The sequence below is a fragment of the Salinicoccus sediminis genome (genome assembly GCF_000986795.1).
GTDB classification, from domain to species: Bacteria; Bacillota; Bacilli; order Staphylococcales; family Salinicoccaceae; genus Salinicoccus; species Salinicoccus sediminis.
Map to the genome: position 1 here is coordinate 57,672 of NZ_LAYZ01000024.1, position 57,671 is coordinate 115,342.

Sequence of the window (57,671 nt, forward strand, 5' to 3'; positions counted from 1 at the left end):
ATGCTGCTGTCGAGTTTCCTGTTCATGGATGTCAGCTGCATTTCATATTCAAAGTCACTGACCGCCCGCAGTCCCCGGACGATGGAACCCGCCCCAACCTCCTGGCAGAAATCTATGAGCAGTCCGTTGAACTCCCTGACTTCCACATTCGGCAGGTCACTGGTCACCTTCCTGATCAGTTCGACGCGTTCCTCCGGTGTGAAAAGTCCCTGCTTTGATGAATTTTTCAGCACTGAAACATACACTGTGTCGAATACTCTGCTCGTTCTTTCGATAATATCCAAATGTCCGTATGTAATGGGATCAAAGCTCCCCGGACATACTGCGATTCTTCCCATTTTTACCCTTCCTTTACAAGTACATTTACTTTGATCGTACCATAGACAGCCTCTTTGATACTCATGAATGATCCTGTTCTGTAACCCTCATCTTTATGGGTCTCCACAACAATCCTGCCGTCCGTATCCAGTATACCGAGCTCACTGATCATGGCAAGGGCATCTGCTGCCATCCCTTTGTGATACGGCGGATCGAGGAATATCAGGTCGAAGTGCCTGCCGCGCTTCGCCAGCGCCTTGAGCGCACGCCGGTAGTCGTTCCTGAATATTTCAACATGCTCTTCCACGGCTTTTGCATTTTTCCTCAGTATGCCGACAGCATCCCCGGCACCATCGATGAACACCGCAGAGTCCGCCCCTCTGCTGAGAGACTCAAGGCCCAGCGCGCCGCTTCCCGCGAACAGATCAAGGACATCGCCTTCCACCGGCCCCAGTATATTGAAGATGTTCTCCCTCACCTTGTCGGTTGTCGGGCGGGTATCATTCGAATTCAATGTTTCTATCTTCCTCGCTTTGTATTTTCCACTGATGATCCTCACTCTAAATCCTCTTTCTTTCCTCCCAGGGTTGGTTTAAAATGATGATGGGAGTTGATAAGCATGCAGAAATTCATCACACTTGGTGAAGGGTACGGCGACCTGTTCGAACTGGAAGCTTTGGTTGCCCACAATCAGACACGCATAGACAAAGCAATATTTTTACATACAGAGGAAAAACTTTCCACCTTCCTGCTCGTCATGCAGCCGGTCCGCGGTAATTTCCAGGCCATCTATGCCATCTACAACGGCATCCGGTACAATGCCGGAGGGGGCAGGAAATACATGATGATCCGCGAGTGGTGCGAAACCGCGGATATCCCGGTCGTCGAATTTTCCACACGGGATCCCGAAGATTTTTATGAACGCGGACAGTTCTATCAGTACATCACCGGCGTATTACGGCTGAACCATCTGATTCCGCCCCTCTGACGCTCAGATGACGCGGTAGTCCTTCGCCTCATAGTTTTCGGTACTGTACTCCCGTCTGATATTCGGGTATTCACTTACGATGACTTCCCTGACATATTTAAGCTGTTCCAGCGTTTTCATTGTTTGAGAAAGTTCGGATTCGTATATATATAATAGTAAGTACTTTTTATCTTTATTCACATATATGAGGTGGCCGTGCCGTTTCAATTGTCGTATAAACTTATTTTGTTTAAAATATATATAAATGCCAATGCGCGCTTCGAGCATCATACCCCACCTTATAAATTTATATAAAGATATGATACCATGTTAGTGAGCAGTTTTAAAATGAATCTATTACTGGAGGCAATGAATTATGAACAAGTGTTTCAAAGGATTTTTAACAGCCGTGGGTGTTGCCGGCGGTGTCATCGGAGGTCTTTGGGTCGGCACCAAGCTCATGAGTGAAACGAAGATCCGTGATATCAAGCCTTACTTCAGACACCGTTCCCCCTATGTTTTCGCACACCGCGGAGGAATGGGACTTGCACCTGAACACACTGTTGCAGCATTCGACAAAGCATCGGAATTCAATGTGGACGGCTTTGAAGTTGATGTCCGCATGACCAAGGATGAAGAAATTGTTGTCTTCCATGACGCATACGTCGACCGGACATCAAACGGCGCCGGCCGTGTCAGCAATATGACACTCGATGAACTGCGTGCCCTCGACTTCGGCTACCACTTCCGTGACGTCGAAGGCAATCATCCGTTCAGAGAATCAGAGGATGCGAAAATCGTCACACTCAAAGAACTCATCCGCAAATACCCGGATAAGCTCATCAACATCGATATCAAGGATGCTCCTGAGTCCTATGAAGGCAGTCTGATGCCAAGCCTTCTGTACAGATTGATAACAGAGCTTGATGTTATGGACCGTGTACTGGTGACAAGTTTCCACGATGAACAGATCGAGCGCTTCCGTCTCTATTCAGGCGACGATGTGGCACTCGGTGCCGGCGAGGACCAGGTCAGGAATGCGTATCTCGCATATTCTTCCTGCTTCAAACACCTGTATACGCCAAAAGCGGATACTTTCCAGATTCCGCCGAGATACAACAATATACCGCTTGACCGCGAAGGTTTCATAGACTACCTTCAGAGTCTGAACGTTGCGGTCGGCTACTGGGTAATCAATGAAATGGACGAAATGGATTCACTCATACAAAAAGGCGCCCATTCCATCGTGACCGATTTCCCTGATATCAGCCACCACCTTCTGAACGAAAGATATTGATACTGCCCCCCCTCCGCCGGAGGGGGCTTTTATTTTGCCGTAATAAAAAAGACAGCCCGATGGACTGTCTTCGTTCTATATCGCCGTCTGGCAGCCGCAGCTGCCGCCGGTCGAGCATCCGGATTCCCCTCCGACAGAGAAGAACGGATTACTGCTGACCACATTGACGTTCTGGCTCACGCCGATGCTCACATGATAGAGTATTTCATCAAGGAGGGCCTGCAGCTGATACTCCGCTTTCCGGTATTCCATGATGACCGGGTTCATATCCAGCTCTTTTTTGAACTGGTTGATCTCCCTTCTTTTCGTACTGAAGTCCGGATGGTATTTACCGAACCTCTGTACTTCCTCGAACTCCTCTTTCATTTTTGTAAAACGATGTATAAGGCCGGATGCCGCCGGATCAGTATCCAGCAGTTCCCTGTATTTGCAGTAGTGCCTGTATTCCATAGTCTCCATAACCTTGCTGTTCAAGGCATCGAGCTGATCCATGATTTCCAATTCCTTTTCAGTTATCATCTACATCACCTCTCCCACAATAGTATCATATTGTAAGCCTCCCCTTCTACACCGGTTTTTCCGAAATGCTTAAATTCCATTTGCAAGTCTTATGGATATGGATTAAAATTAAAGTAATGCAAAATGCTTAGGGAGGAAATTTCATGGTATTTGAAAACTCTGGTCTTGAGACGATGGTTATTTCTCAGGATATACTGCAAGACACAATGAACAAGAACGGTCTCGTACTCGGGGGTTCCTGGGACTACGAACGTATGACCTATGACTTCAAATATGAAGTGCCGGAGGGCATCTACTACTTACGCATGCCGGGCTATACCCTGGAAGGCGATGTGGGTGCTAATAATGCAATCCTCCAGCTTATGGACCCTTACATGGGTAAACATTACTATCCGACAGGCATCGAGTACGGTGCCGATGAACATTTCCCGGATCGCATCGTCGACCATGCAGTCGAGAAGGTCAGGGCTGTCGTCAGGGATCTGAAAGCGCTCGTCTAAAACGATGATACATCTGCAGGACACTACGGTGTCCTGTTTTTTTATTTGCCAATAAAAAAACGGACCCCGATGGATCCGTACCGAAATCAGTTTTGCAGGATCGCCCTGATCAGCGATGTGGTTTCACCGCCCGGATACAGTACATAGAGCAGCACATATACCATGACGCCTGTGATTGCTGTGCCGAACCAGATGACTGAAGCCCACGGTGCAAGTTTCCTGTGTTTCGAGAGCTTCTCCTTGGCGCCGAAATAGATCTGTGTTCCGCCCAGGAAAGCACCCGATGTTGCGAGCACGATATGGAAGATGAGGAACACCGTGTAGAACGGCACCAGATAATCCGGCCCGCCGAAGGCTGTGTTGCCGATGAATATCGTGCGTGATACATATATTATGAAGAATATGATGGCACTGACAGCGGCATATTTCATCATTTTCTGATGGCCGTCAATATCCTGGTGCTTTTTGATCCTGACAATGCCGGCTGCCATGAAAATGGCACTGAGTACGATGAAAAAAGTACTTATTGTTGGTAATAGATGCACGGTGTATTTCTCCTTACTGATTATCTGTATTGGTTGAACAGTTCTTTTTGGATCCGGGCATTTTCAACAGAACGTCTGGTCGTCTCCTCTTCATCCATGCGTTCTTCCTTGAACCACTTGAAGAAGATGAAGCCGAGCATGAAGCCGAAGAACACTTCCTGCAGCACTTTCATGATGATGCCGCCTGTCTGCTGATCCATGACAGGTGTCGTATCCGTAAAGTATTCCGGTCCTGAAATCAGACCCTGGCCGCGCAGGCCATCAAGTACACCGGAAGGCACGCAGAGCTCCATCGCGGACAGCCATGCATCCCCGTCCGTATACGTCTCGTAAAGAGGTGTTCCGGCGAAAATGATCAGTCCGCAGGCAGGTGTGAGCAGCGCTCCGATACCGAAGACATAGAGCATCTTGAACAGACCGCCCATGTGATTCTCCCTCGGTTCCACTTTGTTGAATACCGGATAGAACATGAGTATCGCAAGCAGGAACAATAGTGCATTGAATGCCGAGTGCAGCGCCCCGCTCTGCTTAAGGAAATCCAGCACCACAGGCAGGTGGTAGATGGAGAATACCCCATTGAACAGGATGAGTGTCACAAGCGGCTTTCTTGTAATCATGAATATCTGTTTCACGACAGGCAGATTCACAAACGCTTTCCATACATATTCAGGCACCGCATAGAACATCAGCGGTGCAATGAGAAGGAATACAACCGCCATCTGCAGCATATGGAAACTGAACAGTATGTGGCTCAGTATGTCGACTGGTGCCCCGTACATGCCGTACAGGAGGACCATGCTGGTGACGAAGACGGTGCCTTCCTTCACTCTGAGCGGCCTGCCGCCTTCAAAGTTCCGGTACCACTTTTTAGTGATCAGAAAATAGAATACTGTCAGAAGGACAGTGAACAAGAAGAAATAAGGGCTCCAGTTTGCCACGAAGCCGAATATGGATATAGACGATATATTTTCCAAACTGATCATCCTTTAAAAATTCGCTTATTTCAAGTATAGAATCAATCCCCCGCCGCATCAAGCGCCTGCGGGTGACAATATGATGACAAAAAAGGCCGGCACATTTGTGCCGGCCTCTTTGCTGTCCTACTCGATCGGAGCTCCGATCCATACGATATAGATGAATGTCGTTACGAATGCAATGGCGAAGAACATGCCTGTGAGCATCATAAGTTTGATGTATTCATGTCCCTTGTCTTTCATGTGCATGAAGTAGTAGAACTGCAGGATGACCTGCAGGAACGCCATGCCGATTACAATCGGGATGACAAACGATGCATCGAGATCCATCGCCACCAGACCGAATGCCACAAAAGTCAGGAAGATCATGAGGGCGAAGGAAACCATCTGCTGGCGCATTTCCTTCGTACGCTCACGCCTGATGTATTCAAGCTTCTTTTGCGAAATCGGTTCTTGTTTGATTTCTGCCATGTTACATCACTCCCAGCAAGTAAACTATTGTGAAGATGAAAATCCACACAACGTCAATGAAGTGCCAGTACAGTGCTGCAGTGTTTACTTTCGCTGCAGTGTAAACTGATAGTCCGCGTTTTGCATTGCGCAGTATCAGAAGTGTAATCCAGACCAGTCCGATACAGACGTGGAAAGCGTGTGTACCGATCAGGAAGTAGAATGCACTGCCGAATGCACTAGATCGGAAAGTATGTCCGAGATGAGTGTATTCGATGAACTCGTAAATCTCAAGTGCAAGGAACCCGAGTCCCAGCAGTACAGTGATTCCAAGCCACAGCTGCATTTTTGAGAAATTGTTGTTTCTCATATGATAGACAGCGTACACGCTTGTCAGCGAAGAAGTCAAAAGGAACATCGTCATGACAAATGCCAGTTCCAGTTGGAAAAGGTCCGCCGCAAGCAGATGATCATCACTTGGTACAGAGTCTTTCAGCGCAAGATATGTTGCAAAGAGAGATGCGAATAGAGCAGTCTCACCAGCAAGGAAAGTCCAGAAACCGATAAATTTGTTTTTACCTTCGAGCGTTGCCGTTTCCGGGTGTGCCGGCCATCTTTCCGACGGCACATTATATTCCATGTTAGCCATTATTTCGCACCCCTTTCTTGTTCTTCAAGGTCTTTCAGCACTTCTTCTTTAGTTACGTAATACCCAAGGTCATCCTTCCAGGAACGGACACCCATTGAAATGAATACAATTGCCAGTCCAAGAATGAGCACCCACAGGGCCCAAGGATGCTGCGGAAGATCCGATACAGCGTCGATCGCCCACTCTTTGCCTGATGCAAAGTGCAGTGCGCCGAAGGCGGCGACGAAAAGCCCGAGGGATATCACGAATGGAATGATTGAATTGTTCGGCATATGGAAATCATCAAGAGATTCTGCCGGCATCATCTTACCGTCATTTTCTTTCTTCTCGATCCAGTAAGCATCCAGTCCACGGATCAGCGGCGTCTGGGCAAAGTTGTAGTGCGGAACCGGAAGCGGAAGGGACCATTCAAGTGTACGTCCGTCGCCCCAAGGATCGCGGCCCACTTTTTGGTTTTTAGCTACAGTAATGATGATGTTAATCAAGAGTATTATCACAGCCACTGCCATCATCAGGGCACCCACGGTGGATATCATGTTCGAGGTGTTATACCCCTGACCGTCCAGATAAGTGAATACACGGCGCGGCATTCCCCACAGTCCAAGGAAGTGCTGGATCAGGAATGTCATATGGAAGCCTGCAACGAATAATACGAATGAAATCTTGCCGAGTTTTTCGCTGAGCATTGTACCAAACATCAGCGGCCAATAGTAGTGCAGACCAGCAAGGAGTCCGAAAACCACACCGCCCACGATGACGTAATGGAAGTGTGCAACGATGAAATAGGAATCATGATACTGGTAGTCAGCCGGTGCTGCTGCCTGCATGATACCTGTAACACCGCCCATGACGAATGATGGGATGAACGCAAGTGCATACAGCATCGGTGTTGTAAACTCAATCGACCCGCCCCAGATTGTAAATATCCAGTTGAAGATCTTAATACCCGTAGGTACGGCGATTGCCATAGTGGCTACCGAAAAGATTGCGTTTGCTGTCGGTCCAAGACCAACTGTGAACATGTGGTGTGCCCATACCATGAATCCGAAGAAACCGATCAATACAGTCGCGAATACCATTGCTGAGTAGCCGAACAGTCTCTTACGTGCGAACGTTGCGAATATTTCAGAGAAAATACCGAACGCCGGCAGGATCAGGATATAAACTTCCGGGTGACCAAAGATCCAGAACAGATGCTCCCAGATAATTGTGTTACCCCCGGTTTCTACAAGGAAGAAACTGGAACCGAACATACGGTCAAAAGTCAGCAGGAATAGACCAATTGTAAGCGGCGGGAATGCGAATACGATAAGCACTGAAGCGACAAGTGTTGTCCAAGTCATCAGCGGCATTCTCATATAAGTCATACCCGGTGCTCTCATCGAAATAATTGTAGTGACAAAGTTGATACCTGAAATCAAAGTACCCGCACCGGCAATTTGCAGACCGAGTGCATAGAAGTCGATACCATGCCCAGGTGACTTGATCGAAAGTGACGCGTAGCTTGTCCAGCCTGCATCCGGTGCGCCGCCCATGAACCATGAAAGGTTCAGGAAGATACCACCGAAGATGAACAGCCATACACCCAGTGAATTTAGGAACGGGAAGGCTACGTCACGTGCTCCAATTTGTAAAGGTACTGTCGCGTTCATAAACGCAAACAGCAACGGCATGGCGGCAAGGAAAATCATTGTAGTACCATGCATCGTGATTACTTCGTTGAACAATCCTGCAGACAGGAAATCATTGTTCGGAACGGCGAGCTGAATACGGATCAGCATTGCTTCTATACCGCCTAGAGCGAAGAAGAAGCCTCCTGCAATCAAGTAAAGGATTGCAATCTTTTTGTGGTCGACCGTTGTCATGTAATCCCAGATTACAGGGCCGACCCCTCTCTTTTTAGTTGCGGATGCCATTATCAGTTACCCCCCTCTTCTGAAGAGTCTTCCTCTGAAGATTCTTCATCGTCTTCTTCAAGTGCGCTTACATCTCCGGAACCTTCTTCAACGTTCAGCCCCATCAGATATTCAGCCACTTTATCGATTTCCTCTTCAGACAGATCATAAGCGCCTGTCATTTTATTTCCCGGTTTCAGGCTTTCAGGATCGGAAATCCAGTCTACCAGGTTCTCTTTATTATGCTCAAGGTAACCTGCAATCAGGTCACGGTCTCCAAAGTTTGCAAGGTTTGGTCCTTGTGCACCGGCACCCTGAGGTGTTACAGCGTGACATCCAATACATGAGTTGTTGAAGATTCCCTGGCCTTCTGCCGCATCATCGGCTGAAGCCTGTGCAGGTTCTTCTACAGCTTTCATGTCAGCAAGCCACTGATCATATTCTTCCTGAGGAAGCGCCTTGACCTTGAAATCCATCAATGCGTGTGAAGGTCCGCACAGTTCCGCACACTTACCATTGAAGAGGCGCTCAGAATCTTGTGCTTTTTCATCATCAAATACTAAGTAAAAACTGTTGATCCCGTCTATGTTCGTATCCATCTTACCTCCGGCTGCAGGTACCCAGAATGAGTGTTTTACATCTGCACCATGAAGGTTGAAGTATACTTTCGTATCAGTAGGTACGACAAGTTCCTGGGAAGTGACCACTTCCTGGTTGGGATACTCGAATTCCCACCAGTACTGATGCGCTGTTACATTGACAATGACTTCTTCACTGTTAAGTTCGCCATCTTCAGTTTCCATGGCTTGCGTATCTGCCTGCTTGAACGTGAAGTAGATTGTAGGGATGGCAAGAATGATGAGCAGCAGGATAGGAATGCTTGTCCAGATCACTTCAAGTGTATGGTTACCTGCAACATCTTTCGGTTCGAAATCCTCGCCCACTTTACTTCTGCGACTCTTAGTCAGAGCAAATGTAAAGAGTACAACAACTACCAGAATTACCAATATCATGATGATGATGGAAAGCAGCATCAGATTAAATTGTTCCTGTCCAACCTCACCAGCAGGCCTTAATGTACTAAGATGATTCTTACCACAGCCCGACAGAAATACCATAAGGACAGATATGAGACCTATCCATTTGGCATTCATCCAACGATTTTTCATGTAAATAGCCCCTCTTTCATACTAAGCTTTAGAAATTAAATAATAGGCCGGCAATGATGATCATTACAAAGAAAATAATAATGTAGTTCAATGAGAAGACAAATACCCGACCGGCATAGCGGTTATAGTCTTCAATGCGGCGGAACCTGTTGAGAGCAACCAGGAGCCAGGCGGCATTCAGCAGCGTGGCCAGCCCGGCAAACCATAACCCGAGTTCCATCATGAGCAGCGGTGTGAACAAAAGAAGTGCCACCCAGGATATGATGGACACCCGTGTACGGTGATTTCCTTTTACGGAAGGAAGCATTGGTACGCCAGCCTCGCTGTATTCATCGCTCCGTCTGATGGCCAGTGCATAAAAATGCGGCGGCTGCCATATGAACATTACGATGAACATCGCCCAGGCAAGCAGGTGCAGGCCCGGGTCGATCACGGCCCAGCCGATCAAAGGCGGCATCGCTCCGGGAATTGCACCGATTACTGTATTGGACAGCAGATGCCTTTTGGCATAGATCGAGTAGACGACTGCATATCCAAAAGCGGCGATCAGCCCAAGCGTTCCAGCTGTCGGGTTAATCATGAACAGGATGATCTCACCCGCAATCAGCATCGAAAAGCCGATTGCCAGTATCTGTCCGACACTGAAAGTGCCGTCGACACTCGGCCTGTCCAGCTTCGATCCCATTACAGAATCGATATCACGGTCATAGAAATTATTGAGTGCGGCAACGCCGCCGATGACCAGTGCGGTTGCGAGAACCATAAGCAGGAGGACGGGAATGTTTGCGAAAAAAGACTGTCCGTAATACATCACCGCCAGGAAACCGGCAGCAAAAGCGGGCATCAGGTTCGCTTTAATGATCCCTTCCTTGACCAGGGTCTTTACAGCTTTGAAAGTTATTCCCTTGTCGACATGATGCACATCATTTCCATATACATCACTTTGCATCCATACGCCTCCTTTCACCAATAAACACATTTATATTTAATAATAAATTAAAAAGGTCACATTTACTATACATTTCTGAAATAAATTCGTTACATTTTATATTGTTCAAAAATTGTTCATGAATGTGCCACATGGAAAACGCCAATCTGATTTATACTTGTTAGAGAGCTTCTGTACATATCGATTTTACCATATATTCCAGAATTGTTAAGGGCATTTCAGAATATTAACATTTGCTCTGACGGGTTCTTTCATATATATTGTAATTCTGATACCACAAAAAGCATTTGAATTATTGAGGTGTTACCATTGTATAAAAACTTGAAAATTGTGGCTGCGGTAACAACGCTCATGATGGTCTTCGTCCAAATCGGGGGTGCCCTTGTCACCAAGACGGGGTCAGCCGACGGATGCGGGCAATCCTGGCCCCTGTGCCATGGAAAACTCGTGCCGACCGACTGGCCGATTGAAACCATCATCGAACTTGCCCACAGAGGTGTATCAGGCATCGCAATCATCCTGGTCGGCGTACTGAGCTACATGGTGCTGAAAATGATCCCGCATAAGAGGGAGACAAAATTTCTCGTCGCACTCAGCATCGGCTTCATCCTCGCACAGGCTCTGATTGGTGCTGCAGCAGTAATGTGGGGACAGAATGATTTCATTCTCGCGGCACATTTCGGAATATCACTCATCAGCTTCGCGGCAGTTCTGCTGCTTACGCTGCTTATCTTTGAAGTTGATACCAAATTTGAAGCAGAAATCATGGCTTTCGGACCGTTCCTCAGGTACAACACGATCTTCCTGACGATATATATATATCTGGTGGTCTACAGCGGAGCCCTCGTCAGACATACCGAGTCTTCACTCGCCTGTCTGAGCTGGCCGCACTGTCAGCCCGGGCAGTTCTGGGCGATGGACTTCTACCAGTGGGTGCAGATGGGCCACCGTGCCCTTGCAGGTATAGTAGTCATCTGGATTTTCATCATAATGCTCCATGCGATAAGACATTACAGCAGATACAGGGTAATCAGGAACGGCTGGATCCTGGCCTTCATCCTCGTGTTTCTGCAAGCAACAACGGGTATGCTCAGTGTATTCACACTGGTGAACATATTCATCGCTCTGCTGCATGCATTGTTCATCACCCTTCTTTTCGGACTGCTGTGCTACTTCATCATGCTGCTTTCAAGAACAAAATAGATGTAAAAAAGCGATCCCGCAGGATCGCTTTTTTACATCTATTTTTCGACAGTCATCATCAGATCCATGGATTCAACAGCATCCCCGGCTTCAACGAACACTTCGTCCACCTTGCCGTCAAATGGTGCTTTGACGGAGTTCTCCATCTTCATCGCCTCCGTTATGATGATGATATCCCCTTTCTTGAATTCATCTCCTGCCTTGAATTTGATTGCGCTGACCGTACCTGGCATCTGGGCGCCGATATGGCCGACGTCAGTCGGATCCGCCTTTTTCAGTTTTGCCACTTTGGACTCGACGTTTTCATCCTTGATATATACTTTTCTTGGGAATCCGTTGAGTTCGAAGTACATCCAGCGGTAGCCGTCCTCGTGGACATGTCCGATTGAAAGGAGGTTCACGATGAGTGTCTTGCCTTTGTCAATCTCGATCTCGAGGATTTCATTCTTCCGCATGCCGAACAGGAACGTCGGTGTATCAAGAACTTCCACGTTTCCGTACCTCTGGTTCGTTGCCAGGAATTCCCTGTATACTTTCGGATAGAGTGCATATGAAAGCAGATCCTTATCCGTGATATCATGCTCACAGAATTGGGACATCTCTTCTTTGAGTTCAAGGAAATCCACAGGTTCAAGCACTTTGCCGGCACGTTCTGCTAATGGTTCCGTCCCTTTCAGCACAGTTCTCTGCAGTTCTTCATCAAATCCTGTGACCGGTCTGCCGATTTCGCCTTTGAAGAAGCTGACCACGGAATCCGGGAAATCAAGATGCGGACCGCGTGAGATGACACTTTCTTCATCCAGGTCGTTCTGTACCATGAACAGTGCCATGTCACCAACCACTTTGGACGAAGGGGTCACTTTGACGATGTCCCCGAACATCATATTGACTCTCTGATACATCTTCTTGACTTCACCGTAACGGTCTCCGAGACCCATTGATTTCGCCTGGCTGAGGAGGTTGGAGTACTGGCCGCCCGGCATCTCATGCTTGTAGATCTCAGTATGCGGGCTCTTGATGTCACTTTCAAAGTCGGCGTAGTATTTCCTGACATCCTCCCAGTACTCACTGAGCCTCTCCAGTCCCTCGATATCAGCCCGTATCTGTCTGCCGTTGCCTGACTGGGCGTAATAGAGGCTGTTCGCGCTCGGCTGGGAAGTCAGTCCGCTCAGCGCACCGAGAGCCGTATCCACGACATCCACTCCGGCTTCGATCGCCTTGGAGTACATCATGATGCCGTTGCCGCTCGTATCGTGTGAATGCAGATGGATCGGGATATCGACGGTTTCCTTGAGCTCACCGATCAGTTCGTATGCAGCTTCAGGTTTGAGCAGTCCTGCCATATCTTTGATGGCAAGGATATGAACACCCTGCGCCTCCAGTTCCTTCGCCATGTTTTTATAGTAATCGAGCGTATAGATGTCTGAGCGGCCGGGATCCAGAATATCCCCTGTATAACAGATGGCACCCTCGGCCACCTTGCCTGTTTTCAGCACCGCTTCGATCGGATGCTTCATCGCCTCAAGCCAGTTCAGTGAATCGAATATCCGAAACACATCGATGCCTGATGCGGCGCTTTCCTTCACGAATTTCTCGACCACATTATCCGGATAGTTTTTGTAGCCCACTGCATTTGAAGCGCGCAGCAGCATCTGGAACAGTACGTTCGGAATCTCCTTACGGAGCGTTTCGAGGCGTCTCCACGGATCTTCCTTAAGGAAATTGTACGCAACATCGAATGTTGCACCGCCCCACATCTCAAGTGAGAAGGCATCTTTCAGATCATGTGCCGTGTACGGCGCAATCTTTTTCATGTCATATGTGCGCATGCGGGTCGTCAGTAGAGACTGATGGGCGTCACGCATCGTCGTATCCGTAATCAGCGCATCCTCCTGTTCCTTCAGCCACTTCGCAAGCCCTTTTGGACCTTCCTTGTCGAGGATCTGTTTGGTGCCATCCTGAACTGCAGGCTTGAAATCCGGAATCCTCGGTTTTTCAAACACCGGCTTGTCGCGTTTATCGACCCCGGGGAACCCGTTCACTGTAATCGTTGATATATACTCCAGCGTCTTCGTACCCCTGTCCTTCGGCTTTTCAAATACGAACAGTGACGGTGTCGTATCGATGAACTTCGTGGAATAGTCACCTTTACGGAAACTTTCATCGCCGATGACATTTGTCAGGAACTGCAGGTTCGTCTTGATACCGCGTATGCGCATCTCTTTGAGGCTCCGTGCCATCTTATCATTCGCATCCTTGTATGTGAGGCCGTGCGTCGACAGTTTTACGAGCAGTGAGTCATAGTAAGGTGAAATGACCGCGCCCTGGAAACCGTCACCCGCATCGACACGGACACCGAAACCGCCTGCTGAGCGGTACGCCATGATTTCACCCGTATCCGGCATGAAATCGTTGAGAGGGTCCTCAGTCGTAATACGGCACTGGACCGCATATCCCATGAGAGGGATGTCTTCCTGCCCGGGCATATTGATGACCTCGCCGAACAGGCTGTTGCCGTCGGCAATCTGGATCTGTGTCCGCACGATATCAACGCCTGTCACCATCTCGGTGATCGTGTGCTCGACCTGTACCCTCGGGTTCACTTCGATGAAATAGAACTCATCACCCGCCACGAGAAATTCGACAGTACCGGCGTTCACATACCCGACCTTTTGGGACATGTCTTTGGCCGCTTCACAGATCTTTTCCCGCATTGTCTTTGTCAGTCCGACCGACGGCGCCACTTCTACGACTTTCTGATGACGGCGCTGTACTGAACAGTCGCGTTCATACAGATGGACAACGTTCCCTTCATTGTCGCCAAGAATCTGTACTTCGATATGCTTCGGACGGTCGATGTATTTCTCCAGATAGACATCGCTGTTCCCGAACGACTTGTCGGCTTCACTTTTGGCGCGCTCGTAACTGTCTTTCAGGTTGTCATCTTCTGTTACGATACGCATGCCTTTTCCGCCGCCGCCTGAAATCGCCTTGATGATGATCGGATAGCCATGCTCCTCGATGAATGCCTCGACTTCTTCATAGGACTGTACTGCACTGTCCGTACCCGGGATGACCGGAAGACCTGTGGAGAGTGCCGTTTCGCGGGCTTTGACCTTGTCCCCGAACATATCCAGGTGACGGAGTTCCGGTCCGACGAAGATGATCCCCTCCTCTTCGCACCGCTTTGCAAACTCCTTGTTTTCACTCAAAAAGCCGTAACCCGGATGGATTGCGTCCACACCGGCATCTTTTGCGACTTTGATGATGGCTTCAATATTGAGGTAGCTTTCAGTCGGAGAAAGGTCCTCCCCGACCAGATACGCTTCGTCGGCCTTGTATCTATGTAATGCCCCCTTATCTTCATTACTGTATATTGCAACCGTCGTGATATCAAGCTCTGTACATGCCCGGAATATCCGGATGGCTATCTCTCCCCGGTTCGCCGCCATGAGCTTATTGATCTTTTTCATGTTTATCCCCCTTCCACATAATAGCTAATTATAATAAATATTCAGAATATATACAATAATATTCAGCCCGAATTTTACTTTTTATAAATGTAAACGTTTTCAAAAAGACTGGCATGGCTTGCTTCATGTCCATTGCATAATGGACGGACTGTTCAGATGCGACCGGTCTCAGTGTATAATATACTCTCCGCTTTAAGTTCTGATTGTCTATTGAGATGCCTCTTCAGAGCAGCGATCATTTTTTCATCACCGGTCTTGTCATCCACCGGTTTTTCCAGGTTTTCTTCCATTATGGTGATCCACGGCGTATTTTTCATATCCAGTCCCGCCATCATTGCTGCATGCTTCCTCAGCCGGCCTGATCTGAACCGGCCAAGCCTGAATCTTTTCGCTTCGAGACCGGCGTGGAGATCAGAATAGACAGCCTGCAGAAGATATCCCTTCACCTGGATTTCATATTCCAGCGGGAAAAGATAGTTCCGCACATAATCATCAAGACAAGCCTCCATCTTCTCTTCATCGTATGAACCGGTTTCATCTATTTCCGCCATCGTCCCCTTTAAAATGACGAGTGCCGACTCAAGTTTGCCTTCAAGCTGCGTCATCATTTCAACATGTTCCCTGAGCGGCACGTACCGGCTGTCCTGTGAAGCCACTTCAGCCAGAGTGCCGAGGAGTCCGAGGGTACGCCTGTCCGTGCGGCAGCGTTCTTTCAGAAGAGATTCATCATCCAGGAGACTCCGGACTTCGTCCCTGATTATTTTTCGGGAAAGGGCAGCTTTTGCAGAGATCCCGCCCTCGATCCTCCCGTTTCGCATGGCAGCAATACGGGCAATACGGCCGGCTGCATCTTTCAAGTCGACAAAACGCCACACTTGTCCGTCTTTATGGTATGGAGAAGCATCCTCATATGCAGCATAATCTGCTGCTGCCCTGTCTCCGTCAATCAGCAGCTTTCTGCCGTGTACTGTTATTCCCATTCAAAAACTCCCCTTCTATATAAAAGACAGCCCACATATGATGGACTGTCCGTTCTTCCTTTCTGTTCCGGGACTCTATATTTCCCCTTTTTCCGTAAGCTTTTCTTTTTTGACGTGCTTGGCTGAAATGATGAGCAGTCCGATGGCTATGGATATGCTCAAAAATGAAGAACCGCCGTAGCTCAGCAGCGGCAGCGGCACGCCGGTCAGCGGTATCAGCTTGGAAATGCCGCCGAGATTTACAAACAGCTGGAAGGTGATATAGATCGCGACCCCCATACAGACGAGACTGTAGAATTTATCTTTTGAGATCGCAGCATATCTCAATGCTTTTATGACGATGACCAGATAAAGGACGAGTATGACAATGACGCCGATCAGACCGAGTTCTTCCGCGATGACCGCGAATATGAAGTCGGTGTGCGGTTCCGGCAGATAGCCGAGCTTCATGATGCCGTTCCCGAGTCCGGTGCCTGTAATCCCTCCGTGTGAGATGGAAACGAGCGCATTGGTCAGCTGATAGCCTGTCCCCGTCGGATCGTTGAACGGATGCAGGAATGTATCAATCCGTGCCGACTGGTGCGGAGAGAGGATGCTCCCTTTGATCAGATAGATGATCACACCGACGGCGCCGGCGGCGAGTGACAGTGCCGTGCCGACTTTCAGCAGGAACCTCAGCGAAATGCCTGAATAGATGAATATGCCGGCGATGATACCGACAATGACAAGCCCCGTGCCGAAATCATTGGAGATGACGAGCATCGTACACATGCCAATGAAGCCGACGGGGGCAAGATGCCCCCATTCCAGCCGTTTCAGCCGGTCTTTCTTGCGGTCATAAATATATGACAGATACAATATCGTCACTATTTTGAAGAACTCGGATGTCTGGAAGTTGAATCCGGCAAGGCGGATCCAGTTTTTCTCACCGTTCACTTCCGTGCCGAAAATGACTGTGACGATCAGCAGAAGCAGTATGGCCACTGTCGCAAGCATCTGGAAGTATTTATTCCTGAGGAATTCCCCTGACATGAAATATGCCATGACGAAAACAATGCCGTAGCCAAGTATCATGGATACTATCTGCCTGGTATAGTAATGGCTCGGATTCCCGCCGGTGATATCACTTTTTGAAGCAACCACCATGCTGGCGCTGTATATCATCGTCAGCCCGATCAGACTGAGCAGAACATATGTAATCACAATGGTGAAATCCACATATTTGGAATACACTTTAACGTAGTTGAAGAAGTCCTTAATGAATGTCAAACTAATCCCTCATTTAAAAAAAGTCTAAAGATCAAAATCTCTTTAGACTCTATTCTCGTCTCTCATATATGCATCATGTACTTTGGAAACTTCCTGTTCAAGCCGTTCCAAAAGTTCATGTCCAACTACCGGATCAATCAGGCCAAGCCTGGATGCGAAGTGCACTTCCTTGGACAGGCCGAACATCTGTGTGTCTAGAACCTCTTCATAGACAGGACACTGGGGCATCGTCAGATTATCCATCTGAACCTCTATGAGCTGGACAATCTTCTCCGCGTCCTTCTCGAGCTGCTCATATGCCTGTTTACTTAATTCTTCTTTACTGGACACGAAAAAATCCCCTTTCCTGGAACTCTCTATAAAATTCTATCTCACAGAGTCCAAAAAAGCAAGCAATTACAGAGTTCATAAAAGTGCAAATGTCATTTATTTTCAATCTGCAAGTCTGTTATAATTATAGCGTAAGGAGAGAAGATAATGATTATACAAATATTGGGCAATGTCCGCTATCAGATTACACTGGACCCATCCGCATGGATATTCGACGACCGCAAGGAAGAGCTTGAGAAAGTGCTTGCAAAAGAAACAGATAAGGAAGAGATCAGGTTCGAGGACTCGAAGGAATGGAACCGTCAGATCATAGAGGGTTCATCCAAGCCGCCGACTCTCAAATCAGAGAAGAAATTCAAGAAGAAGGACCTTCTGGAAGGAACATTCATCATCTGCCTGGAGCCGTTCTTCTTGTATACGGAACCCGAACGCGGCGAAGACGCCATGATCACCTTCACTCATGACGAAGGCGCATCCATCATCCCCTACAGTGACCGCCGCCTCATATATGCACAGTTCAGCCACGAAGGCAGACGTCTCTATGACGACGGCATGGTGGATATCCTGGTCATAGAAAACGGGGAGATAAAGGAAAAGCTAGTCCATGTCACAGGCATCAAGTTCGATTGACGACAGACATTCCGGCAGCCGTAACGGCTGCTTTTTTTGTGCCAAAAATAAGAGCACCCCCGCAGAAGGTGCTCCGAAATCCGGTATATCATTTTTTGGAGGTTTTGATGTTTCCCGCTTTCCTTTCCTGATGAAGCCTGAAACGGTACAGGCCGAGGACGACTGCCGCAACAGCCAGACTTTCGGCCACCGGCAGGAATGCTCCAAAGAACGTCAGCATGATGCAGCCGACGAACATGACGATGTATATCACTACGTTCTGCCAGAGTTTTATCTTTCTGGCAAATCCGAGGACATACACAAGTATGCATAACAGATAGATTGTGATGAATAAATACCACATGCCTGTCTGGGGATTGGTATCCAGACCGTAGATTCTGCCGAAAAATGTCAGCCGCTCAGTGACGTTGACATTCATCAAGACTGGGAGAAACAATTAGACTCACTCCGCTTCAAGTTTGTACTTATTTTGCTTTTGCGCTTTTTCACGTTCACTTTTTCCAAGGATCTGCTTTCTGAGGCGCACTGTTTCCGGCGTCACTTCCACCAGTTCATCCTCGTTGATGAATTCGAGCGCTTCCTCAAGTGTCAGTATTCTCGGCTTTTTCATCGTGGACGTCTGCTCTTTCGTTGCAGAGCGGATGTTGTTTGCCGCTTTGACCTTGGTGATGTTGACGGTAAGGTCATTGTCGCGCGTATTCTGTCCAACGATCATGCCTTCATATACTTCCGTACCCGGCTCCATGAAGTTCTCTCCCCGGTCTTCGAGCTGGAGGATTGCATATGTTGATGCCACACCTTTGTCCATGGATACCAGCACGCCGTTGTGGCGGCCGCCGATGCGTCCCTTGAACAGTGGACGGTAGTCTTCGAATGTGTGGTTCATTATACCATATCCGCGCGTCATTGACATGAACTCGGTACGGTATCCGATGAGTCCGCGAGCCGGTATATCAAACTGGATGCGTGTCTGTCCGTTGCCTGTGTTCATCATATCGATCATCTCGCCTTTTCTCTGTCCGAGTGACTCGATGACACTTCCTGTATGCTCTTCCGGCACATCGACCTGTACACGTTCATACGGTTCGCATTTTACGCCGTCCACTTCTTTGACGATGACTTCCGGTTTTGAGACCTGGAGTTCATAGCCTTCACGGCGCATGTTCTCCACAAGGATGGACAGATGGAGTTCGCCGCGGCCGGAGACTCTCCACGCATCCGGACGGTCCGTCTCGTCGACACGGAGGGATACATCCGTTTCAAGCTGCTGGGCGAGGCGTTCCTCAATCTGGCGGGCTGTCACATATTTTCCCTCGCGTCCGGCAAACGGTGAATTGTTGACGGAGAATGTCATCTGCAGCGTCGGTTCATCGATGTGCAGTACCGGCAGTGCTTCCTGATGGTCGATCGGCGTGACAGTCTCACCGACGTTGATGTCCTCCATGCCGCTGACGGCGATCAGGTCCCCTGCTTTGGCACTCTCGATTTCCAGCCTGCTCAGGCCGAAGAAACCGAACAGCTTGGTCACCCTGAAGTTTTTGATGGAGCCGTCCTTTTTCATGAGCGATACGTGCTGTCCGACTTTGATCTCGCCGCGGAATACGCGCCCGATACCGATACGGCCGACGTAGTCATTGTAATCAAGCAGCGCGATCTGGAACTGCAGCGGCTCATCGCTGTTGTCGACAGGCGCCGGTATGTGCTCGACGATCATGTCATATATGGACTGCATGTTCTCATCCTGATTTTCTGCATCGAGGCTTGCCGTACCATTTACTGCCGATGCATATGCAACCGGGAATTCAAGCTGCTCGTCGTTGGCGTCAAGTTCAATGAAAAGTTCCAATACTTCATCAACGACTTCCTCCGGACGTGCGGTTTCCTTGTCGATCTTGTTGAGGACGACAAGCGGTTTGAGATTCTGTTCGAGCGCCTTTTTCAACACAAAACGTGTCTGCGGCATTGTGCCCTCGTATGCATCGACGACGAGGATGACACCATCCACCATTTTCATGATACGCTCCACTTCACCGCCGAAGTCTGCGTGTCCGGGCGTATCCAGGATATTTATTCTCGTGCCTTTGTAATCGATCGCTGTGTTCTTCGCGAGGATTGTAATACCGCGTTCGCGCTCTATATCGTTGGAGTCCATAGCCCGTTCTTCCACGTGCTCATTCTCACGGAATATACCGGACTGTTTGAGCAGCTGGTCAACAAGTGTCGTTTTACCATGGTCTACGTGTGCAATAATTGCAATATTACGGATATCTTCTCTGGAATTCATCAGGACTTTCCCTTCGTTTTTAGAATTACTCTTTCATAACTTAACTATTATATCATAATACGAACTATAATTACACCCTGCAAATACAGCGGATTCCATATAAATGCAGACGGAATTGTGGTATAATATCGGCTGAAAGCACTTCGAAAGGGATGTTTATCCATGGCTCAAAAGAAATCGAAAGCGATTTTTGCGGTGCTTGCGACACTTGCTGTTCTGATGATGGTCGCTTTCTCCGTATTCATTGCGGAAGCAATGCCGCTTCTGGCCATATTATCTGTTGTACTGTTCATCGCCATTTTCGGCATCGGTTTCACACTGAAGAAGAAGTACAGGGAAAACGGCTGGCTGTAGCACTGCAAATATCGGGCTTCTGCCCGCTGAACAGGAGGATTACGGGAAACAGGCCACTGTTTTCCTGAAATCCTCCTTTATTCATGCCGATTTTCAAACTTCTGCGTTTTGCACAAAATTCTCTCAGAGCCGACAATGGCTGTAATCCAACTGACAGGAGTGACAGAAATGAGAGAGAAGCATGAAAAACTGAAAGTGTATGAATTCCTCTACAACCGCCTGCCCTTCTCCGACACCGAAAAGCAGGAATTCCGCGCGATGCAGCGCATGGAAAAGCTGGAGGCCAGATTCGAAAGGGAACTGGCCAGGATCAAAACGCATAACATGAGTATCCACTGGCACACGGAAATGCTCATCGACAGCGACTATGAAATCGTCAATGTGCTCATCGTTACGGATTACTGCTACTACCTTTTCGTCCTGCACGATCTTGCAGGTGAATTCTATATCAATCCTTTCAACATACTCTGCAGGGACAACCATGAAGCGGCACTTGATTTGAACAGGAGCGAACGCATTTATGAAATGTTCCGCTCCCAGCTCATCGATGAAGGAAAATACCAGCGGCCCATCATTTTGAAATATGTGATGATGAACAGCGGATTCAGGCTGCAGGGCAGACGTTCTGAGCTGTTCCTCGATATGAAGAACCTGCCGTATTACCTGAAAGCGATAGAGCACTCGGCGGTGATCAGAAAAAAGAACCACCACCCGGCTTCGACAAAATTCTGAAAAGCTGCAGAGAGTACACTGTGGATATGGAAGGCTATAAAAAAGGCGTCAAATGTTCCGACTGCCATTCATTTGATATGGATATTCTGAGCAGCAGGCTTTTCATGTGCAGTGACTGCGGAGTTGTGGTGGGGGTTGAAAATCAGATCCGGGACTATTTCCTTCATTATACGAAAATAATACCGGATGAAGTGTATACAAGACGGGACATACAGGACCACATTAATATCGGCCTCACCGAATATACACTGCAGAAAGTAATAAAGTCCAACTTCAGGAAGCTGGACAATAGGGAGCGTATATATTATTTTTCGCCGTGAGCCTTCCGGTGACTGGCAATGAACTTCTCATCACTTGTGAAATACTGCTTCAGTTCTTCATGGATTCCGGGATTCCCTGCGAGCACGCTATCCTTTTTCAGGATGTTGATCTCTTCACCAAGCAGGTTTGTCGTGACACCGCCCGTTTCAGCCAGGATGATCATACCTGCGGCGTAATCCCATGGATGCAGTCTGAAGAAAAGCGCAGCGCTCACTATGCCCTGGGCCGTATTTACAAAATCGAGCGCTGCCGAACCGTAGGAACGTGTGCTCCGGGCATCTTTCACGACTTCGGTGAACGTATGCCCGATCCCTTCTTTGATCACCCAGTTCGAATTGAGCGCGATGAGCGACTTCGCGAGATGTGTATCCTGCATCCTGCCAAGGCGCACGTCATTCTTATATGCCCCTTTCCCTGCCAAGGCATGGTACAGGTTGTCATTCATGACATCAAGGATAAAACCGGCATATGGTTTGCCGTCGATATAGACACCAATGGAAATGGCGAAGTTCTGAAGCTGGTGCACAAAATTCAGTGTACCGTCAATCGGATCTACTATCCAGAGCACACCACGCGTATCTTCTACATCTGTGCCGTGGCCTTCCTCGCCTATAATCCTGTGCTCCGGCCAGTGTTCAAGTATCCGCTCGTATATGAACGCTTCGGTTTCATGATCTACATCAGTAACCAGGTCATTCGGGTTAAGCTTTGCATCAACCCTGAAATCTTCAAGCATCCTTCCTCTGATGAAATCGCCCGCTTCACTGATCAGTTCTTTTCCAAACTCGTAAATTTCCATAAATGTCCACCTCAAATGTTTGATTGCCGTTATCGATTATTCTATCATATAAGTAATGTTTTGAAAGGAGCCGCATAATGCCAGATTACCATTTTACAGAAAAAGATTTTAAAGTATTCAATATCGAGGGCCTGGAACCGCGAATGGAGGCTCTTATAGAAAATATCCGTCCGAAACTTGAGAACCTGGGGAGCCATTTCAGTGAATATCTGACAGAACTCACGGGGGAAGAACAATTTGCGCATGTGGCAAAACATGCCCGCAGAAAAGTAAACCCGCCGGATGACACATGGGTCAGCTTCAGCACAAACCCGCGCGGCTACAAGATGATGCCGCACTTCCAGATCGGACTGTTCGGCGACCACGCTTTCTGCATGTACGGGGTCATATACGAATCTCCGGACAAAAAGGCTGCTGCAGACAAGTGGCTTGACGACTTCGAGGTTTTCCGTGATTTCCCGCAGAGTTATCAAGTGTCCCTCGACCACATGAAACCGGAGAAGACAGCCCTTTCCGAGATGAGTGATGAAGATCTTGAAAATGGTCTGCTCCGACTGAAAAATGTCAAAAAAGGTGAGTTTCTGGTCGGAAAAGTATATCGTCCGGATGATGAAGCATTTGGAAGTGACGAAACATTCATCAAAGACCTGGAAACGGTGATGGACAAGCTTGTCAGGATATACTGATGATATATGAACCGGATCGGAATTGGTCGATCCGGTTCTTTTATGTAAAAATAACCCGCCACACTGAGTGGCGGGCATGGATCCTTGCAGCTTCCGCATATTACAGAATTTAGAATGAGAGGGCTGCATGGGACTGTTCGGGTTTCAACTGATTTGCGAGCGACTGTATCTCGGCCATACGGCTGATATCAAAATTGCCGCCGCTGACGATTACTCCACAATGCCTGGAATCGATCTGATCATTGTGTGACAATAAGCCCGCGAATGCAGCTGCACCTGCGCCTTCAACCAATGATTTGCCACGTTCGAGCATATTCACTATGGCGTCTGCAATTTCCTCTTCACTCACCGTTACTATGTCATCAACATAATTGTTGATGAGCGGCAGTGTATTTTCGCCAGGCTGTTTTACAGCGATGCCCTCGGCAATCGTAGAGACTTTATCCAGCTTTTTGACGACACCTCGGTGATAAGCGGTATGCATTGCAGGTGCAGCTTTTGCCTGCACTCCGATGACTTTTATATCCGGATTCACCGATTTGGCACCGACAGCGATACCGCTGATGAGACCGCCGCCTCCGATAGGCACGACGATGGTATCAATCGTATTTACCTGCTCGAGCAGCTCGAGGGCAATCGTCCCCTGGCCGGCCATGATGTCATAGTCGTCAAAGGGATGGACATATGTGGCACCGCATCTTTCCTGCTGCTTCAGCGAAGCTTCAAAAGCCTCCTGGAAACTTTCGCCGGTGAGCACGACTTCGGCACCGTATCCTCTTGTTGCTTCTACTTTTGCTTCGGGTGTTGCCTCTGCCATGTAGATCGTTGCTTTCACACCCAGTTTATATGCAGCAAGGGCAAGCCCCTGTGCGTGATTGCCTGCTGAAGCAGTGATTACGCCGCGGTCAAGTTCACTTCGGGAGAGGCGCATAAGCTTGTAGCTGGCGCCCCTGAATTTGAAAGCCCCGGTTTTTTGCTGGTTCTCCATTTTGAAATAGATGTTTTTGCCAGTGCGCAGATTCGTAGTAGCTGATGTGCGTATCGGTGTTTGATGGACTACAGGGTCCAAACGCTTCCAGGCGTCATGGACTAATCCACCAGTCAGGAAATCCCCATGTAAGTCACTCTCCTTGATCAGTTATTTTGGATTTAAATTTATATCATTTAAAAATCCCGTCGTTGGCGAGGGGTGTCACAGCTTTGGGCTGCTTAGCCTCGTATTCTTTGATTTTCTCGTCGAGCAGTAAGGTCAATGCGATGTCATCCCAGCCGTTCAGAAGTTTCTCCTTATGGTAGCCCGGGATATCAAAAGGTACGGCATTCCCATCATCATCTGTAATTTCCTGCTGCTTCAGGTCTACATGGATGTTGTATGTGCCATCCTCCGATTTCCGCATCCAATCCCTGATCTTTCCCTCATCCGCCTTGATGAGGATGATGCCGTTCTTGAATGCATTGTTGTAGAAGATATCCGCATAGCTTGGTGCAATGATCACTCTGAATCCATAATCCAGGAGCGCCCACGGGGCGTGCTCCCTGGAAGATCCGCAGCCGAAGTTTTCGCCCGCCAGGAGAACGGATGCACCTTCGAACTTCGCATCATCCAGTTCAAAACCGCCGCGTCTGTTTCCATCATCGTCAAAACGCCAGTTGTGGAATACAAACTGCCCGAATCCGGTCCTTTCGACACGTTTCAGAAACTGTTTCGGAATGATCTGGTCCGTATCCACGTTGCTTCTTTCAAGCGGGAACACCTTTCCTCTATGTTCACTGATCGCTTCCATATTCCCTCCTCCTAACTCGGCACACCGGCTGTGAATTTTCTTACATCCGTGAAAGTTCCTTCGATGGCAGCAACAGCAGCCATTTCAGGGCTGACAAGGTGCGTGCGTGCACCCGATCCCTGTCTGCCTTCAAAGTTGCGGTTTGAAGTGGATGCACAGCGCCCGCCTGCAGGAACGATATCATCGTTCATCGCAAGGCACATGCTGCACCCTGATTCCCGCCATTCGAATCCGGCATCCTTGAAGATCCTGTCCAGGCCAAGCTCTTCGGCCTGCATCTTGACGCTGAACGACCCCGGAACAACAATCGCCCGGACCCCCTCTTTGACACGGTGGCCCTTCACGATATCCGCTGCATTCTGAAGATCCGGAAGTCTGGAATTCGTACAGGAGCCGATGAACACATGATCGATTTCAATGGAAGTAATCGGCTGATCCTCCCCGAGCCCCATATATTCAAGAGCCCTTCTGACTTCATCCTTGTTCTCAACATTGGAAATTTTAGGCGTCGCCGCACTGATAGGCACGACCATGCCTGGATTCGTCCCCCATGATACCTGGGGTTCGACTTCGCCAGCATCGATTTCAAGAGTGACATCGTACTCTGCATCTTCATCCGTTGCCAGCTCCAGCCATTTCCCGGCCAGCGAGTCAAATGCCTCCCCTTCGGGCACATATTCCCGTCCCCTCAGGAATTCCACCGTTGTCGCATCGGGACTGATCAGCCCCGCACGGGCACCGCCTTCGATGGACATGTTGCAGACCGTCATGCGTCCTTCCATTGACAGGTTCCGGATTGCTTCCCCCGTATATTCAATGACGTGGCCGGTGCCGAATTTCACTCCGAATTTTGCAATGATCGCCAAAATCAGGTCTTTCGCAGTCACACCCGCTTCAAGATCACCATTCACCCTGACATTCATCGTCTTCGGTTCGGACTGCATCAAGGTCTGAGTGGCGAGTACATGCTCCACTTCACTTGTACCGATGCCGAATGCCAGGGCACCAAAGGCACCGTGCGTGGAAGTGTGGCTGTCACCGCAAACGATTGTCTTGCCCGGCTGGGTGAGTCCGAGCTGCGGCCCGATGACGTGGACGATGCCCTGGTCGGGATGATGCATATCGGCAAGCCTGATACCGAAGTCGGCACAGTTTTTCCTGAGCGTCTCCATCTGTTTCTTTGAAATTTCATCCTTGATGACATCCCGGCCCCGGGTCGGGACATTATGATCCATCGTGGCATATGTCAGGTCAGGCCGGCGGACTTTGCGATCATTCAGACGCAATCCTTCAAAAGCCTGCGGCGAAGTCACTTCATGGACAAGGTGCTGATCGATATAAATCAGATCCGGCTTATCTGCCTCTGAATGCACTATATGATTTTCCCAGATTTTTTCAATAATTGTTTTTCCCATATCAATACACCTTTTCCTTACATATATGAGCTGCAAATTGCATTCGAAATGCTTTTGGTCGAAAGATTCTCAATCACCTTTTCCACCATCTCACGGGTGCCGACTATGCGGCCGCCTTCTATATCCAGGTCGGCTGTATGATATCCGCCCTCAAGCGTGTCACTGACTGCACGTTCTATTTCATCCGCCTCGTCTTCCATCCCAAATGAATGCCGGAGCATCATTGCCGCTGAAAGTATCATGCCTAGCGGATTTGCGATATCCTGGCCGGCGATGTCGGGGGCAGACCCGTGCACAGGTTCATACAATCCGACACCGTCTGTGCGGATGCTCGCCGATGGCAGCATACCGAGCGATCCCGTCAATACTGAGGCCTCATCACTCAGTATGTCACCGAAGAGATTTTCTGTCACAATGACATCGAACTGTCTCGGGTTTGTGATCAGCTTCATGGCAGCTGCATCAACAAGCAGGTGTTCAACTTCCACCTCCGGATGGTCTCGGGCTTTCTCATCGACCACTTCCCTCCACATCCGGCTGGATTCAAGGACATTTGCCTTGTCCACGGATGTGAGTTTCCCGCGTCTCATTTTGGCCGACTCGAACCCTTTGTCAACAATTCGCTCCATTTCCTCACGGGTATACTTGAGCGTATCTATGACCGTCCGGCCGCCTTCCCTTCTTTCGCTTGGTTTGCCGAAATAGAGTCCGCCGGTCAGTTCGCGTACAATCAGTATGTCACAGCCGTCAACGATTTCAGTTTTTAATGGAGAGGAATGTACGAGGGAACTGAATCCTGTCACGGGACGCAGATTCGCAAAGAGTCCGAGTGACTTGCGTATTCCGAGCAACCCTCGTTCAGGTCTTTTCGACGCTTCCACATGATCCCATTTCGGACCTCCGACCGCACCGAGCAGCACAGCATCCGCACTGCTGCATGCCTTTACAGTTTCTTCAGGAAGCGGTGTACCATAGCGGTCGATTGCACTACCGCCGATCGCATGTTCATGGAAGATGAATTCATGATGGTGTTCACCCGCCACAGCATTGAGCACTGCTCTGGCACCTTCCATTATTTCTTTCCCGACGCCGTCACCCGGCAACATTATAATCTGCTTTTTCATCCGAACCCCTCCATCCTAAAATTTTATCCGTTGACTGCTTCCTTTTCTTTAGATGCCTGTGCTGTTATGAGATATCTGTTGACTGCATTGATGTAGGCATTTGCAGATGCTTCGATGACATCCTGTGCAGTGCCGCGTCCGTTGGTCCTCTCTCCGTTTACCAGGAGCTGTACGTGGGATTCTGCTAGCGCGTCCTTACCGCCGCCTACGGAGTTGAGCTGGTAGTCGAGCAGCTTGAGTTCTGCATCAATGAGTTCCTGTATCGTCTTGTACAGTGCTTCTACGCTGCCGTTGCCCGTCGCCGCAGTCTGCACCGTCTTACCGGCTGGTGTGCTGAGTGAAACAGTCGCCGTAGTGATGTTTGCCGTACCGTAGTTCACCTGGAAGTTTTCCAGACTGTATTTGTTCACTGCTGAATGTGCAGTCTTCGTTTCCATGATCAGAGTATAAATATCGTCATCCGTCACTTCACGTTTATGGTCGGTAAGCTCCTTGAACCGTCTGAAGGTGCTCTTCACTTCTTCATCCGTCATTTCTACACCGAACTCTTTGACTTTATCCTTGAATGCATGCTTTCCGGAATGCTTGCCCATGAACAGTGTATTCGACGATACGCCGACGAGTTCCGGCGTGATTATTTCATAGGTTTCTGCGTTTTTCAGGACTCCGTCCTGATGGATGCCGGATTCATGTGCATATGCATTGCGTCCGATGATCGCCTTGTTCGCCTGCACATACATGCCTGAAAGCTTGGCAATCAGATCGCTTGTCCGTTTGATTTCATCGAGCTTGAGCCCTGTTTCATAGTTGTAACGATCGGCGCGTATATGAAGCGCCACCGCTACTTCTTCCAACGCGACGTTGCCGGCACGCTCGCCAATCCCGTTGACGGTCCCCTCGACCTGCGTGGCGCCATTTTCAATAGCCGCCATCGTATTTGCCGCTGCCAGGCCAAGGTCATTGTGACAATGGCAGGACAGGTCAGCCTTTGCGATGTTGGGCACATTTTCCTTCATATACTTGAACATCCTGCCGTATTCATCCGGTGTAGTATACCCTACAGTATCCGGCAGATTGATCACCGTTGCACCGGCATCAATGACCTGTTCGATGATGTCCGCCATGAAATCCCAGTCGGAACGTGTGGCATCCTCTGCGGACCATTCCACCTCAGTGAATCTTTCCCGTGCATATCTGACCATATCCACAGACTGCTTTATCACTTCTTCAGGTGTCATCTTCAGCTTGTATTCCATATGGATCGGAGATGTCGCCAGGAAGATGTGGATCCTTGGGTTTGGTGTGTTTTTCAACGCTTCCCATGCACGGTCGATATCTCCTTTCCTCGTACGGGCGAGTGCTGTCACCGATACATCCGTTACAGTATCGGCGATCAGCTTCACCGCCTGGAAATCACCTTCCGAAGCGGCCGGAAAACCGGCTTCCATGACATCCACCCCCAGCTTTTCCAGCTGTTTTGCAATTTCAAGCTTCTCCATCTTATTCAGGTTGACACCCGGGGACTGTTCACCGTCCCGGAGCGTGGTATCAAAGATCCTAATTCGTGACATGAACATTCCCTTCTTTCTTTTTGCCACTGACCGGCTGTTTGACAAATGGCATCAATTCGCGCAGGTCCTGGCCTACTTTTGTGATCGGATGCTGATATTCCTTATTGTTGATCGCATTATACTGAGGGCGTCCCGCCTTGTTCTCAAGAATCCAGCCTTTGGCGAATTCACCGCTCTGGATTTCCGAAAGAACTTCTTTCATGCGCGCTTTGGTTTCGTCATTGACTACACGCGGTCCGGATACGAAATCCCCCCACTGCGCTGTATCAGAGATGGAGTAGCGCATGTTTTCCATGCCGCCTTCATACATGAGGTCCACGATGAGCTTCATCTCATGGAGACATTCGAAATAAGCGACTTCCGGCTGATAGCCTGCTTCTGTCAGTGTTTCAAACCCGGCTTTGACAAGACTTGTGAGCCCGCCGCAGAGTACCGCCTGTTCCCCGAAGAGATCCGTTTCCGTCTCTTCCTGGAAGGAAGTTTCGAGTACGCCCGCTCTCGCTGCCCCGATGCCGGCTGCATAGGCCATCGCCACGTCTGTCGCATTGCCCGTCACGTCCTGGAACACACCATACAGGGCAGGAACGCCTGCTTCCTCTTCATAAGTCCTGCGTACAAGATGTCCAGGTCCTTTCGGTGCGACAAGGAATACGTCGATATCCTCTCTTGGCACAACCTGGTTGAAATGGATGTTGAAGCCGTGGGCGAATGCAAGGGCGCTGCCTGATTTTAAGTTGTCTTTGATACTGTCCTCGTATACTTTCGGCTGATTTTCATCCGGCAGCAGTACCATGGTGACATCCGCTTCAGCCACTGCCTCAGCTACCGCTTTCGTTTCAAACCCATCTTCCTGTGCCTTCTCCTGTGATTTCCCCGGACGAAGTCCGACAACGACTTCATATCCGCTGTCCCTGAGATTCTGTGCATGGGCATGTCCCTGCGAGCCGTAGCCGACAATTGCCACTTTTTTACCCTCGAGTGCCGCTTTGTTGATGTCTTTGTCATAGAATACTTGTGTCATTATAATCTTCCTTCCAATTTTTAAGTGTAGTTTTCAATATCTTCCATATGAATGTTCCGGTTCTTTCCCGCTCAGATGCTTAATGTGCTGAAATCCTGGACCTGTCTCGCGGGCTGCTTCCCCCGGCGGAAAGCAGTAACCCCCGTCCGCTTGAGTTCGATGATGCCGTATGGCCGGAGCAGATCCGCCAAGGCATCTATCTTATCCGGCTTGCCGGTCACCTCGATGATCATGCTGTTGCGGGAGATGTCGAGCACCCTTGCCCGGAAGGGTTCGATGATGCCCTGTATCTCAGAGCGTGTTGCGCTTGTACTCCCCACCTTTATCAGTGCAAGTTCCCTGGCAACGATCGAATGATCAGTGATATCATTGACCTTCAGTACATCAATCTGCTTGTTCAGCTGTTTTGTCAGCTGTTCAATTTTGTTTTCATCCGGCACATCCACGACAAAGGTCATTTTTGAAATGCCCTCTGTTTCGGAAGTGCCGACCGTGATGCTCTCGATATTGAATGCCCTTTTGGACAGCATCCCTGTAATCCTGTTCAGGACACCGCTTGAGTTCTGGACTGTGGCTGTGATTATTCGCTGCATCTTCTCACCCCCAGCATTTCATGGTTTCCCTTGCCCGGTGCAACCATCGGGAATACCTTATCCAATTTCTGCACCCTGGCATCCACCAGCACCGGTCCGTCATAAGAGAAGACTTCCTTCATCACTGCAGGGACTTCAGTTTCATTCGAAACCCTTATTCCTCTGATGCCGAACCCTTCAGCCAGCTTTACGAAATCCGGGTTTTCAGTCATCAGTGATGAGGAATACCGTTCTTCATAAAACTTCTCCTGCCACTGCCTCACCATACCGAGCGCTTCGTTGTTGACGATGATCACTTTGATCGGCAGCCGGTGCTGTTTGATGACCGCAAGTTCCTGCATCGTCATCTGGAAACCACCATCCCCGACGATTGAGACCACCGTCTCCCGGGGACGGCCGAGCTGTGCACCGATGGCTGCCGGCAAGCCGAATCCCATCGTTCCCAGTCCGCCCGAAGTCACCCATTTATGAGGTTCATTGAACTGATAGAACTGCGCCGCCCACATCTGATGCTGACCGACGTCCGTTGTAATGATGGCCTGACCGTCTGTTTCACGGTGCAGCTCCTCAATCAGCCACTGCGGTGAAATCAGCTCATCCGAGCGTTCGAACCAAAATGGGCTGCTGTCTTTGTTATCCATCACACGCCTGTACCATTCTGTACAGTCCGTCTTTTCAATGTGCGTTTCAAGCAATCCCTGAAGTGCCTCTTTCGCGTCCCCGACCACCGGTATGTCCGTGTCGACATTTTTACCGATCTCGGCCGGGTCGATATCGACATGGGCGACTTTCGCCTCCGGGGCAAAGTGCTGCAGTGCACCGGTCAGACGGTCGTCGAATCTTGCTCCGATATTGATGAGCAGATCCGCTTCGTAGATTGCCATGTTGGCGGCGTATGACCCATGCATGCCCGCCATGCCGAGTGCCTGTTTGTGGCCGCCCGGGAAACTGCCGATTCCGAGCAGTGTGGTCGTTACCGGCAGACTGTGCTTTTCTGCAAATTCGAGCAGCTCCCTGTCGGCTCCGGCAAAATGGATGCCGGCTCCGGCCAGCAAGACCGGCCGCTTCGCCGATGCAAGTGCATCAGCCAGCCTTCTGATCTGCAGCGGATTCGGCCTGTAGGTCGGCTGATAGCCCGGCAAATGGAAATCGCTGCTGAAAGTTTCTCCGGAGATTTCCTGTGCAATGTTTTTCGGTATATCCACAACCACCGGGCCGGGTCTTCCCGTAGTCGCGATATGGAATGCTGCGTTTATGATGCGCGGAAGCTCCTTGAGATCCGTCACCTGATAGTTATGTTTCGTAATCGGTGTCGTCACCCCGATGACATCCGCTTCCTGGAAGGCATCCGAACCGATGACTGCCGTGGATACCTGACCGGTGAAGACAACCACCGGCAGCGAATCCATCATCGCATCTGTAATGCCTGTGACCAGGTTGGTCGCCCCCGGCCCGGAAGTGGCAATGACGACGCCCGGCTTGCCTGTAACCCTTGCATACCCCTCGGCTGCATGGATGAGGCCCTGTTCATGTCTGCACAGTATGTGCTGGAACGGTGCCTCCGCACGGTGCAGGGCATCGTAGATCGGAAGTACAGCACCGCCCGGGTAACCGAATACCGTATCGACATCCTGTTCAACCAGCGACTCGATGAACAGGTCTGCCCCCGTCCTCAACTTCTGCTCCTGCGCTTCAATTTTCATTTCACTCTTTGTCTGAGTTCTCATTACCACTTACCTCCTTGTATTTCACACTGGAAAGGTTCCTGTGAAAGCTTTGAAATAAAAAAGACTCTTTCCTCCCTGAAGACACCTATTTTGAAATAAGTATCAGCATGGGGAGAAAAGAGTCCTTTTTCACGGTACCACCCAAATCTGCATGCACCTTGCGGTGGATGCCTCCTGGACTGCCGCCGGCAGTCCTTTTTGGTAACGGGTGTCCTGCACCCGGCTCGGCCTATTCGATGAACTCATCTTTCAGTCCGGCACTCAGGGTCGAGAGTCATGATTATGACATTCCCGGGTTCCAGCATCTCCCGGGTCTCTGGTAAATGTCATGCGTAATCATAAGGTCCCATCGTCGTTTTCCTGTATGTGTGTCCGAAAAGTTATCAGACATTTCTGATATGTGATATTGAAAGTAATCTTATAACGTTTGGAATCAGAAATCAACACCTAAATATTAAATTATTTTAAATCGTCTGATATTTCTGATATTGTTATCGCTTACATTGCCTACATATCAAGGTTTAGGAAAAAACCAATTTTTTTAAAATATTTTTGATTTCAAAAGAAGAACCTGCCCCGAAAGTACCGGAGAGGTTCCCATCATGTTTTATTTTGTAAGGAAATCCGTTACAGCGCCCTGGGATGAGCATGTCACATTATGTGCATATTTCCCCAGCACACCTTTTTTGTACAGTTCAGGTGCTGTCCATTCTGCCCTGCGTCTTCCAATTACCTCATCAGTTACATCGAATGATATTTCCTTCTTATCGGAATCCACAGTGACGAGGTCGCCTTCACGGAGAAAGGCAATCGGCCCGCCGGCCTGGGCTTCAGGCGAGATATGTCCGACTACAAGTCCGTGTGTCCCGCCCGAGAACCGGCCGTCTGTGAGAAGTGCCACCTTCTCCCCCATGCCTTTGCCGACGAGTAGGCTGGATACGGAAAGCATCTCAGGCATTCCCGGTCCGCCCTTCGGTCCGACATAGCGGATGACCAGTACGTCCCCTTCTTTGATCTCGTTGTTCAGCACTGCGTCCGTCGCCTCTTTTTCATTATCGAAAACCCGCGCCGGCCCCTGGTGATGTTTCACTTTGACACCGGAAACCTTCGCCACTGCGCCTGTCGGTGACAGGTTCCCTTTCAGCACGATCAGCGGCCCGTCTGCACGTTTCGGATTATCAAGCGGCATGATGACATCCTGCCCCTCTTTAAGGTCGTCCACTTCCGCCAGGTTCTCGGCAACCGTCCTGCCTGTAACCGTCATGCACTCCCCGTGGATGTAGCCTTCCCTGTGAAGCATTTTCATGACGCCCTGGACACCGCCCGCCTTATACAGATCCTGCATTACATAACGTCCGCTCGGCTTCAGGTCTGCCAGATGAGGTACACTCTCCTGCAGACGGTTGAAGTCATCGATTGTAACATCCACTTCAGCTGCATGCGCGATCGCAAGGATGTGGAGGATGGCATTCGTTGAGCCGCCAAGTGCCATGACGACAGTAATTGCGTTTTCAAACGCTTCTTTGGTCATGATATCTTTTGGATATATTTCCTTCTCAAGCAGATTGTATACCGCTTCACCGGCTGCTTTTATATCCTCGGCTTTCGCTTTGGATTCAGCAGGATTAGAGGCGCTGCCGGGCAGGCTCATCCCCATCGCCTCCATCGCAGAAGCCATGGTATTTGCAGTATACATTCCGCCGCATGCACCGGCGCCCGGGCAGGCACTGCATTCGATGGCATTCAGCTCTTTGTCGTCGATATCGCCGTTATTGTGCTTGCCGACACCTTCAAAAACAGAAACCAGATCTATGTCCGTGCCGCGCAGATTCCCCGGCGCGATGGTGCCGCCGTAGGCGAATACAGCAGGCACTTCAGCATTCGCAATCGCAATTGCACAGCCGGGTATGTTCTTGTCGCACGCTCCGATGGCAACTAGTCCGTCGAGGTTCTCCGCACCGACGACCGTCTCGATGGAATCGGCAATCAAATCACGGGACGGCAGTGAATAGCGCATGCCCTGCGTCCCCATGGAGATTCCGTCAGACACTGTGATCGTGTTGAACTGCAGCGGTACACCGCCCGCTTCCTGCGCCCCTTTCTTGGCTTCAAGTGCAAGATCGTTCAGATGTATGTTGCAAGGCGTCACTTCCGCCCATGTACTCGCAATGCCAATCTGCGGTTTTGTAAAACTTTCATCGGTCAATCCGACCGCCCGGAGCATCGCCCGGTTCGGCGCTTTCACATTACTTTCAGTATAGACATGACTTTTGATCCGTAGATCTTTTTTTGTTTTTCCCTCAGTAGACATACTGTGGACCACCTTTCATTTACCTTCTTCTCTTTTTATGCGCGTACTCCGTCCGCTTTCGGCTCCTGTGCCGCTTCAGCCCCTTCACTGCCGTCAGTCCTTTTGCTCATCCAGGTGGCGATCAGCGAACCTGAAATATTATGCCAGACACTGAAAAGTGCCGCCGGCACTGCGGACAGTGGTGAGAAATGTGCTGCTGACAAAGCAGCGGCAAGGCCGGAGTTCTGCATGCCGACTTCTATCGAGGTCGCCTTCTGATCCGCAAGGTTCAGACCGAATACTCTGGCAGCCAGGAATCCGACGGTATACCCGACCACATTATGCAGTATGACGACCAGGAATATAAGGAGCCCGGATTGGACGATCGCTTCAGTGTTGGCTGAAACGACTGCTGCGACAACACCGACGATGCCGATCACTGATATGAGCGGCAATATTGCAATGCCTTTTTCAATGCGGTCACCTGCAAGGTACCTCACGACAAGCCCCAGAATGACAGGGACCAGGACAATCTGGACGATGGATACGAACAGATCCATGAAAGATACAGGCAGCCATGCACTGGCCAGCAGCAGTGTGAGCGCCGGGGTGAGCACCGGGGCAAGTACAGTGGATACCGCCGTGGCTGTGACCGACAGTGCCGTATTCCCTTTCGCAAGATATGTCATGACATTGGAGGACGTCCCTCCCGGTGTGCACCCGACCAGGATTACACCCACCGCAATTTCAGGCGGAAGCTGGAACAGCATGACGAGTCCCAGCGCGATGATCGGCATGATTGTATATTGGGCAATGACCACGATAAATACGATTCTCGGGGCATTCAATACCCTTTTGAAATCCCCGGGCTTCAATGTAAGCCCCATGCCGAACATGATGATTCCGAGAAGCAGATTGATATAGGCACCAATCCATGTAAATCCTCCGGGGAATAAAAACGATATTACTGCAAATAAAATCACCCAGACTGCGAAAGTGTTTCCCACAAACTGGCTGAATCTGGCTACAGCGTTCATTACAGACCCTCCTTCATTGGACAGCAGTTTATTCAGTTTCGCTTGAAACTATAAAGAGTATATTAGCAGATAATTCAAAATTATCCTAGGTCTTTATTTAAAATCTTTTGAATCTTTTAAATATGAAAGAGCCGCCGGCGGAGGATAATCAATCACTGCCCGGAGGCTGGCACCGCTTGCATAAAGGTGTGAAAAAATTATATGATTTTGATATATAATTTCGCCGTTTTATATTATAATGATTATAGATTATTAAAAGGAGACAGCAGAATGGGATTACGCGAAGCTAATAAAGAGCGTCGTCGTTCCGGCATAATCAGGACTGCAGAAGAACTTTTCGTAAAAAATGGGTTCAACGCAGTGCATATGCAGGATATTGCCGATGCTGAAGGTATTGGAATCGCCACGTTATTCCGGTACTTCCCTAAAAAGAAGCAGCTGATTTTAGCAGTAGCAACTTCAATAATGGAATCAGAAGCAGATGCTTTCAAAAATATACTGGACCAGCCCGGCCGTACAGCATACGAAAAGCTTGAAGACTGCTTTAAATATATGAAAGACTCAAAGAATCACCCCGGAGCAAAAAAATCCAAATTCAATGACGCTTTTCTGGTCTATGCAGACAATACATTGGAGCCGCTGGACAACATGCTCCCCTACATCAACGCACGCAGACGGATTGCAGACCATTTCATGGAACTGATCGATATGGGAAAAGAGGATGGTTCGCTGCATTCTGAGAGATGCTGCAGAAAAATAATGCTGCCGATACTCAATAATTTCGGCATCTATACGCAAAAACTTGCGATGAGTGATCCAATCACCGATCCAAACGGCGACCTGTCAACTGAACACCAGCTGGAAACCGTGAGCAGGATATACCTCGAATATTTAAAACCTGAATAACAAAACAGCACCCGGCCTGAATCAGGCCGGGTGCTGTTCTGTCTGCTATTCGCCGTTGTTGCGGCGGTCCAGGTTGTTTCTTCTTTCACGTGAAGCATCATAATCATATTCACTGTTCTTTAGGGAGCTGCGGCGCTTTTCATCTGTATCATTCAGGGTTTCACCGTCATCCCCGGACACTTCATCATTGAAACCTGACGTGCCGCCGCGCCTCGTATATTCTTCCTCCGTCACCGGTTCCGTGGTCTCCTGGGAATCAATGTTCCCGTCGACATAGCGGTCCGGTTCCCCGCCGATGTTGTCTTCATCCACATAGCGGTCGTCACCGCGCTCAGAACGTTCGTCATCATATGCGGACAGGCCGGCTGCCCCGTCTTTCTGCCGGTCCCTGTATTCACGCTCGGTCTCATCATCTATCGCACGGTACTGGCGGGTCGATTCGAGATCATCCTCCCCATATGAACGGTCGCGGTTCCGGGACTCGCGTTCATACGTTTTCACGTCATCCCGGCCATGGTCACGCGCTGCGCCGGCAGCACCAGCGCCCGCTGCAGTGCCTGCCGCCCTTTCCGATTCGGGAGTACGGCGGTCTTCTGTGAATTGTTCCCGTCTCCTTTCCTCTCCGGCAGAATAATCGTCATCGTGTGTGATGACACGGTCCTTCCGGACAAAGAGCAGAATGGCTGCAATGACGAAGAACAACGGAATGAGACCCGTAATGACTGCAAATACCAGCGGTGCTGTCAGCACACCTGCTATGAGCAGCAGGAAGCCGGCCAGTATCCTCCGTCTCAGCGTAAGCAGTCCGAACAGCCCGATGATCAGAGGCACTGCAAGATAGAGTGCAATCATCCATGAATTGTTGAGCATGCTGAGTACTGCATCAGTCATCTGGTCAGGTGAGAGATCTCCTGACCCCTGCTGCGCAATTGCATCCTGCACCTGCATTCTGACTGACTCGATGAATGCAGGGTCATTCACCATCACAAGGGAAAAGAATAGAATTAAACCTGTAATCGCAAGCAGTGCAATCCATGCCAGCCAGCCAAAAATCCTTTCAGCTATCCGGCTGACCGGCTCTACAGTTTGTGTGTAGTGTTTTTTTGCCATATTATCCTCCAAATATTTATGCCTTCATACTGAATATTACCCCACAGGCCATATTTTAATCAAACATACTTGATGCGATCGGGTAAAATTCCTCTGAGAATCTGATGTGTAAAAAAGCAGGCTGTGATTTTCACAGCCTGCGGGATCAGACTTTTATCGTCACGTCCTCTTCCATATCCTTCAGCTGCTTCACAGCCTGGTATGCCTCCATGCCGCTGCTCTGTTTAAAGTCACGGAATATCGTCTTCTCCTCTGCCTTGGAGGGGACCACAATTTTAAATCTGTCATACCGCTCTTTGAAGACACGGGAGTTTATCCCATTGTCGAATGCAGCTTCCACTGCTTCAAAGAATTGTACGACATCAATGACTTCTTCGGTCGTCCAGTCGACATCGATCGGGTAACTGTATTCTTCTGCCATGGATTCATCACTCCTGTATGAAAAAAGGCGTCCTTAGCAAAGGACGCCTGATTTATGATTCTAACGATTACATAGTGTGGATCGGTTTGCCGAGGACAACGTCTGCAGCTTCCATCGGAATTTCACCGAGTGTCGGATGCGCATGGATTGTCAGGGCAATATCTTCTGCAGTCATGCCTGTTTCAACAGCAAGGCCGAGTTCGGCAATGATGTCCGAAGCTCCTGTACCTGCCACCTGGGCACCGATAAGAAGCCCGTCTTCTTTGCGGGAAACAAGTTTGACGAAGCCGTCTGTTTCGTTGAGACCCAGTGCGCGGCCGTTGGCTGCGAACGGGAATTTACCTGTTTTGACTTCGAACCCTGCCTCTTTGGCACTGGCTTCATTGTGGCCGACAGTGGCAAGTTCCGGTTCAGTGAAGCATACAGCCGGGATTCCGAGGTAGTCCACTTCGGATTTTTCTCCGGAGATCGCTTCTGCTGCAACTTTGGCTTCATAGCTCGCCTTATGGGCAAGTGGAAGCCCTGGAACGATATCACCGATTGCAAAGATGTTGTCGATGGAAGTCCTGGATTGTTTGTCCACTTCCACGAGACCTTTGTCAGTCATCTTGATGCCGAGCTCTTCGAGACCGAGTTCGTCTGTGTTCGGACGGCGTCCGACAGTGACGAGTACATAGTCCGCTTCGAGTTCTTTCGTTTCGCCTTTGACTTCATAAGTGACTTTGACGCCATTGTCTGTTTCCTCAGCAGATTGTGCCATCGCTTCGGTTTCGATTGTAACGCCTTTTTTCTTGAGGTTCTTTTTGACAACCTGGGTCATCTGCTTTTCGAATCCGCCGAGGATGTCTTTGGTACCTTCGAGGATGGTCACTTCAGTGCCGAAGTTTGCATAGGCTGTACCGAGTTCTGAGCCGATGTAGCCGCCGCCGATTACGACAAGTTTTTCAGGTTTTTCTTCAAGAGCGAGCGCTCCTGTGGAATCCAGCACACGCTTGCCGAATTTGAATCCTGGGATTTCAATCGGACGTGAACCTGTAGCGATAATTGCATTTTTGAATTCATAAGTCTGGGACTGTTTTTCATCCATGACTTTCATCTTGTTAGAGTCGACGAAGTACGCTTCGCCTTTTACGATTTCCACTTTGTTGCCTTTGAGCAGCCCTTCAACACCGCCGACGAGTTTCTTCACGACGCTGTCTTTGAATGACTGCACTTTTGAGAAGTCCAGTTTGACGCCCTCAGTCACAACACCCATGTCTTCAGAGTGCTGAGCCTGGTGGAAACGGTGCGAGGAAGAGATCATTGCCTTGGAAGGAATACATCCGACGTTCAGACATACACCGCCAAGGTCACCTTTCTCGACGATCGTCACTTTCTGGCCGAGCTGTGCAGCACGGATTGCTGCAACATATCCGCCCGGGCCGGCGCCAACTACTACAGTATCAGTTTCAATAGGAAAATCTCCAACTACCATATGCTCTTATCCCTCCATCAGTAATAATTCCGGATTGTTAAGCAGACGCTTAACATGGTTCAATGCATTCTGTGCTGTCATACCGTCAATCTGTCTGTGGTCGTAGCTCATAGAAAGCGCAAGTACCGGTTTAGCAACGATTTCACCATCCACCACCATAGGTTTCTGTTCAATGCGGCCGATGCCGAGAATTGCAACTTCAGGCTGGTTGATGACCGGTGTGAACCATTGTCCGCCTGCTGATCCAAGGTTGGAAATCGTCATGGATCCGCCTTTCATTTCCTCACCGCTCAATTTGCCGTCACGTGCTTTGCCGGCAAGCTGATTGATTTCATCAGAAATCTCGAACATTGATTTCTTGTCTGCGTCTTTGACTACAGGTACAACGAGACCTCTTTCTGTATCGGCAGCAATACCAACATTATAATAATGTTTCTGGATTACTTCAAATGTTTCATTATCGATTGAAGTATTCATCTCAGGGAACTTCTTGAGCATGGATACGAGCGCTTTTACCACATACGGAAGGAATGTCAGTTTGACACCCTGTTCAGCTGCCACGTCCTTGAATTTCTTCCTGTGGTTCCAGAGCGCTTCAACTTCCACTTCATCCAGATGTGTAACGTGAGGGGATGTCTGCTTGGAGTTGACCATTGCCTTGGCAATCGCTTTTCTCATGCCGCTCATCTTCTCGCGTGTTTCAGGATACTGACCTTCAGGCGCTGCCTGTTTTGACTCTTTGGAAGTTGGTGCTTCCTGTGCCGCTTCTTCTGTTTCAGCAGATTCAGAAGGCTGCTCACCATTCTTGAACGCTTCAACATCCTCTTTCAGCACACGGCCGTTTTTGCCGCTGCCGGACACTTCGCTGATGTCAACGTCGTTGTCGCGGGCAAACTTGCGTACGGAAGGCATCGCTATGACACGCTCTCCGGAAGTTTCCTTTTTGGCAGATTCCTTATCTTCTGAAGCATTCTCTTTCTTCTCTTCTTCAGACCCGGATTCTTCTTTCTGGGACTCCTCTTTTTTCTCTTCTGATTTCTCGTCGGATGAGCCTTCATCTCCGCTGTCTTCAGAACCGTCGTCGATTGTTACAATCGTTTCACCGACAGTAGTGACAGTACCCTCTTCAACATGAAGTTTCTTGACTGTACCATCAACCGGGGACGGGATTTCAACAACAGCTTTATCGTTCTGTACTTCTGCAAGCACATCGTCTTCTTTGATCTCTTCGCCTTCTGAGATGAACCATTTTACGATTTCACCTTCGTGGATACCTTCACCGATATCAGGCAGTTTAAATTCAAATGCCACAGTAACTTCCTCCTTTAGTAGTGATTAAAAATCCATTACCTGTTTAGCACGCTCTACGATATCATCTTTGTTCGGAAGCCAGATGCTTTCTGCCTGTGTGAACGGATAGACAGTATCAGGTGCTGTGACACGCATGATCGGTGCTTCCAGACTCAGTATGGCGCGTTCTGAGAGTTCTGATGCTACGTTCGCAGCAACTCCCGCCTGGCGCTGTGCTTCCTGGATGACAACCGCGCGGTTCGTCTTTTCAACGGATTTTACCAGTGTTTCATAATCGATCGGCGATACGGTCCTCAGATCGATGACTTCAGCCGAGATATCCTCTTCTGCAAGTGCTTCAGCTGCTTTCATCGCTTCCTGTACCATTGCGCCGTATGCGATCAGTGTGATGTCGTCGCCTTCCTGCTTGACATTCGCCTTGCCGATTTCCACTGTGTACTCTTCATCAGGTACATCTTCACGGAATGAACGGTAGAGCTTCATGTGCTCAAGGAATACAACCGGATCATTGGAGCGGATCGCTTCGATCAGCAGCCCTTTCGCATCCACCGGGTTTGAAGGGATGACCACTTTGAGGCCCGGCGTCTGGGCCATGAGGCCTTCCAGTGAGTCAGCATGCAGTTCAGGTGTGTGAACCCCGCCGCCGAATGGCGCACGGATTACTACAGGCGTTTCTTTGGACGCCCCGGAACGCGCTCTGTGACGGGCAATCTGACCGGCTACGCCGTCCATCGCCTCGAAAAGGAAACCGAAGAACTGGATTTCGACAACCGGACGGTAGCCTTCCAGCGTAACCCCGAGTCCAAGGGAAGTCAGTCCGCTTTCTGCGAGCGGTGTATCGAATACGCGATCTTCCCCGAATTCTTTCTGAAGGCCTTCAGTAGCACGGAACACACCACCGTTTACACCGACGTCTTCACCGAAGACGAGGACATTCTCGTCATTTTTCAATTCAGTGGCCATCGCATCAGTGATTGCCTGAATCATTGTCATCTGTGCCATTGATTATTTCGACTCCTTTTCTTTATATACTTCATACTGCTCTTTCAAGTTGGCAGGCATATCTTCATACATGTTATCCATCAGCTGTGTGACAGTCTGTTTTTCAGTCGCGTCTGCTTCTTTGATTGCAGCCTTGACATCTTCTTTAGCCTGTTCCATCACTTCGTTTTCCTTCTCTTCGCTCCACAGGCCTTTCTCTTCGAGGAACTTGCGGAAACGTACGAGCGGATCTTTTTTCTCCCAGTCTGAATCCTCATCGGAAGTCCTGTAGCGGGTAGGGTCGTCCCCGGCCATCGTATGCGGTCCATAACGGTAGCATAGTGTTTCGATTACAGTCGGACCTTCACCCGCCACTGCACGGTCGCGTGCATCCTTGGTCACTTTGTAGACCGCAAGCGGGTCCATGCCGTCAACGAGTACGCCCGGCACACCTGATGCAACCGCTTTTTGGGCAAGCGTTTTTGCCGCAGTCTGCAGTTCACGCGGAGTGGAGATTGCGTAGTTGTTGTTCTGGATTACGAAAATTGCCGGTGCAGCATAGGCACTCGCAAAGTTGATGCCTTCATAGAAGTCGCCCTGGGAAGTACCGCCGTCACCTGTGTAAGTGATGGCCACCAGATCTTTGCCGCGCTTTTTGATGCCGAGCGCAACACCTGCAGTCTGTACATACTGCGCACCGATGATGATCTGCGGGCTGAGCGCGTTCATGCCTTCAGGGAACTGGTTCCCTTTGAAGTGTCCTCTTGAGAACAGGAATGCCTGGGTCAGAGGCAGTCCCTGCCAGATGAGCTGTGGTACATCGCGGTACCCGGGCAGGATGTAATCCTCTTTATCAAGAGCGAACTGGCTCGCCAGCTGGGAAGCTTCCTGGCCTGCAGTCGGTGCATAGAAACCAAGGCGCCCCTGACGGTTGAGCGAGATTGAACGCTGGTCCAGGACACGCGTCCATACCATGCGCTTCATCAATTCCACAAGCTCCTCATCTGATAAGTCAGGCATTTCCTGTTCGTTGACAATCTTGCCGTCCATATCCAGAATCTGGAACATTTCAAACTTACTTTCGATCTCTTGCAAAACTTTTACAGGATCGAATTTTTTCTTCGGTGCCATAAACTGTTCACCATACCTTTCAAATTTTCATTGATTAACTATATTCTATCATATGCTGTTATATTAGTAAAATAAACGCTACTATAACAGAAGCTTTGAAACGTTGATTTAAAAGGGTTCTCTGTACCATAACAGCAAAATCTGTTATATAATACAGCGCTTTCATTAATTATTCCTCGATCACATCCTGGATCTCTTTTTTCAACTCGTTCACTTTCTCGGTCTCTTCACTGAATGCGGCGCCCGTCTCCTCAACTTCCTGATATTGCTCGTTCAGGCTGTTCAGGCGTTCATCCACTTCATCCTGTGACACGTCCTCCTCTCCGAGATATTCAAAAACCTCCTTCTCGCTTTCCAGGACAGACTTGTAACTGTCAATCATATCGCTATGAGCCTGATACCTTGCCTCCATCGCTTCCACAAGTGATTCCGCCCTGTCCCTGTTGGTTTCATTGGAAATCTCCTCTATATATTGAGTGGACGTTTCCATACGGCTTCTGCTCTCCCCCATTACGCCGGCTTCGGCATCCAGCTGATCGATGCGGGCATCGGTGTTTTCCACGAGCTCTGAGCTGATCTCAGGCAGTTCCTCCCTTGATGCATCCTGTAGTGATTCCTGAAGCTCCCCTTTCTCACTCTCCAGGGAATTGAACTCCTCGGAAACCGTCTCAATCTCCTTTTCCACCTCAACCGTCTCTTGAAACGCATTATAGAAATCCAGAAGTTCGTCTTCATCAGAAGAGCAGCCGGCCACAAACATAACCGCCAGCCCCAGACCCGCTATCATTTTTCGCATACTTCAACCTCCAAAGATTAATTGGATTGAATATTAATAATTTGTGAATATCACAATCCCTCGTATATTATAGTATAATAAATGAGGGTATTTATGAAACAGGAGGGTTAAGAATGCTCACAACAAAAGATATCGTCCGCGACCCGGATCCGATTCTCAGGAAGAAAGTGGCGGAAATAGAAAAAATAGATGATGAGACTGTAAGCCAGCTCAAAGAAATGAGGGAGTACCTGGTAAACTCCCAGAATGAAGAGACTGCCGAAAAATACGGGCTCAGGCCCGGCGTCGGCCTGGCCGCGCCGCAGATCGGCCTGGACAAGAGGATGCTTGCCGTCTATATGGAAGATGAGGATGGCGTGGCTGAACACGACTATATGCTGATCAACCCGAAAGTGAAGAGCCATTCCGTGACAGAAACCTATCTTCCGGGCGGCGAAGGCTGCCTGAGTGTGGATGAGGATGTCCCCGGTCTGGTGCACCGCTATCAGCGCATAAAGATCAAGGCGCTTGACACAGAGGGCAAGCCGGTTGAAATCAAGGCGAAAGGACACCTCGCGGTCGTGATCCAGCACGAGCTCGACCACCTTGACGGCATCATGTTCTATGACAGGATCGATGAAGATATGCCGATGGAGCCCAAAATCGGCGCTCGGCCGGTTGAATTTTAAACCATCTCATGTAAAAAGACGCGGCGGGTTCACATGAACTCGTCGCGTCTTTGTTTGAATGGTATGTTCCGTTCATACAATTCTTTCTTGAGTGCTTCGAACGTCTCTTCATCAAGCAGTTCCGGATCATGGTTATGGCGCTGCTTATGTACATCCTCATCATCCGCCGGATCTTCGTAGATGAAGTTCATGACGACGACATCCGGGTGCACATTGAATTCGAGCCTCACCATGCTGCGGTCCTGTCTTTCCCGCTCCAAAAGGATCGTCTCGAGGATACGCTTTTCTTTCATATTCCATCCCTCCACTTTCTTCTATTATAAAGTCTTTGCATGTCATACGTCTATAATGTAAAATAAACTTAAGCTGAATGAGGGATGTGGTCTGTATGCTTAGACGTTTACGGAAGAAGCTGAAGCAGAAACTTAGACGCATTCTCGGTAGAAAAGGGTTGTTGAACAACGAATATATGAAGAAGGACGAATAGGTCCTCTGCCCTTGTGCTGTAAAGAGCAGCACACATTTTTTTATTGTGGGGATTACACCCGTCATTTTTAAAGAACTATACAGATATATAAAGGAGTTAATAACAAATGGCAGTTTTTAAAGTATTTTTCCAGGAAACACTGGATAACAGAATCATCCGTGAGGATACAACGACCCGCTATTTTGAAGCGGCGTCCGAAACAGAGGTCAGACAGTCGCTGAAGGACAGCGGCTACAACATCGAATTCGTACAGGAACTGAGTCCCGATCACCTGGCATACGAACGTGAGAACAACGCTGACTTCAACGTGGAGAATGTCTGATGAATCTTGAAAAAGGTGAAGTGGGTGTATTCGCCCTCGGGGGACTCGGGGAAATCGGCAAGAACACCTACTGCATTGAATATAAGGATGAGATCATCGTCATCGACGCCGGGATCAAGTTCCCGGATGATGAACAGCTCGGCATCGACTACGTCATTCCGGACTACACTTATCTGAAAGAGAACCAGGAGCGCATCAGTGCACTGATCATCACCCACGGCCACGAGGATCATATCGGCGGCATACCATTCCTTCTCAAGGAAATCAACGTACCGATATATTCCGGGCCGCTCGCACTGGGCCTGATCCGCAACAAACTGGAGGAGCACCATCTCCTGAGGACTGCGGAGCTCAATCCGATAGAGGAAGACACAGTGCTCAAATTCAAGCATATGTCCGTTGAGTTCTATCTCACGACCCACTCCATACCTGAGGCATACGGCGTCGTGGTGAAGACGCCGGAAGGCAACATCGTCCACACGGGCGACTTCAAGTTCGACTTCACACCGGTCGGCGCGCCCGCCAACATTGCTAAGATGGCACGCCTCGGTGAAGAGGGCGTCCTGTGCCTGCTCTCCGACTCCACAAACGCCACAGTGCCGAACTTCACGATCAGTGAAAAAGCTGTCGGGCAGAATGTGGAAGACATTTTCAGGAAATGTGCAGGCAGGATCATCTTTGCAACGTTCGCTTCAAACATCTACCGTGTGCAGCAGGCAATCGATGCTGCAGTAAAATTCGACCGTAAGATCTGCATCTTCGGCCGCAGCATGGAAAACAACATCCGCATCGGCACAGAGCTCGGCTACATCAAGGCGCCGCCGGAAACGTTCATCGAACCGAAAATGATCAATAAGATCGAAAAGCATAAGGTCATGATACTCTGTACCGGTTCCCAGGGTGAGCCGATGGCGGCCCTGTCAAGGATCGCAAACGGCACCCACCGCCAGATCAGCATCATCCCTGATGATACTGTCGTCTTCAGCTCCTCCCCCATCCCGGGGAATACGCTGAGCGTCAACCGTACAATCAACGCCCTGTATAAAGCCGGCGCTGATGTCATCCACGGCAGACTTTCAAACATCCATACGTCGGGACACGGTTCCCAGGAAGAGCAGAAACTCATGCTGAGACTGATCAAACCGAAGTATTTCATGCCGATCCACGGTGAATACCGCATGCTCCATCTTCATAAGGAGCTTGCCGTCAACACCGGCATGGATCCGGAGAACATCTTCCTGATGGAAATCGGCGACGTGCTGGCACTGAAGAAAGACAGCGCAAGACTTTCAGGCCGCATCCAGGCCGGCACGGTATTCGTGGACGGAATCGGTATCGGAGACATCGGCAACATCGTGCTCCGCGACAGGAAGGATCTTTCCGAGGAAGGACTCGCAATCGTTGTCGTCTCCATCGATTTCAAGACCGGCGAACTGCTCAGCGGACCGGATATCATCTCACGCGGTTTCGTGTACATGAGGGAATCCTACGGTCTGATCCGCAGTGCCGAAAAGAAGATCAAAGGCGATGTAATCAACCTTCTGAACACGAAGGAAGATGCACAGTGGTACCACGTAAAGCAGCTCATCATCGAAGAGCTGAGCAACCATCTGTACAGGAAGACGCGCAGAAGACCGATGATCCTGCCAATGATCATGAGAGTCGACCAGGAAACAGGCGCAGTCAAAAAGTAAATGAACCAGAAAACCTCCCCCGGTCTGCGCCGGGGGAGGTTTTTGCTGTCCGTCATTCTCTGTTGAGCAGTTTTTCAAACCTGTTCAGATCATTATCCTTGCCGATGACGATGAGTACGTCGGTCTCCTTGATATTGACCGTCGGGTCGGGGCTGACGATGATGTCCGCCCCCCGCTTGATGGCGATGACGCTCACACCGTATTCAGCCCTGATATCGAGATCGAGCAGAGACTGTTCCGCAAGCTTTTCAGTGGCGTATATCTCCACGATGGAATGCTCATCGGAGAGCTCTAGGTAATCGAGCACAGATGAAGAGACCAGCCGGTGTGCGATGCGGCGGCCCATGTCCCTCTCGGGATGCACGACCACGTCGGCTCCGATCTTATCGAGGACTCTTGCATGATAGTCACTCTGGGCCTTCACAGTCACCTTTTTCACCCCGAGATCCTTGAGCAGCAGGGTCGTCAGTATACTCGACTGGATATTATCCCCGATTGCCACGATGACGTTGTCAAAATTGCGGAGGCCGAGATTTTTGAGCACAGTTTCGTCGGTTGTGTTGCCGATCACTGTCTCAGTCGCAATATCCGCAAATTCGTTCACACGTTCCTCGTCCACATCTATGGCGAGGACATCCGTTTCGAGCTCTCTCAGTTCCCTGACGATACTGCCGCCGAAACGGCCCAGCCCGATTACTGCAAATTCTTTATTCATCGTTCATTTCCCCTTCATGACTTGTCAGATTGAATGGCTCTAGTACTTGCTTTCGTCCCTGCCCTGTACATAGTCCTTATCGAACAGGAAAAGCCTGAGCAGAAGGCCGAGACTCGGTATGAGCATGAACAGGCCGAGTATGAATACCACCGTCAGCGACAGGGCCATTGCATCATTGACGACTGAGGTGTTTATCTCCACGTACGGGTACAGGATGTAGGGCATCTTGCTGATTCCGTAGCCGAAAAATGCAAACCCGTACTGCAGCATGATCATTATGAATGCGAGCCCGTAGTTGATGCGTTTGTAGATCATATACACGGCGATGCCCATGAATACGAGGCTCAGGCCGAACATGTACCAGACATTCTGGGCATTCATGAAATGCTCGTAGTTATGGTCGCGGAGGCCGAGGAAGACGAACTGTGTGATGACCAGCATCGGCAGCGTCCAGATGAGGAACCAGCGTCGTGTCAGTTCCGTCGCCTCTTTGGCTCGCGCCCGGTTTGCATAGAATGTCAGGAACGCGCTTGAAACATAAAGCACTGTGATGATGGCCAGGAAGACCACCGACCAGGAATATGTGCTGAACAGCAGCTCCTCCAGATTGAGCTGGATGCCGTTCGCATCCTCGATGATATAGCCGCCTTCGGAGATGACAAGGGCAACCGACAGCGAAGCCGGAATGAGCAGTCCCGTTACACCGTAGAGGAACGCCCATGACATTTTCTGTTCCCTGTTATAGGAGTTGAAGGCGTAGTAGCTTCCCCGGATGGAAAGCAGTATCAGTGCGATGCTTGCCGGAATCAGGAGTGCTGTCCCGTAATAATACGCAGTATCCGGATAGAATCCGACAATCCCGACGAAGAAGAAGACGAAGAAGACGTTCGTCACTTCCCATACCGGGTTCAGATAGCGCCCGATGATCGGGCTGATGATATTATCCGTCCCGGTCATCTTGCTGTAGAAGTTGAAGAATCCCGCACCGAAGTCGATTGACGCAATGATGATATAACCGTACAGGAACGTCCAGAGTACTGTGACACCGATGATTTCATAGTTCATTACAGCCGACCTCCTTCATAACGCTCGCCGTAAAGGTCGAAGCGTTCCTGCTGGGCGCTTTTTCCCTTGAACATCCTGAGGAGCACATAGGTGCATGTAAAGCCGAGCACCGCGTAAAGGGCGACGAATGAGATCAGCGTGATGCCGAGGCCGTCGGCGTTGGTGACGGCTTCCGAGACTCTCATATATCCGCGCAGGATCCACGGCTGACGCCCCATCTCAGCAAGGAACCAGCCCGCCTCGATCGAAGCCATCGTCAGCGGCCCGGTCAGCACATAGGCGTACAGCAGCGCCGGATGGTGTTCATTCAGTTTCGTGAACTTCGCTATGAAATAAAGGGCCGATATGCCGAGTGCATACATGCCGAAGAACACCATGATGTCAAAGAAGTAGTGGATCACAAGCGGCGGATGCTCATCCTCCGGTATATCGTTCAATCCGGTAACTTCAGTATCGAATGAGTTGCCTGCAAGGAAGCTCAGGAACCCGGGTATCCTGAGTTCATACTTCACTTCCTGGGTCTCCTCATCCAGCATGCCGAAGAGGACGAGGTCCGCACTCTCCTCAGTTTCAAAATGCCACTCCATCGCAGCGAGTTTTTCCGGCTGATGCTCATGCAGGAATTTTGCTGAAAAGTCCCCTGCCAGTGCCGTCAGTGCAGCCATGACGAGGCCGACGACCATCATCGCCTTGAGGCCTTTCTTGTGGTATTCACGGTCTTCACCGAATTTTGAGCGGAGCAGCTTGAATGCACCGATCGCGGCAATGATGAAAATGGCCGTAGTATATGCAGTCACCACGACGTGGAACACCCTCACCCATGTCGACGGGTTGAACATCGCAGCCAGCGGATCGATGTTGATCAGTTCGCCGTCCACCAGATCGAAGCCCGCCGGTGTGTTCATGAATGAGTTCACCGTCGTGATGAACACCGCGGACAACGAAGAACCGAGAACAATCGGGATGTTCAGAAGCCAGTGGTGCCACGGATTTTTAAAACGGTCCCATGTATACAGGAAGATCCCCAGGAAAATCGCTTCGAAGAAGAAAGCGAATGTTTCCATGAACAGCGGCAGCGCAATGATCTGGCCGCCGAGCCTCATGAAATCAGGCCATATGAGTGACAGCTGCAGACCGATGATGGTCCCGGTCACGACCCCCACCGCCACAGTCACCGTATATCCTTTCGCGATACGGCGTGCCATGGTCAGGTAATCCGTATCCTTCTTTCTGATGCCGAGGAATTCAAGCACCATGAAGACGATTGGCATACCGACGCCGATGGTTGCAAATATGATATGGAATCCCAGCGTTGTCGCCGTCAGTACACGCCCAAGTAAAACGTCATCCATCAAGATCACCCCTCTAATAACTTACCCCTAATTATAGACCGTAAGCCGCCCCATTGATAATAAGAACTATATGATTTCCATGACAATTTTGTGAAATGATTATCAAATTTTCCGCCTGCAATAAATCCCCTGCCGTTTGGCAGAGGACATCATTTTACTATTCAGCAGCCTCAGGCGGCGTCTCCCTCACTTTCATGTGGAAGAAGATCCCGATGAGGATCATGACCATCAGGCTGGTGATCGCCATCCTCGAGGCGATGGTGCCGTAATCGGCGAGCAGCAGAGTAATGGAACCGTAAATGAACGGCCCCATGATTGCACTCATTTTTGCACTGAAGGCGAACAGGCCGAAAAACTGCCCTTCCCTGCCCGGCGGCGCCAGTTCGATGATCATCGTCCGGCTGACCACCCAGGTTGAGCCCATCGCAATCCCGAACAGGCACGCAGCGATCCAGAACGTCCACATCGGCAGCGGCACTGCTGCAATCAGTATGGCCGCAGCAAGCAGAACAGCGATTGAAAGGAACGTCTTCTTGGATCCGATTCTCCGGTTGATGAAGCTGAAGACGATGGCCCCGATGATGCTGAAGGCTGTCGCCACCATGAAGATCACAAGGAACGCGCCGGGTTCAAAACCGACAACCGTCGTCGCATACGGCTGCATCATCGCAATCGCCGTCGCCAGTGCATCATTGACGAAAAAGTATGCAACCATGAAAAAGAATATCGAAGGGTACCGGCGCGCCTCACGGAAAGTGTGGTATATATCCCTGTACCCCTTCAAGAACGGCTGTCTCTGTTTCGGCGGGATTTTGCGGTCTTTATTGACAAGGAATATCGGCAGCGCAAATATCAGGAAGAGGATTCCCGACAGCCAGAACGTGTGGTACGTCGGTGAGTCACCGATCACCAGGATGACCGCGAAAATGCCGAATAGGGTCCCGAGATACCCGAGTGCAACCCCGAACCCCGAAATGAGCGGAATCTCACGTTTGGTGCCGAGCCCCGACAGCATACCATCGTAGAAAACATTGCCCGAGCTAAAGCAGAACTTGGCGAATACGAAAAGCATGATCGTCAGCACAAGCCCGTTCGGCAGACCGAACCAGGTACCTGAGTCCATACCGCCGAAAATTCCCATCATGACCGTCGCCGCCACACACATCAGAGTGAAAATCATGACATACTTCTTCCGTCTGCCCGTGCGGTCTATCGTCACACCGTAAAGCGGGGAGAATAAAATGAGCAGCACCGCAGATACCGCGTTGGCATACGCAATGATGGTTGAAGCAATCTGTTCAAGACGCGGGTCCGTCCCCACCGTCTCAGTTATGTATTGCGGGAAAAACAGAGTCACGATGTTCGCACTGAAAATCGTATTCGCAAAATCAAACAGCGCCCATGCCAGGATCGGCAGAGTAAGATACAGCTGGATCGGACTGCGGGACTGATCTTTCAAACCGGCCACCTCACTTTTCTTCTAATTATATCAGATTGTGGTATTGGAGTATGCAGGCTGTTGTTTAAGTGGAGCCCGGGTTGCCGTTTATGTTAACGGGTGGCAGGAGGGGGACTCTCTCTTATCGTCGATCGGAAAACGAAGGCAGGAGGGGGACTCCTCTTATCGTCGACCGGACAACCGGGGCCAACCATCATCGTTGATGCGGTCCGGGGGATGCAAAAACTCCCGCACCACCGGGTGCGGGAGTCCATCATTCAGTTATGCCCTGTTTGTATACTCTTCAACAAGCGCGAGCACTTCTTCTGTTTCTGCACATTCAACTGCAGACAGTGCAAGCTGTTCCATGTCTGTTTTCTTGAGACCGGAAATCTGTTTGCGCGCTTTCAACACGGATGACGCACTCATCGAGAATTCATCGAGGCCGAGGCCGAGCAGCAGTGGAATTGCTTTTTCGTCCCCTGCCATTTCTCCGCACATGCCTGCCCATTTTCCTTCTTTATGGGCTGCATTCACCACCATCTGGATCAGTCGCAGAAGTGCCGGATGATATGGCTGGTACAGGTAGCTGACTGCTTCATTCATGCGGTCTGCCGCCATTGTATACTGAATCAGGTCGTTTGTACCGATGGAGAAGAAGTCCACAACTTTCGCGAACTGGTCTGCGATGATTGCAGCGGAAGGTATCTCAATCATGATTCCGACTTCGATATCTTCTTTTACATCTGTACCTTCGGATACAAGTTTATCTTTCTCTTCGATAAGGAGTGCTTTCGCACGATTGAACTCATCGATTGTAGCGATCATCGGGAACATGATCTTCAGATTGCCGTGTGCACTTGCACGCAGCAGTGCCCGGAGCTGGGTTCTGAACAGTTCCTGATTATCCAGTGTCATGCGCACTGCACGATAACCGAGGAACGGGTTCATTTCCTTGGGCAGGTCCAGGTAAGGAAGCTCTTTGTCTCCGCCTACATCAAGCGTACGGACAACGACGGGCTTTCCGTCCATGCCTTCGAGCACTTTTTTGTATGCTTCATACTGTTCCTCTTCACTCGGAATTTCGTTTCTGCCCATGTACAGGAATTCTGTACGGTACAGCCCGATGCCTTCTCCACCGTTCGCAGTGACACCTTCCAGGTCATCCGGCGTGCCGATGTTTGCTGCGAGCTCCACTTCGACGCCGTCCATTGTTTTGGATGGTTCATCGACCAGCTTCAGCAACTCGGCTTTCTCTTCCTCTACTTTAGCCGCTTTCTCTTCGTAGGCTTTGATCTCTGTTTCAGACGGTTCCACGATGACGTCGCCCGCACTGCCGTCAACGATGATCTGATCTCCGACTTTGACAGCTTCAGTAACTTCCTTCGTCCCCACTACTGCAGGGATTTCAAGTGAACGGGACATGATTGCCGAATGTGAGGTGCGGCCGCCGATATTTGTGACAAAGCCTTTGACGAATTTCTTGTCGAGCTGTGCTGTATCTGAAGGTGTCAGATCTTCAGCCACGATGACGACCGGTTGGTCGATATTGCTCGGGTCCGGCAGTTCTTTGCCGAGAATATGGGCAAGGACACGCTTGGACACATCTTTGATGTCCGCCGCCCTTTCCTTCATGTATTCGTTATCCATGCCTTCGAAAATGGCCACGAACTGGTCGCGTGTGTCAACAAGCGACTGTGCAGCGCTTTTCTTTTCGTTGCGGATGCCATCTTCAATCGGCCCGAGAAATTCAGGATCGTCCAGAACGAGCAGGTGCGCATCAAAAATCGCCGCATGCTCAGGGCCGACCGCTTCCTCTGCATGATTTCTTATCTTGGTTACTTCAACTTTGGATTGGTTGAAAGCGCCTTTAAAGCGTTCAACTTCCTGGTCCGCCTGGGAGTCTTCAATGGAAGCCTCCCGGATCGTCAGGTCCGGTTCCTCAAGTGAATATGCCGCAGCGATCGCTACACCATCACTTGCTCCAATCCCTTTGAGAATTTTAGACATTATTCAGTCAGTCCTTCTTTAGAAAGAGTTTCAGTGATTGCTTCAAGTGCCTCCGCTTCGTCTTTCCCTTCAGCATAGACAGTGACTTCAGAGTCCTTGCCGACGCCGAGTGACATTACACCCATGATGGACTTGAGGTTCACCTTTTTGGCATTGTATTCAAGCTGGATGTCAGAATCGAATTTGGATGCTGTCTGTACCAGTATTGTTGCCGGTCTCGCGTGGATTCCCGTTTCGTCTGTGATCAAGTAAGATTTTTGTTCCATTATGCAGTCTCCTTTTGCTTGGCTATGATTTATTTAAAGTGAGTTCATGATTGTTAAACATGATTACCTATATTCTATCACGTTTCATTCCGGTATTGCCAATATACCACTAACATTGTATACATAAACTTTACAATTTCCGTCCCTGCCGGGACATATTTTGACTCACACTCCATTTATATCATATCAGGTGACAAAAGGCACCCCCGAAGGAGTGCCTTTCACAAATTAGACCAATGTCTGCTGCCTTAGAGCAGCGGCGCATTTTTCGATATGATCGTTCCCGAGCTTCTTCATCACCATATAGCTGACGAATGCGCCGACTGCCTGTCCGATGATGGGGACAAACCGGAAAGCCCGTCTGCTTGAGCCTTTCACTATCCTTTTTATGAGGAACTTTGTCGTCTGACGTCCGACGAATTCACTTCCCATGCTCGTTGCCATCACGGCCGCCCGGTTCTTCATGTCATCCGACAAGCCGCTGACCTGCTTATGGTCCAATTCGAATATTTCTTCTATCTCACCCGTTATGTCATTCATCAGTTTCATATCAGTGCCGATATCGAGAAACGGAATGGGAAGCGCTGCAGCGATGGAGGAAAACCGCGCTTTCCTCTTCACCAGTTCACGCGCTTCTCTTTCTTTTTCCGATATCTGCTCCACTGTCATCGGGTATGCACTCATGAACAAAACTCCTTCGTCTGTGAATTTTCGTTACATGCGTATATATACCCATTTTCATATTATTGTTAAACCTGACGGCTTCAGTGCATCCTCACCGTTACCACTTTCAGATACTTCCCTTTTTTGTAGCCTTTGACCGTCACAAAATCTTTCGGCAGGCCTTTTACATCCTCGATCGTGTATGGATGCCCGGTATTCTCAAGCGTGGCGCCGATCTGCTTTTTGAACTGGTTCAATGTGTTTGTCTCCAGGTTCTGGCTGAGGATCAGCGTGCCGCCCCCATCAAGCACTTTGAGTGCTTCAATGATAAGCTTTGGATAATCGCGGTCCACCTTGAACACTTTCTTCTTGTATCTCGAGAAACTCGGCGGATCGATCAGGATCGTATCATAGCTGTGATTGTTCCTCGCTGCGTACTTCAGGAATTCAAAAGTCTCCATTATATATATCCTGTGTGCATCCAGCGGCAGATTATTATTATTGAAATTGTCTGTGACGAGCTCCTTCGTCCGGTTCGCAAGATCGACGCTCGTCGTTGCCATGCCGCCAAGGGCGGCAGAGATTGAAAATGTCCCGCTGTAGGCGAAAAGATTTAGGAAAGTCCGACCGCCTGTCTGGTTTTTCATGAGTGAGCGGCGCGTCTCCCTCTGGTCCAGGAACAGCCGTGTCATCGGTCCGTCCTCGAGATGGACTGAAAAGCGCTGTCCGGATTCGAGCACGGTGATCGGAAATTCCACATTGCCGCTCACCCGCCGGTTTTCTATCTGCATGCGCCCCTCTGCACTGAACCGGGTCTGTTCTGTAACAGAATCCGGTTTTAATCTTACCATCAGTTCCTTTATGATGAGGTCGCGGATCTTATAGATGCCCCGGCTGTAGAAAGTCACGAGCAGGTGGTTGTCATAATAATCGACTGTGAGACCGCCGAGGCCGTCCCCGATTTCATTGAACAGGCGGAAGGCATTCGTATCCTCCTGGTTGAATAAAGGGCCTCTCGCCCCAATCGCCGCTTCAATCCTTGCTGCTATGAAATCGCGGTCAATGGCTTCCTCCCTGTCCGACAGTATCCAGCCGGCCGTCTTCTGCTCGAAACTGATCATGGCGATGCCGATGAGCCTGCCGAAGTGATCGGTCACCCTGACTATTTCCCCGTCCTTTAAAAATGTATCATCGCTCAGGTCATCGCGTTCGATGTTGAGCTGTCCGTTGGCATATGCCTTCTCCATTCCACGCTTCAGCTGGACTGTATTCATCTGAAAGTCTCCTTTTCTGTCATGAACCTGTGGAACAGGCTGGCTGCCAGTCCGCTGGTACGGTCATCGATATCAAGCCGCGGTGCCACTTCGCTGATGTCGAAGCTCACGATGTTCGGAAGTTTCGCAAGGCTCCCGACCAACCCGTGCACTTCCGAGGCTGTAAAACCGTTCGGTGACGGTGCGCTCGTCCCGGGCGCCACTCCCTGCTGCACGGAATCCATGCACAGTGTTGCAAATACAGCGTCATATGCCTCAAGTGATTCAAGCGACTCTTCAAATATCCCGGTATTCCTCACATCTTCGATCAGCGCATATTTGACGCCGAATGCATCCGCAGTGTCGAATAAAGTTTTTGTATTCCCTCCGGGCTGGATGCCGAACACGAAATAGTCGATGTTTCCATCCCCGGTCAGTATCTGATGGAACATCGTACCAGAAGACGGAGCCTCATCGCGCATATCGAAATGTGCATCCAGATTCACGACGGCGACTTTGGCATCCGGGTACTGTCTGCGCACGCCAAGATAATGGCCGTACAGTGTTTCGTGCCCGCCGCCCACGATCATCGGGAACTGGCCGTTGGCGAAGACTTCGGCCACGCATTCACCGAGTGCCTCCTGTGATGCTTCCAGGTCCTGTTCGCCGGTGATGCTGCCGTAGTCGTAGACAGTATCCGTATAAGGGAGGGAAGCCATCTTTTCCCTGACTTTATACGGCCCCTCCTTCGCACCGAGACGCCCCTTGTTGCGGTGCACACCTTCCTCGGAACAGAAGCCGATGAAGGCCGGTCTGCCGACCAAGGCATCCTCCGACCATTGTTTTACCACCTGGTGGAACCGTTCCGGTTTGTTTTCGTCATCAATGCGGCCGCTGTATTCATGATGCTTTAATCTTTTCATTATCATTACCCCCTTCAAAGTCTTTGAATATGCTGATCAGCACAAGCGGTGTCGATACCACTACGAGCAGGATGTTGAACGGCAGGATGAAAAGTGAGAGTTCGACATCATTGAACAGTGTGATGAAAAGGCTCGTCGTGAGCTTCAGCCACAGGAGTACGATGATGATCATCTGCCGGTGATAGAATTTGTTCTGTGTCATATTGAAAAACGTAAAGAACAGATAGGCGACAGCGAGTGCAAGCGCCAGGAACAGGTTCACCCATTCGTAGATGTATTTCATCTGCGAAATCCTGAAATAGCCTTCTGTGAATACGCCGTGGCGGTTGTTGAACTCTATCAGTATGAAGAACAGGACAATCGTGCCCAAAAGGAGTTCGACATAGTTTGCCTTCAGCCATGACGGAAAGTCGACTTCAAGGAAATTTTTCGTCCGCTCGAGCAGTCTGTTCCTGAAATCATAAAGTTTTTCCGAGAATCCGAGGAACTGGTTCGGATCGAGCTTCTGGCGCCTGTTCTTCCTGGACAGTGCCGCATCCTCCTCTTTCCTCGGTTTCTTGAGCAGGTTTTTGGACTTGGACAGGAACACCCCGACACCAAGAGAGAGCAGCGACAGCACCCAGATCAGCGTAAAGAATGTGTTTATCGACAGTACATCCGTCGGGGTCGTCGCCCTCTCGATATTGGAATACACGGCGTTCTGCGTAAAGAAATAGGCGATTCCGTACACTGCAAGAATGATCATATAGTGCTCTTTCCGGTGTGCGGGGTCCAGGTATTCATTGAATATGTTATAAAGCATATGGACGATGAACGCCAGCAGATACAGC

Annotated in this window: 59 protein-coding genes (2 of these 59 cut by a window edge); 13 read left to right on the forward strand and 46 right to left on the reverse strand. The window is 49.7% G+C overall.

Features of this window, described 5'->3' with window-relative positions:
* A protein-coding gene (gene coaD, locus WN59_RS08845) for a pantetheine-phosphate adenylyltransferase (RefSeq protein ID WP_046515958.1) crosses the window boundary here: on the reverse strand, positions 1-338 show its 5' portion. The gene continues 148 nt to the left of window position 1, outside the view; the window shows 338 of its 486 coding nt (coding positions 1-338); it begins with the start codon at positions 336-338; its stop codon lies off the left edge, out of view.
* A 2-nt stretch (positions 339-340) separates the two neighbouring features.
* Positions 341-877, reverse strand: a complete 537-nt coding sequence (gene rsmD / locus WN59_RS08850) for a 16S rRNA (guanine(966)-N(2))-methyltransferase RsmD (protein WP_046515962.1) — start codon at positions 875-877, stop codon at positions 341-343.
* 60 nt (positions 878-937) lie between these two features.
* Between rsmD and WN59_RS08855 the strand changes: the two genes are divergently transcribed.
* A complete protein-coding gene (locus WN59_RS08855) occupies positions 938-1,306 on the forward strand; it encodes a DUF7147 family protein (RefSeq protein ID WP_046515965.1) in 369 nt (122 codons plus the stop codon).
* Between the two features lie 3 nt (positions 1,307-1,309).
* Here WN59_RS08855 and WN59_RS08860 read toward each other — a convergent pair whose 3' ends face one another.
* Positions 1,310-1,576 (reverse strand): DUF2129 domain-containing protein, encoded by a 267-nt coding sequence (locus WN59_RS08860; protein WP_331386412.1) that lies wholly within the window; start codon positions 1,574-1,576, stop codon positions 1,310-1,312.
* 85 nt (positions 1,577-1,661) lie between these two features.
* Between WN59_RS08860 and WN59_RS08865 the strand changes: the two genes are divergently transcribed.
* Positions 1,662-2,582 (forward strand): glycerophosphodiester phosphodiesterase, encoded by a 921-nt coding sequence (locus WN59_RS08865; RefSeq protein ID WP_046515971.1) that lies wholly within the window; start codon positions 1,662-1,664, stop codon positions 2,580-2,582.
* Positions 2,583-2,657: 75 nt separating this feature from the next.
* On the opposite strand, the gene WN59_RS08870 is transcribed toward WN59_RS08865, so the two are convergent.
* On the reverse strand, positions 2,658-3,101 hold the full coding sequence (locus WN59_RS08870; protein ID WP_046515973.1) for a YlbF family regulator: 444 nt from the start codon (positions 3,099-3,101) through the stop codon (positions 2,658-2,660).
* Between the two features lie 143 nt (positions 3,102-3,244).
* Here WN59_RS08870 and WN59_RS08875 point away from each other — a divergent pair, with 143 nt between their 5' ends.
* Complete coding sequence (locus WN59_RS08875) at positions 3,245-3,601, forward strand: YugN family protein (RefSeq protein ID WP_046515975.1); 357 nt, start codon at positions 3,245-3,247, stop codon at positions 3,599-3,601.
* An 86-nt stretch (positions 3,602-3,687) separates the two neighbouring features.
* On the opposite strand, the gene WN59_RS08880 is transcribed toward WN59_RS08875, so the two are convergent.
* From WN59_RS08880 to cyoE, 7 genes are all read right to left on the reverse strand, one after another.
* A complete protein-coding gene (locus WN59_RS08880) occupies positions 3,688-4,146 on the reverse strand; it encodes a DUF420 domain-containing protein (protein WP_082099233.1) in 459 nt (152 codons plus the stop codon).
* 20 nt (positions 4,147-4,166) lie between these two features.
* Positions 4,167-5,120: a cytochrome c oxidase assembly factor CtaG gene (gene ctaG, locus WN59_RS08885; RefSeq protein ID WP_052747366.1), complete on the reverse strand. Its 954-nt coding sequence runs from the start codon at positions 5,118-5,120 to the stop codon at positions 4,167-4,169.
* Between the two features lie 126 nt (positions 5,121-5,246).
* Positions 5,247-5,591: a cytochrome C oxidase subunit IV family protein gene (locus WN59_RS08890; protein ID WP_046515982.1), complete on the reverse strand. Its 345-nt coding sequence runs from the start codon at positions 5,589-5,591 to the stop codon at positions 5,247-5,249.
* Between the two features lies 1 nt (position 5,592).
* Positions 5,593-6,219, reverse strand: coding sequence for a cytochrome c oxidase subunit 3 (locus WN59_RS08895; RefSeq protein ID WP_156172419.1), 627 nt, complete (start codon positions 6,217-6,219; stop codon positions 5,593-5,595).
* Positions 6,219-8,135, reverse strand: coding sequence for a cytochrome c oxidase subunit I (locus WN59_RS08900; RefSeq protein ID WP_046515990.1), 1,917 nt, complete (start codon positions 8,133-8,135; stop codon positions 6,219-6,221). The genes WN59_RS08895 and WN59_RS08900 overlap by 1 nt, the downstream gene beginning before the upstream one ends.
* Positions 8,136-8,137: 2 nt before the next feature.
* Positions 8,138-9,283 carry a cytochrome c oxidase subunit II gene (gene coxB / locus WN59_RS08905; protein ID WP_046515994.1) on the reverse strand — a complete coding sequence of 382 codons (1,146 nt, stop codon included), beginning with the start codon at positions 9,281-9,283 and terminating at the stop codon, positions 8,138-8,140.
* A gap of 28 nt (positions 9,284-9,311) precedes the next feature.
* Positions 9,312-10,232 carry a heme o synthase gene (gene cyoE, locus WN59_RS08910; protein ID WP_046515996.1) on the reverse strand — a complete coding sequence of 307 codons (921 nt, stop codon included), beginning with the start codon at positions 10,230-10,232 and terminating at the stop codon, positions 9,312-9,314.
* Positions 10,233-10,541: 309 nt separating this feature from the next.
* Here cyoE and WN59_RS08915 point away from each other — a divergent pair, with 309 nt between their 5' ends.
* Complete coding sequence (locus tag WN59_RS08915) at positions 10,542-11,435, forward strand: COX15/CtaA family protein (RefSeq protein WP_046516000.1); 894 nt, start codon at positions 10,542-10,544, stop codon at positions 11,433-11,435.
* A gap of 38 nt (positions 11,436-11,473) precedes the next feature.
* Here the strand turns inward: WN59_RS08915 and WN59_RS08920 are convergent, their stop codons facing one another.
* From WN59_RS08920 to WN59_RS08935, 4 genes are all read right to left on the reverse strand, one after another.
* The gene (locus tag WN59_RS08920; RefSeq protein ID WP_046516003.1) at positions 11,474-14,908 is read right to left on the reverse strand and encodes a pyruvate carboxylase; all 3,435 of its coding nucleotides are present in this window, start codon (positions 14,906-14,908) and stop codon (positions 11,474-11,476) included.
* 152 nt (positions 14,909-15,060) lie between these two features.
* Positions 15,061-15,888 carry a hypothetical protein gene (locus tag WN59_RS08925; protein WP_046516006.1) on the reverse strand — a complete coding sequence of 276 codons (828 nt, stop codon included), beginning with the start codon at positions 15,886-15,888 and terminating at the stop codon, positions 15,061-15,063.
* A 75-nt stretch (positions 15,889-15,963) separates the two neighbouring features.
* The gene (locus WN59_RS08930) at positions 15,964-17,157 is read right to left on the reverse strand and encodes an FtsW/RodA/SpoVE family cell cycle protein (protein ID WP_046516011.1); all 1,194 of its coding nucleotides are present in this window, start codon (positions 17,155-17,157) and stop codon (positions 15,964-15,966) included.
* Positions 17,158-17,199: 42 nt separating this feature from the next.
* Positions 17,200-17,487 carry a YlaN family protein gene (locus WN59_RS08935; protein ID WP_017548425.1) on the reverse strand — a complete coding sequence of 96 codons (288 nt, stop codon included), beginning with the start codon at positions 17,485-17,487 and terminating at the stop codon, positions 17,200-17,202.
* 147 nt (positions 17,488-17,634) lie between these two features.
* Between WN59_RS08935 and WN59_RS08940 the strand changes: the two genes are divergently transcribed.
* Positions 17,635-18,117 carry a hypothetical protein gene (locus WN59_RS08940; RefSeq protein WP_052747368.1) on the forward strand — a complete coding sequence of 161 codons (483 nt, stop codon included), beginning with the start codon at positions 17,635-17,637 and terminating at the stop codon, positions 18,115-18,117.
* 88 nt (positions 18,118-18,205) lie between these two features.
* Here WN59_RS08940 and WN59_RS08945 read toward each other — a convergent pair whose 3' ends face one another.
* A complete protein-coding gene (locus tag WN59_RS08945) occupies positions 18,206-18,535 on the reverse strand; it encodes a YlaH-like family protein (protein ID WP_046516017.1) in 330 nt (109 codons plus the stop codon).
* Between the two features lie 24 nt (positions 18,536-18,559).
* Entirely contained in the window at positions 18,560-20,404 is a 1,845-nt protein-coding gene (typA, locus tag WN59_RS08950; protein WP_046516021.1) for a translational GTPase TypA, read from the reverse strand.
* Positions 20,405-20,563: 159 nt separating this feature from the next.
* Between typA and WN59_RS08955 the strand changes: the two genes are divergently transcribed.
* From WN59_RS08955 to WN59_RS08965, 3 genes are all read left to right on the forward strand, one after another.
* A complete protein-coding gene (locus WN59_RS08955; RefSeq protein WP_046516025.1) occupies positions 20,564-20,755 on the forward strand; it encodes a DUF5325 family protein in 192 nt (63 codons plus the stop codon).
* 168 nt (positions 20,756-20,923) lie between these two features.
* Positions 20,924-21,487, forward strand: a complete 564-nt coding sequence (locus WN59_RS08960; RefSeq protein WP_046516029.1) for a hypothetical protein — start codon at positions 20,924-20,926, stop codon at positions 21,485-21,487.
* Positions 21,488-21,507: 20 nt separating this feature from the next.
* On the forward strand, positions 21,508-21,807 hold the full coding sequence (locus tag WN59_RS08965) for a hypothetical protein (protein ID WP_046516033.1): 300 nt from the start codon (positions 21,508-21,510) through the stop codon (positions 21,805-21,807).
* Here WN59_RS08965 and WN59_RS08970 read toward each other — a convergent pair.
* Entirely contained in the window at positions 21,792-22,607 is an 816-nt protein-coding gene (locus WN59_RS08970; RefSeq protein ID WP_046516037.1) for an inositol monophosphatase family protein, read from the reverse strand. The two genes, WN59_RS08965 and WN59_RS08970, sit on opposite strands and share 16 nt — an antisense overlap.
* Before the next feature lie 77 nt (positions 22,608-22,684).
* Here WN59_RS08970 and WN59_RS08975 point away from each other — a divergent pair, with 77 nt between their 5' ends.
* Positions 22,685-23,293 (forward strand): YktB family protein, encoded by a 609-nt coding sequence (locus tag WN59_RS08975; RefSeq protein ID WP_046516041.1) that lies wholly within the window; start codon positions 22,685-22,687, stop codon positions 23,291-23,293.
* Between the two features lie 109 nt (positions 23,294-23,402).
* Here WN59_RS08975 and ilvA read toward each other — a convergent pair whose 3' ends face one another.
* From ilvA to WN59_RS09025, 10 genes are all read right to left on the reverse strand, one after another.
* Positions 23,403-24,362, reverse strand: coding sequence for a threonine ammonia-lyase (gene ilvA / locus WN59_RS08980; RefSeq protein ID WP_082099235.1), 960 nt, complete (start codon positions 24,360-24,362; stop codon positions 23,403-23,405).
* Between the two features lie 91 nt (positions 24,363-24,453).
* Positions 24,454-25,077 carry a 3-isopropylmalate dehydratase small subunit gene (leuD, locus tag WN59_RS08985; RefSeq protein WP_046516053.1) on the reverse strand — a complete coding sequence of 208 codons (624 nt, stop codon included), beginning with the start codon at positions 25,075-25,077 and terminating at the stop codon, positions 24,454-24,456.
* Between the two features lie 11 nt (positions 25,078-25,088).
* Positions 25,089-26,492, reverse strand: a complete 1,404-nt coding sequence (gene leuC / locus WN59_RS08990) for a 3-isopropylmalate dehydratase large subunit (protein ID WP_046516057.1) — start codon at positions 26,490-26,492, stop codon at positions 25,089-25,091.
* A gap of 17 nt (positions 26,493-26,509) precedes the next feature.
* Positions 26,510-27,616 (reverse strand): 3-isopropylmalate dehydrogenase, encoded by a 1,107-nt coding sequence (leuB, locus tag WN59_RS08995; RefSeq protein ID WP_046516060.1) that lies wholly within the window; start codon positions 27,614-27,616, stop codon positions 26,510-26,512.
* Between the two features lie 23 nt (positions 27,617-27,639).
* A complete protein-coding gene (locus tag WN59_RS09000) occupies positions 27,640-29,187 on the reverse strand; it encodes a 2-isopropylmalate synthase (protein ID WP_046516064.1) in 1,548 nt (515 codons plus the stop codon).
* Positions 29,174-30,208 carry a ketol-acid reductoisomerase gene (ilvC, locus tag WN59_RS09005; protein ID WP_046516067.1) on the reverse strand — a complete coding sequence of 345 codons (1,035 nt, stop codon included), beginning with the start codon at positions 30,206-30,208 and terminating at the stop codon, positions 29,174-29,176. Before ilvC ends, WN59_RS09000 begins: the two co-directional genes overlap by 14 nt.
* 71 nt (positions 30,209-30,279) lie before the next feature.
* Complete coding sequence (ilvN, locus tag WN59_RS09010) at positions 30,280-30,801, reverse strand: acetolactate synthase small subunit (protein ID WP_046516070.1); 522 nt, start codon at positions 30,799-30,801, stop codon at positions 30,280-30,282.
* Positions 30,789-32,528 (reverse strand): biosynthetic-type acetolactate synthase large subunit, encoded by a 1,740-nt coding sequence (gene ilvB / locus WN59_RS09015; protein ID WP_197073407.1) that lies wholly within the window; start codon positions 32,526-32,528, stop codon positions 30,789-30,791. The genes ilvN and ilvB overlap by 13 nt, the downstream gene beginning before the upstream one ends.
* A gap of 607 nt (positions 32,529-33,135) precedes the next feature.
* Entirely contained in the window at positions 33,136-34,839 is a 1,704-nt protein-coding gene (ilvD, locus tag WN59_RS09020; protein WP_046516075.1) for a dihydroxy-acid dehydratase, read from the reverse strand.
* Positions 34,840-34,874: 35 nt separating this feature from the next.
* Entirely contained in the window at positions 34,875-35,855 is a 981-nt protein-coding gene (locus WN59_RS09025) for a bile acid:sodium symporter family protein (protein WP_046516080.1), read from the reverse strand.
* A gap of 270 nt (positions 35,856-36,125) precedes the next feature.
* On the opposite strand from WN59_RS09025, the gene WN59_RS09030 reads away from it, so the two are divergent.
* Positions 36,126-36,761, forward strand: coding sequence for a TetR/AcrR family transcriptional regulator (locus WN59_RS09030; RefSeq protein ID WP_046516085.1), 636 nt, complete (start codon positions 36,126-36,128; stop codon positions 36,759-36,761).
* Between the two features lie 45 nt (positions 36,762-36,806).
* Here the strand turns inward: WN59_RS09030 and WN59_RS09035 are convergent, their stop codons facing one another.
* The 7 genes from WN59_RS09035 to WN59_RS09065 form a co-directional block, all read right to left on the reverse strand.
* Positions 36,807-37,871: a DUF4064 domain-containing protein gene (locus WN59_RS09035; RefSeq protein ID WP_046516088.1), complete on the reverse strand. Its 1,065-nt coding sequence runs from the start codon at positions 37,869-37,871 to the stop codon at positions 36,807-36,809.
* 145 nt (positions 37,872-38,016) lie between these two features.
* Positions 38,017-38,292, reverse strand: coding sequence for a UPF0223 family protein (locus tag WN59_RS09040; RefSeq protein WP_046516092.1), 276 nt, complete (start codon positions 38,290-38,292; stop codon positions 38,017-38,019).
* Between the two features lie 67 nt (positions 38,293-38,359).
* On the reverse strand, positions 38,360-39,766 hold the full coding sequence (lpdA, locus tag WN59_RS09045) for a dihydrolipoyl dehydrogenase (protein WP_046516094.1): 1,407 nt from the start codon (positions 39,764-39,766) through the stop codon (positions 38,360-38,362).
* Between the two features lie 6 nt (positions 39,767-39,772).
* Entirely contained in the window at positions 39,773-41,077 is a 1,305-nt protein-coding gene (locus WN59_RS09050) for a dihydrolipoamide acetyltransferase family protein (RefSeq protein ID WP_046516096.1), read from the reverse strand.
* A gap of 24 nt (positions 41,078-41,101) precedes the next feature.
* Positions 41,102-42,079: an alpha-ketoacid dehydrogenase subunit beta gene (locus tag WN59_RS09055; protein WP_046516098.1), complete on the reverse strand. Its 978-nt coding sequence runs from the start codon at positions 42,077-42,079 to the stop codon at positions 41,102-41,104.
* A gap of 3 nt (positions 42,080-42,082) precedes the next feature.
* Entirely contained in the window at positions 42,083-43,189 is a 1,107-nt protein-coding gene (gene pdhA, locus WN59_RS09060; protein ID WP_046516100.1) for a pyruvate dehydrogenase (acetyl-transferring) E1 component subunit alpha, read from the reverse strand.
* A gap of 169 nt (positions 43,190-43,358) precedes the next feature.
* Positions 43,359-43,985: a YkyA family protein gene (locus WN59_RS09065; protein WP_046516103.1), complete on the reverse strand. Its 627-nt coding sequence runs from the start codon at positions 43,983-43,985 to the stop codon at positions 43,359-43,361.
* A 113-nt stretch (positions 43,986-44,098) separates the two neighbouring features.
* Between WN59_RS09065 and def the strand changes: the two genes are divergently transcribed.
* Entirely contained in the window at positions 44,099-44,653 is a 555-nt protein-coding gene (gene def, locus WN59_RS09070; protein WP_046516105.1) for a peptide deformylase, read from the forward strand.
* Positions 44,654-44,682: 29 nt separating this feature from the next.
* Here the strand turns inward: def and WN59_RS09075 are convergent, their stop codons facing one another.
* Positions 44,683-44,946 carry a hypothetical protein gene (locus WN59_RS09075; RefSeq protein ID WP_046516108.1) on the reverse strand — a complete coding sequence of 88 codons (264 nt, stop codon included), beginning with the start codon at positions 44,944-44,946 and terminating at the stop codon, positions 44,683-44,685.
* A 300-nt stretch (positions 44,947-45,246) separates the two neighbouring features.
* On the opposite strand from WN59_RS09075, the gene WN59_RS09080 reads away from it, so the two are divergent.
* Both WN59_RS09080 and rnjA read left to right on the forward strand, forming a co-directional pair.
* Entirely contained in the window at positions 45,247-45,462 is a 216-nt protein-coding gene (locus WN59_RS09080) for a DNA-dependent RNA polymerase subunit epsilon (protein WP_046516111.1), read from the forward strand.
* A complete protein-coding gene (rnjA, locus tag WN59_RS09085) occupies positions 45,462-47,156 on the forward strand; it encodes a ribonuclease J1 (protein WP_046516114.1) in 1,695 nt (564 codons plus the stop codon). Before WN59_RS09080 ends, rnjA begins: the two co-directional genes overlap by 1 nt.
* 52 nt (positions 47,157-47,208) lie before the next feature.
* On the opposite strand, the gene WN59_RS09090 is transcribed toward rnjA, so the two are convergent.
* From WN59_RS09090 to auxA, 10 genes are all read right to left on the reverse strand, one after another.
* A complete protein-coding gene (locus WN59_RS09090) occupies positions 47,209-47,871 on the reverse strand; it encodes a potassium channel family protein (RefSeq protein ID WP_046516117.1) in 663 nt (220 codons plus the stop codon).
* Between the two features lie 39 nt (positions 47,872-47,910).
* Positions 47,911-48,936 (reverse strand): cytochrome d ubiquinol oxidase subunit II, encoded by a 1,026-nt coding sequence (locus WN59_RS09095; protein ID WP_046516120.1) that lies wholly within the window; start codon positions 48,934-48,936, stop codon positions 47,911-47,913.
* Entirely contained in the window at positions 48,936-50,288 is a 1,353-nt protein-coding gene (locus WN59_RS09100; protein WP_046516122.1) for a cytochrome ubiquinol oxidase subunit I, read from the reverse strand. The genes WN59_RS09095 and WN59_RS09100 overlap by 1 nt, the downstream gene beginning before the upstream one ends.
* 157 nt (positions 50,289-50,445) lie before the next feature.
* Positions 50,446-51,747: an MFS transporter gene (locus tag WN59_RS09105; protein ID WP_046516126.1), complete on the reverse strand. Its 1,302-nt coding sequence runs from the start codon at positions 51,745-51,747 to the stop codon at positions 50,446-50,448.
* Between the two features lie 261 nt (positions 51,748-52,008).
* Positions 52,009-53,736 carry a phosphoenolpyruvate--protein phosphotransferase gene (gene ptsP / locus WN59_RS09110; protein WP_046516128.1) on the reverse strand — a complete coding sequence of 576 codons (1,728 nt, stop codon included), beginning with the start codon at positions 53,734-53,736 and terminating at the stop codon, positions 52,009-52,011.
* Positions 53,736-54,002 carry a phosphocarrier protein HPr gene (locus WN59_RS09115; protein WP_017548388.1) on the reverse strand — a complete coding sequence of 89 codons (267 nt, stop codon included), beginning with the start codon at positions 54,000-54,002 and terminating at the stop codon, positions 53,736-53,738. The genes ptsP and WN59_RS09115 overlap by 1 nt, the downstream gene beginning before the upstream one ends.
* Positions 54,003-54,230: 228 nt before the next feature.
* Positions 54,231-54,686, reverse strand: coding sequence for a hypothetical protein (locus tag WN59_RS09120; protein WP_046516135.1), 456 nt, complete (start codon positions 54,684-54,686; stop codon positions 54,231-54,233).
* 80 nt (positions 54,687-54,766) lie between these two features.
* Positions 54,767-55,939 (reverse strand): class I SAM-dependent rRNA methyltransferase, encoded by a 1,173-nt coding sequence (locus WN59_RS09125; protein WP_046516139.1) that lies wholly within the window; start codon positions 55,937-55,939, stop codon positions 54,767-54,769.
* Positions 55,936-56,841, reverse strand: a complete 906-nt coding sequence (locus WN59_RS09130; protein WP_046516142.1) for a formimidoylglutamase — start codon at positions 56,839-56,841, stop codon at positions 55,936-55,938. Before WN59_RS09130 ends, WN59_RS09125 begins: the two co-directional genes overlap by 4 nt.
* On the reverse strand, positions 56,819-57,671 hold the 3' portion of the coding sequence (gene auxA / locus WN59_RS09135; protein WP_046516147.1) for a lipoteichoic acid stability factor AuxA. It continues 392 nt past the right edge of the window; the window shows 853 of its 1,245 coding nt (coding positions 393-1,245); the start codon falls outside the window, past its right edge — the gene reads right to left on this strand; its stop codon occupies positions 56,819-56,821. Before auxA ends, WN59_RS09130 begins: the two co-directional genes overlap by 23 nt.

Bases quoted from the DNA above. Each gene is read 5' to 3' on its own strand.
- WN59_RS08855 (WP_046515965.1), top strand. From the start codon at position 938: ATGCAGAAATTCATCACACTTGGTGAAGGGTACGGCGACCTGTTCGAA.
- WN59_RS08860 (WP_331386412.1), bottom strand. From the start codon at position 1,576: ATGATGCTCGAAGCGCGCATTGGCATTTATATATATTTTAAACAAAAT.
- WN59_RS08865 (WP_046515971.1), top strand. From the start codon at position 1,662: ATGAACAAGTGTTTCAAAGGATTTTTAACAGCCGTGGGTGTTGCCGGC.
- WN59_RS08870 (WP_046515973.1), bottom strand. From the start codon at position 3,101: ATGATAACTGAAAAGGAATTGGAAATCATGGATCAGCTCGATGCCTTG.
- WN59_RS08875 (WP_046515975.1), top strand. From the start codon at position 3,245: ATGGTATTTGAAAACTCTGGTCTTGAGACGATGGTTATTTCTCAGGAT.
- WN59_RS08890 (WP_046515982.1), bottom strand. From the start codon at position 5,591: ATGGCAGAAATCAAACAAGAACCGATTTCGCAAAAGAAGCTTGAATAC.
- WN59_RS08895 (WP_156172419.1), bottom strand. From the start codon at position 6,219: ATGGCTAACATGGAATATAATGTGCCGTCGGAAAGATGGCCGGCACAC.
- WN59_RS08900 (WP_046515990.1), bottom strand. From the start codon at position 8,135: ATGGCATCCGCAACTAAAAAGAGAGGGGTCGGCCCTGTAATCTGGGAT.
- coxB (WP_046515994.1), bottom strand. From the start codon at position 9,283: ATGAAAAATCGTTGGATGAATGCCAAATGGATAGGTCTCATATCTGTC.
- cyoE (WP_046515996.1), bottom strand. From the start codon at position 10,232: ATGCAAAGTGATGTATATGGAAATGATGTGCATCATGTCGACAAGGGA.
- WN59_RS08920 (WP_046516003.1), bottom strand. From the start codon at position 14,908: ATGAAAAAGATCAATAAGCTCATGGCGGCGAACCGGGGAGAGATAGCC.
- WN59_RS08925 (WP_046516006.1), bottom strand. From the start codon at position 15,888: ATGGGAATAACAGTACACGGCAGAAAGCTGCTGATTGACGGAGACAGG.
- WN59_RS08940 (WP_052747368.1), top strand. From the start codon at position 17,635: ATGATTATACAAATATTGGGCAATGTCCGCTATCAGATTACACTGGAC.
- WN59_RS08945 (WP_046516017.1), bottom strand. From the start codon at position 18,535: ATGAATGTCAACGTCACTGAGCGGCTGACATTTTTCGGCAGAATCTAC.
- WN59_RS08955 (WP_046516025.1), top strand. From the start codon at position 20,564: ATGGCTCAAAAGAAATCGAAAGCGATTTTTGCGGTGCTTGCGACACTT.
- WN59_RS08960 (WP_046516029.1), top strand. From the start codon at position 20,924: ATGAGAGAGAAGCATGAAAAACTGAAAGTGTATGAATTCCTCTACAAC.
- WN59_RS08970 (WP_046516037.1), bottom strand. From the start codon at position 22,607: ATGGAAATTTACGAGTTTGGAAAAGAACTGATCAGTGAAGCGGGCGAT.
- WN59_RS08975 (WP_046516041.1), top strand. From the start codon at position 22,685: ATGCCAGATTACCATTTTACAGAAAAAGATTTTAAAGTATTCAATATC.
- leuD (WP_046516053.1), bottom strand. From the start codon at position 25,077: ATGGAAGCGATCAGTGAACATAGAGGAAAGGTGTTCCCGCTTGAAAGA.
- leuC (WP_046516057.1), bottom strand. From the start codon at position 26,492: ATGGGAAAAACAATTATTGAAAAAATCTGGGAAAATCATATAGTGCAT.
- leuB (WP_046516060.1), bottom strand. From the start codon at position 27,616: ATGAAAAAGCAGATTATAATGTTGCCGGGTGACGGCGTCGGGAAAGAA.
- WN59_RS09000 (WP_046516064.1), bottom strand. From the start codon at position 29,187: ATGTCACGAATTAGGATCTTTGATACCACGCTCCGGGACGGTGAACAG.
- ilvC (WP_046516067.1), bottom strand. From the start codon at position 30,208: ATGACACAAGTATTCTATGACAAAGACATCAACAAAGCGGCACTCGAG.
- ilvN (WP_046516070.1), bottom strand. From the start codon at position 30,801: ATGCAGCGAATAATCACAGCCACAGTCCAGAACTCAAGCGGTGTCCTG.
- ilvB (WP_197073407.1), bottom strand. From the start codon at position 32,528: ATGAGAACTCAGACAAAGAGTGAAATGAAAATTGAAGCGCAGGAGCAG.
- ilvD (WP_046516075.1), bottom strand. From the start codon at position 34,839: ATGTCTACTGAGGGAAAAACAAAAAAAGATCTACGGATCAAAAGTCAT.
- WN59_RS09025 (WP_046516080.1), bottom strand. From the start codon at position 35,855: ATGAACGCTGTAGCCAGATTCAGCCAGTTTGTGGGAAACACTTTCGCA.
- WN59_RS09030 (WP_046516085.1), top strand. From the start codon at position 36,126: ATGGGATTACGCGAAGCTAATAAAGAGCGTCGTCGTTCCGGCATAATC.
- WN59_RS09035 (WP_046516088.1), bottom strand. From the start codon at position 37,871: ATGGCAAAAAAACACTACACACAAACTGTAGAGCCGGTCAGCCGGATA.
- WN59_RS09040 (WP_046516092.1), bottom strand. From the start codon at position 38,292: ATGGCAGAAGAATACAGTTACCCGATCGATGTCGACTGGACGACCGAA.
- lpdA (WP_046516094.1), bottom strand. From the start codon at position 39,766: ATGGTAGTTGGAGATTTTCCTATTGAAACTGATACTGTAGTAGTTGGC.
- WN59_RS09055 (WP_046516098.1), bottom strand. From the start codon at position 42,079: ATGGCACAGATGACAATGATTCAGGCAATCACTGATGCGATGGCCACT.
- pdhA (WP_046516100.1), bottom strand. From the start codon at position 43,189: ATGGCACCGAAGAAAAAATTCGATCCTGTAAAAGTTTTGCAAGAGATC.
- WN59_RS09065 (WP_046516103.1), bottom strand. From the start codon at position 43,985: ATGCGAAAAATGATAGCGGGTCTGGGGCTGGCGGTTATGTTTGTGGCC.
- def (WP_046516105.1), top strand. From the start codon at position 44,099: ATGCTCACAACAAAAGATATCGTCCGCGACCCGGATCCGATTCTCAGG.
- WN59_RS09075 (WP_046516108.1), bottom strand. From the start codon at position 44,946: ATGAAAGAAAAGCGTATCCTCGAGACGATCCTTTTGGAGCGGGAAAGA.
- WN59_RS09080 (WP_046516111.1), top strand. From the start codon at position 45,247: ATGGCAGTTTTTAAAGTATTTTTCCAGGAAACACTGGATAACAGAATC.
- rnjA (WP_046516114.1), top strand. From the start codon at position 45,462: ATGAATCTTGAAAAAGGTGAAGTGGGTGTATTCGCCCTCGGGGGACTC.
- WN59_RS09090 (WP_046516117.1), bottom strand. From the start codon at position 47,871: ATGAATAAAGAATTTGCAGTAATCGGGCTGGGCCGTTTCGGCGGCAGT.
- WN59_RS09095 (WP_046516120.1), bottom strand. From the start codon at position 48,936: ATGAACTATGAAATCATCGGTGTCACAGTACTCTGGACGTTCCTGTAC.
- WN59_RS09100 (WP_046516122.1), bottom strand. From the start codon at position 50,288: ATGGATGACGTTTTACTTGGGCGTGTACTGACGGCGACAACGCTGGGA.
- ptsP (WP_046516128.1), bottom strand. From the start codon at position 53,736: ATGTCTAAAATTCTCAAAGGGATTGGAGCAAGTGATGGTGTAGCGATC.
- WN59_RS09115 (WP_017548388.1), bottom strand. From the start codon at position 54,002: ATGGAACAAAAATCTTACTTGATCACAGACGAAACGGGAATCCACGCG.
- WN59_RS09120 (WP_046516135.1), bottom strand. From the start codon at position 54,686: ATGAGTGCATACCCGATGACAGTGGAGCAGATATCGGAAAAAGAAAGA.
- WN59_RS09125 (WP_046516139.1), bottom strand. From the start codon at position 55,939: ATGAATACAGTCCAGCTGAAGCGTGGAATGGAGAAGGCATATGCCAAC.
- WN59_RS09130 (WP_046516142.1), bottom strand. From the start codon at position 56,841: ATGAAAAGATTAAAGCATCATGAATACAGCGGCCGCATTGATGACGAA.